General features: G+C 35.4%; 58 protein-coding genes, 1 pseudogene and 1 riboswitch. Of the genes and pseudogenes, 25 read left to right on the forward strand and 34 right to left on the reverse strand.

Annotation, left to right across the window (positions count from 1 at the left end):
• Positions 1-235: 235 nt before the first annotated feature.
• Positions 236-568 (reverse strand): hypothetical protein, encoded by a 333-nt coding sequence (locus ACICPZ_RS05560; protein WP_044471216.1) that lies wholly within the window; start codon positions 566-568, stop codon positions 236-238.
• Between the two features lie 104 nt (positions 569-672).
• A complete protein-coding gene (locus ACICPZ_RS05565; protein WP_264329697.1) occupies positions 673-969 on the reverse strand; it encodes a hypothetical protein in 297 nt (98 codons plus the stop codon).
• Positions 970-1,140: 171 nt separating this feature from the next.
• Between ACICPZ_RS05565 and ACICPZ_RS05570 the strand changes: the two genes are divergently transcribed.
• Both ACICPZ_RS05570 and tatC read left to right on the forward strand, forming a co-directional pair.
• Positions 1,141-2,238: a type I glyceraldehyde-3-phosphate dehydrogenase gene (locus ACICPZ_RS05570; RefSeq protein ID WP_264329858.1), complete on the forward strand. Its 1,098-nt coding sequence runs from the start codon at positions 1,141-1,143 to the stop codon at positions 2,236-2,238.
• Positions 2,235-2,996 carry a twin-arginine translocase subunit TatC gene (gene tatC, locus ACICPZ_RS05575; protein ID WP_264329696.1) on the forward strand — a complete coding sequence of 254 codons (762 nt, stop codon included), beginning with the start codon at positions 2,235-2,237 and terminating at the stop codon, positions 2,994-2,996. Before ACICPZ_RS05570 ends, tatC begins: the two co-directional genes overlap by 4 nt.
• Positions 2,997-3,049: 53 nt before the next feature.
• On the opposite strand, the gene ACICPZ_RS05580 is transcribed toward tatC, so the two are convergent.
• Positions 3,050-3,505: an arginine repressor ArgR gene (locus ACICPZ_RS05580; RefSeq protein ID WP_010081874.1), complete on the reverse strand. Its 456-nt coding sequence runs from the start codon at positions 3,503-3,505 to the stop codon at positions 3,050-3,052.
• A gap of 125 nt (positions 3,506-3,630) precedes the next feature.
• Between ACICPZ_RS05580 and ACICPZ_RS05585 the strand changes: the two genes are divergently transcribed.
• From ACICPZ_RS05585 to ACICPZ_RS05595, 3 genes are read left to right on the forward strand one after another with little or no spacing between them, the layout of a single operon-like run.
• Positions 3,631-4,365 carry an ABC transporter substrate-binding protein gene (locus tag ACICPZ_RS05585; RefSeq protein WP_264329695.1) on the forward strand — a complete coding sequence of 245 codons (735 nt, stop codon included), beginning with the start codon at positions 3,631-3,633 and terminating at the stop codon, positions 4,363-4,365.
• Positions 4,365-5,012 (forward strand): amino acid ABC transporter permease, encoded by a 648-nt coding sequence (locus ACICPZ_RS05590; RefSeq protein ID WP_007548901.1) that lies wholly within the window; start codon positions 4,365-4,367, stop codon positions 5,010-5,012. Before ACICPZ_RS05585 ends, ACICPZ_RS05590 begins: the two co-directional genes overlap by 1 nt.
• Positions 5,005-5,637, forward strand: a complete 633-nt coding sequence (locus tag ACICPZ_RS05595; RefSeq protein ID WP_227738583.1) for an amino acid ABC transporter ATP-binding protein — start codon at positions 5,005-5,007, stop codon at positions 5,635-5,637. Before ACICPZ_RS05590 ends, ACICPZ_RS05595 begins: the two co-directional genes overlap by 8 nt.
• Before the next feature lie 389 nt (positions 5,638-6,026).
• On the opposite strand, the gene ACICPZ_RS05600 is transcribed toward ACICPZ_RS05595, so the two are convergent.
• The gene (locus ACICPZ_RS05600; protein ID WP_065094900.1) at positions 6,027-7,226 is read right to left on the reverse strand and encodes a phage major capsid protein; all 1,200 of its coding nucleotides are present in this window, start codon (positions 7,224-7,226) and stop codon (positions 6,027-6,029) included.
• Positions 7,227-7,274: 48 nt separating this feature from the next.
• On the opposite strand from ACICPZ_RS05600, the gene ACICPZ_RS05605 reads away from it, so the two are divergent.
• Positions 7,275-7,568 carry a hypothetical protein gene (locus tag ACICPZ_RS05605; RefSeq protein ID WP_010962608.1) on the forward strand — a complete coding sequence of 98 codons (294 nt, stop codon included), beginning with the start codon at positions 7,275-7,277 and terminating at the stop codon, positions 7,566-7,568.
• Positions 7,569-7,760: 192 nt separating this feature from the next.
• Here ACICPZ_RS05605 and ACICPZ_RS05610 read toward each other — a convergent pair whose 3' ends face one another.
• The 5 genes from ACICPZ_RS05610 to ACICPZ_RS05630 form a co-directional block, all read right to left on the reverse strand.
• Positions 7,761-8,558, reverse strand: a complete 798-nt coding sequence (locus ACICPZ_RS05610) for a hypothetical protein (protein WP_264374173.1) — start codon at positions 8,556-8,558, stop codon at positions 7,761-7,763.
• 49 nt (positions 8,559-8,607) lie between these two features.
• Positions 8,608-9,282, reverse strand: coding sequence for an orotidine-5'-phosphate decarboxylase (pyrF, locus tag ACICPZ_RS05615; RefSeq protein ID WP_264339403.1), 675 nt, complete (start codon positions 9,280-9,282; stop codon positions 8,608-8,610).
• Between the two features lie 30 nt (positions 9,283-9,312).
• Positions 9,313-10,671 carry a hypothetical protein gene (locus ACICPZ_RS05620; protein WP_264706241.1) on the reverse strand — a complete coding sequence of 453 codons (1,359 nt, stop codon included), beginning with the start codon at positions 10,669-10,671 and terminating at the stop codon, positions 9,313-9,315.
• A gap of 164 nt (positions 10,672-10,835) precedes the next feature.
• Positions 10,836-11,996: a hypothetical protein gene (locus tag ACICPZ_RS05625; RefSeq protein ID WP_264373816.1), complete on the reverse strand. Its 1,161-nt coding sequence runs from the start codon at positions 11,994-11,996 to the stop codon at positions 10,836-10,838.
• 63 nt (positions 11,997-12,059) lie between these two features.
• The gene (locus ACICPZ_RS05630; protein ID WP_264374169.1) at positions 12,060-14,555 is read right to left on the reverse strand and encodes a valine--tRNA ligase; all 2,496 of its coding nucleotides are present in this window, start codon (positions 14,553-14,555) and stop codon (positions 12,060-12,062) included.
• 257 nt (positions 14,556-14,812) lie between these two features.
• On the opposite strand from ACICPZ_RS05630, the gene ACICPZ_RS05635 reads away from it, so the two are divergent.
• The gene (locus ACICPZ_RS05635) at positions 14,813-16,078 is read left to right on the forward strand and encodes a hypothetical protein (RefSeq protein ID WP_264706235.1); all 1,266 of its coding nucleotides are present in this window, start codon (positions 14,813-14,815) and stop codon (positions 16,076-16,078) included.
• Between the two features lie 40 nt (positions 16,079-16,118).
• Here the strand turns inward: ACICPZ_RS05635 and ACICPZ_RS05640 are convergent, their stop codons facing one another.
• A complete protein-coding gene (locus tag ACICPZ_RS05640) occupies positions 16,119-16,634 on the reverse strand; it encodes a gamma carbonic anhydrase family protein (RefSeq protein WP_264373819.1) in 516 nt (171 codons plus the stop codon).
• 144 nt (positions 16,635-16,778) lie between these two features.
• Here ACICPZ_RS05640 and secG point away from each other — a divergent pair, with 144 nt between their 5' ends.
• From secG to ACICPZ_RS05660, 4 genes are all read left to right on the forward strand, one after another.
• The gene (gene secG / locus ACICPZ_RS05645; protein ID WP_264373820.1) at positions 16,779-17,099 is read left to right on the forward strand and encodes a preprotein translocase subunit SecG; all 321 of its coding nucleotides are present in this window, start codon (positions 16,779-16,781) and stop codon (positions 17,097-17,099) included.
• Positions 17,099-18,703 carry a CTP synthase gene (locus ACICPZ_RS05650; protein WP_015588967.1) on the forward strand — a complete coding sequence of 535 codons (1,605 nt, stop codon included), beginning with the start codon at positions 17,099-17,101 and terminating at the stop codon, positions 18,701-18,703. The genes secG and ACICPZ_RS05650 overlap by 1 nt, the downstream gene beginning before the upstream one ends.
• Before the next feature lie 25 nt (positions 18,704-18,728).
• The gene (locus tag ACICPZ_RS05655) at positions 18,729-19,151 is read left to right on the forward strand and encodes a nucleoside deaminase (protein WP_264374167.1); all 423 of its coding nucleotides are present in this window, start codon (positions 18,729-18,731) and stop codon (positions 19,149-19,151) included.
• 42 nt (positions 19,152-19,193) lie between these two features.
• A protein-coding gene (locus ACICPZ_RS05660; RefSeq protein WP_395462124.1) for an IS5 family transposase occupies positions 19,194-19,957 on the forward strand; the annotation gives its coding sequence in 2 pieces (ribosomal slippage) (positions 19,194-19,548 and positions 19,548-19,957; 765 coding nt in all).
• Positions 19,958-20,096: 139 nt separating this feature from the next.
• On the opposite strand, the gene ACICPZ_RS06550 is transcribed toward ACICPZ_RS05660, so the two are convergent.
• The 3 genes from ACICPZ_RS06550 to ACICPZ_RS05675 form a co-directional block, all read right to left on the reverse strand.
• A complete protein-coding gene (locus tag ACICPZ_RS06550; RefSeq protein WP_341813952.1) occupies positions 20,097-20,300 on the reverse strand; it encodes a hypothetical protein in 204 nt (67 codons plus the stop codon).
• Between the two features lie 160 nt (positions 20,301-20,460).
• Positions 20,461-21,726, reverse strand: coding sequence for an MFS transporter (locus ACICPZ_RS05670; protein WP_264373821.1), 1,266 nt, complete (start codon positions 21,724-21,726; stop codon positions 20,461-20,463).
• A gap of 118 nt (positions 21,727-21,844) precedes the next feature.
• On the reverse strand, positions 21,845-22,090 hold the full coding sequence (locus tag ACICPZ_RS05675; RefSeq protein WP_264374166.1) for a hypothetical protein: 246 nt from the start codon (positions 22,088-22,090) through the stop codon (positions 21,845-21,847).
• 719 nt (positions 22,091-22,809) lie between these two features.
• Here ACICPZ_RS05675 and ACICPZ_RS05680 point away from each other — a divergent pair.
• Both ACICPZ_RS05680 and ACICPZ_RS05685 read left to right on the forward strand, forming a co-directional pair.
• The gene (locus ACICPZ_RS05680) at positions 22,810-23,910 is read left to right on the forward strand and encodes an ATP-binding protein (RefSeq protein WP_264711346.1); all 1,101 of its coding nucleotides are present in this window, start codon (positions 22,810-22,812) and stop codon (positions 23,908-23,910) included.
• Between the two features lie 489 nt (positions 23,911-24,399).
• Entirely contained in the window at positions 24,400-25,398 is a 999-nt protein-coding gene (locus ACICPZ_RS05685) for a pyruvate dehydrogenase complex E1 component subunit beta (protein WP_264373824.1), read from the forward strand.
• A gap of 48 nt (positions 25,399-25,446) precedes the next feature.
• On the opposite strand, the gene ACICPZ_RS05690 is transcribed toward ACICPZ_RS05685, so the two are convergent.
• The 4 genes from ACICPZ_RS05690 to ACICPZ_RS05705 form a co-directional block, all read right to left on the reverse strand.
• Complete coding sequence (locus ACICPZ_RS05690) at positions 25,447-25,791, reverse strand: TrbC/VirB2 family protein (RefSeq protein ID WP_264374165.1); 345 nt, start codon at positions 25,789-25,791, stop codon at positions 25,447-25,449.
• A gap of 482 nt (positions 25,792-26,273) precedes the next feature.
• Complete coding sequence (locus tag ACICPZ_RS05695; RefSeq protein ID WP_264374164.1) at positions 26,274-26,474, reverse strand: hypothetical protein; 201 nt, start codon at positions 26,472-26,474, stop codon at positions 26,274-26,276.
• A gap of 498 nt (positions 26,475-26,972) precedes the next feature.
• Entirely contained in the window at positions 26,973-28,769 is a 1,797-nt protein-coding gene (gene lepA, locus ACICPZ_RS05700; RefSeq protein WP_264373826.1) for a translation elongation factor 4, read from the reverse strand.
• 75 nt (positions 28,770-28,844) lie between these two features.
• A complete protein-coding gene (locus tag ACICPZ_RS05705) occupies positions 28,845-30,239 on the reverse strand; it encodes a malonyl-CoA decarboxylase (protein ID WP_264373827.1) in 1,395 nt (464 codons plus the stop codon).
• Positions 30,240-31,058: 819 nt separating this feature from the next.
• Between ACICPZ_RS05705 and ACICPZ_RS05710 the strand changes: the two genes are divergently transcribed.
• A complete protein-coding gene (locus ACICPZ_RS05710) occupies positions 31,059-31,214 on the forward strand; it encodes a hypothetical protein (RefSeq protein ID WP_264373828.1) in 156 nt (51 codons plus the stop codon).
• Between the two features lie 307 nt (positions 31,215-31,521).
• Here the strand turns inward: ACICPZ_RS05710 and ACICPZ_RS05715 are convergent, their stop codons facing one another.
• From ACICPZ_RS05715 to pgsA, 8 genes are all read right to left on the reverse strand, one after another.
• Positions 31,522-32,214, reverse strand: coding sequence for a thiamine diphosphokinase (locus tag ACICPZ_RS05715; RefSeq protein ID WP_010962623.1), 693 nt, complete (start codon positions 32,212-32,214; stop codon positions 31,522-31,524).
• The gene (locus ACICPZ_RS05720) at positions 32,195-32,470 is read right to left on the reverse strand and encodes a SemiSWEET family sugar transporter (RefSeq protein WP_006280002.1); all 276 of its coding nucleotides are present in this window, start codon (positions 32,468-32,470) and stop codon (positions 32,195-32,197) included. Before ACICPZ_RS05720 ends, ACICPZ_RS05715 begins: the two co-directional genes overlap by 20 nt.
• Positions 32,459-32,561, reverse strand: a riboswitch (TPP riboswitch). (Overlaps the previous gene by 12 nt.)
• A gap of 76 nt (positions 32,562-32,637) precedes the next feature.
• On the reverse strand, positions 32,638-33,483 hold the full coding sequence (locus ACICPZ_RS05725; protein ID WP_010962624.1) for an SPFH domain-containing protein: 846 nt from the start codon (positions 33,481-33,483) through the stop codon (positions 32,638-32,640).
• A gap of 7 nt (positions 33,484-33,490) precedes the next feature.
• Complete coding sequence (locus ACICPZ_RS05730; protein WP_264374048.1) at positions 33,491-34,429, reverse strand: M23 family metallopeptidase; 939 nt, start codon at positions 34,427-34,429, stop codon at positions 33,491-33,493.
• Positions 34,430-34,432: 3 nt separating this feature from the next.
• Positions 34,433-35,167, reverse strand: coding sequence for a YebC/PmpR family DNA-binding transcriptional regulator (locus ACICPZ_RS05735; RefSeq protein WP_264373829.1), 735 nt, complete (start codon positions 35,165-35,167; stop codon positions 34,433-34,435).
• Positions 35,168-35,226: 59 nt separating this feature from the next.
• Positions 35,227-35,934, reverse strand: a complete 708-nt coding sequence (locus ACICPZ_RS05740) for an outer membrane protein assembly factor BamD (RefSeq protein ID WP_213862790.1) — start codon at positions 35,932-35,934, stop codon at positions 35,227-35,229.
• A 60-nt stretch (positions 35,935-35,994) separates the two neighbouring features.
• Positions 35,995-36,936: a hypothetical protein gene (locus ACICPZ_RS05745; protein ID WP_209472809.1), complete on the reverse strand. Its 942-nt coding sequence runs from the start codon at positions 36,934-36,936 to the stop codon at positions 35,995-35,997.
• Between the two features lie 120 nt (positions 36,937-37,056).
• The gene (gene pgsA, locus ACICPZ_RS05750) at positions 37,057-37,590 is read right to left on the reverse strand and encodes a CDP-diacylglycerol--glycerol-3-phosphate 3-phosphatidyltransferase (protein ID WP_010962629.1); all 534 of its coding nucleotides are present in this window, start codon (positions 37,588-37,590) and stop codon (positions 37,057-37,059) included.
• 134 nt (positions 37,591-37,724) lie between these two features.
• On the opposite strand from pgsA, the gene ACICPZ_RS05755 reads away from it, so the two are divergent.
• Complete coding sequence (locus tag ACICPZ_RS05755; RefSeq protein WP_077188090.1) at positions 37,725-39,047, forward strand: malic enzyme-like NAD(P)-binding protein; 1,323 nt, start codon at positions 37,725-37,727, stop codon at positions 39,045-39,047.
• 14 nt (positions 39,048-39,061) lie between these two features.
• On the opposite strand, the gene ACICPZ_RS05760 is transcribed toward ACICPZ_RS05755, so the two are convergent.
• The gene (locus tag ACICPZ_RS05760) at positions 39,062-39,970 is read right to left on the reverse strand and encodes a P44/Msp2 family outer membrane protein (RefSeq protein WP_233417545.1); all 909 of its coding nucleotides are present in this window, start codon (positions 39,968-39,970) and stop codon (positions 39,062-39,064) included.
• Between the two features lie 129 nt (positions 39,971-40,099).
• Here ACICPZ_RS05760 and ACICPZ_RS05765 point away from each other — a divergent pair, with 129 nt between their 5' ends.
• Together ACICPZ_RS05765 and grxD are read left to right on the forward strand one after the other, a co-directional pair.
• Positions 40,100-40,318, forward strand: a complete 219-nt coding sequence (locus tag ACICPZ_RS05765; protein ID WP_006280012.1) for a BolA/IbaG family iron-sulfur metabolism protein — start codon at positions 40,100-40,102, stop codon at positions 40,316-40,318.
• Between the two features lie 15 nt (positions 40,319-40,333).
• Positions 40,334-40,657 carry a Grx4 family monothiol glutaredoxin gene (grxD, locus tag ACICPZ_RS05770; protein WP_006280013.1) on the forward strand — a complete coding sequence of 108 codons (324 nt, stop codon included), beginning with the start codon at positions 40,334-40,336 and terminating at the stop codon, positions 40,655-40,657.
• Between the two features lie 194 nt (positions 40,658-40,851).
• Here grxD and fumC read toward each other — a convergent pair whose 3' ends face one another.
• The 4 genes from fumC to murC all read right to left on the reverse strand — a co-directional run bounded on the left by fumC (position 40,852) and on the right by murC (position 46,424).
• Positions 40,852-42,246 (reverse strand): class II fumarate hydratase, encoded by a 1,395-nt coding sequence (fumC, locus tag ACICPZ_RS05775; protein ID WP_264373830.1) that lies wholly within the window; start codon positions 42,244-42,246, stop codon positions 40,852-40,854.
• A gap of 392 nt (positions 42,247-42,638) precedes the next feature.
• Positions 42,639-43,661, reverse strand: a complete 1,023-nt coding sequence (gene cgtA / locus ACICPZ_RS05780) for an Obg family GTPase CgtA (protein WP_006280016.1) — start codon at positions 43,659-43,661, stop codon at positions 42,639-42,641.
• Positions 43,649-44,923 (reverse strand): phosphopyruvate hydratase, encoded by a 1,275-nt coding sequence (eno, locus tag ACICPZ_RS05785; protein WP_395462158.1) that lies wholly within the window; start codon positions 44,921-44,923, stop codon positions 43,649-43,651. The genes cgtA and eno overlap by 13 nt, the downstream gene beginning before the upstream one ends.
• 4 nt (positions 44,924-44,927) lie before the next feature.
• Positions 44,928-46,424 (reverse strand): UDP-N-acetylmuramate--L-alanine ligase, encoded by a 1,497-nt coding sequence (murC, locus tag ACICPZ_RS05790; protein ID WP_038250394.1) that lies wholly within the window; start codon positions 46,422-46,424, stop codon positions 44,928-44,930.
• Between the two features lie 26 nt (positions 46,425-46,450).
• Here murC and ACICPZ_RS05795 point away from each other — a divergent pair, with 26 nt between their 5' ends.
• The 3 genes from ACICPZ_RS05795 (at position 46,451) to ACICPZ_RS05805 (ending at position 51,042) form a co-directional block, all read left to right on the forward strand.
• Positions 46,451-47,125 carry a septal ring lytic transglycosylase RlpA family protein gene (locus ACICPZ_RS05795; RefSeq protein WP_010082236.1) on the forward strand — a complete coding sequence of 225 codons (675 nt, stop codon included), beginning with the start codon at positions 46,451-46,453 and terminating at the stop codon, positions 47,123-47,125.
• Between the two features lie 930 nt (positions 47,126-48,055).
• Positions 48,056-49,420: an ankyrin repeat domain-containing protein gene (locus tag ACICPZ_RS05800; RefSeq protein ID WP_264373838.1), complete on the forward strand. Its 1,365-nt coding sequence runs from the start codon at positions 48,056-48,058 to the stop codon at positions 49,418-49,420.
• A gap of 134 nt (positions 49,421-49,554) precedes the next feature.
• Positions 49,555-51,042: a type II secretion system protein GspD gene (locus ACICPZ_RS05805; protein ID WP_015588942.1), complete on the forward strand. Its 1,488-nt coding sequence runs from the start codon at positions 49,555-49,557 to the stop codon at positions 51,040-51,042.
• A 7-nt stretch (positions 51,043-51,049) separates the two neighbouring features.
• Here ACICPZ_RS05805 and ACICPZ_RS05810 read toward each other — a convergent pair whose 3' ends face one another.
• Both ACICPZ_RS05810 and mtaB read right to left on the reverse strand, forming a co-directional pair.
• Complete coding sequence (locus ACICPZ_RS05810; RefSeq protein WP_070357048.1) at positions 51,050-51,961, reverse strand: outer membrane protein; 912 nt, start codon at positions 51,959-51,961, stop codon at positions 51,050-51,052.
• Positions 51,962-52,027: 66 nt separating this feature from the next.
• The gene (mtaB, locus tag ACICPZ_RS05815) at positions 52,028-53,254 is read right to left on the reverse strand and encodes a tRNA (N(6)-L-threonylcarbamoyladenosine(37)-C(2))-methylthiotransferase MtaB (RefSeq protein WP_010082135.1); all 1,227 of its coding nucleotides are present in this window, start codon (positions 53,252-53,254) and stop codon (positions 52,028-52,030) included.
• Positions 53,255-53,643: 389 nt separating this feature from the next.
• Here mtaB and gatA point away from each other — a divergent pair, with 389 nt between their 5' ends.
• Positions 53,644-55,113, forward strand: coding sequence for an Asp-tRNA(Asn)/Glu-tRNA(Gln) amidotransferase subunit GatA (gene gatA, locus ACICPZ_RS05820; protein WP_010962643.1), 1,470 nt, complete (start codon positions 53,644-53,646; stop codon positions 55,111-55,113).
• Between the two features lie 180 nt (positions 55,114-55,293).
• On the opposite strand, the gene ACICPZ_RS05825 is transcribed toward gatA, so the two are convergent.
• Entirely contained in the window at positions 55,294-55,887 is a 594-nt protein-coding gene (locus ACICPZ_RS05825; RefSeq protein WP_244226866.1) for a hypothetical protein, read from the reverse strand.
• An 85-nt stretch (positions 55,888-55,972) separates the two neighbouring features.
• Here ACICPZ_RS05825 and ACICPZ_RS05830 point away from each other — a divergent pair, with 85 nt between their 5' ends.
• The 4 genes from ACICPZ_RS05830 (at position 55,973) to ACICPZ_RS05845 (ending at position 57,048) form a co-directional block, all read left to right on the forward strand.
• Complete coding sequence (locus ACICPZ_RS05830; protein WP_264373839.1) at positions 55,973-56,236, forward strand: transposase; 264 nt, start codon at positions 55,973-55,975, stop codon at positions 56,234-56,236.
• Between the two features lie 126 nt (positions 56,237-56,362).
• Positions 56,363-56,749, forward strand: coding sequence for an IS3 family transposase (locus tag ACICPZ_RS05835; protein ID WP_264329863.1), 387 nt, complete (start codon positions 56,363-56,365; stop codon positions 56,747-56,749).
• The gene (locus ACICPZ_RS05840; protein ID WP_264329769.1) at positions 56,682-56,894 is read left to right on the forward strand and encodes a DDE-type integrase/transposase/recombinase; all 213 of its coding nucleotides are present in this window, start codon (positions 56,682-56,684) and stop codon (positions 56,892-56,894) included. The genes ACICPZ_RS05835 and ACICPZ_RS05840 overlap by 68 nt, the downstream gene beginning before the upstream one ends.
• Complete coding sequence (locus tag ACICPZ_RS05845) at positions 56,884-57,048, forward strand: IS3 family transposase (protein WP_264329637.1); 165 nt, start codon at positions 56,884-56,886, stop codon at positions 57,046-57,048. Before ACICPZ_RS05840 ends, ACICPZ_RS05845 begins: the two co-directional genes overlap by 11 nt.
• Before the next feature lie 89 nt (positions 57,049-57,137).
• On the opposite strand, the pseudogene ACICPZ_RS05850 reads toward ACICPZ_RS05845, so the two are convergent.
• Positions 57,138-57,516, reverse strand: a pseudogene (locus ACICPZ_RS05850) (IS4 family transposase); the annotation flags it as partial.
• Between the last annotated feature and the right edge of the window lie 155 nt (positions 57,517-57,671).

A 57,671-nucleotide genomic window follows, 5' to 3' on the forward strand; every position in this document is an offset into this window, starting at 1 on the left:
TTATAGTATTGGGAATTCTGTTTGCACAACGCACTGCAATGTCAAATCTATTATATGCAGTTCTCTAAAAAGGGAAAGTATTTTTTTTAGTTACAAAATAATAAATGAGACTATGAAAGCAATAAAGATCCCAGCGTCACGCGCTGGGATGACAGTAGGAAAACTCAGATGTGAAAGCACTCAATAACAGTCTAGAAAGTATTGAGATATGAGAAAAATCTGTACTCAGGTAACATCAACAATTGATATCTCTAGACAAATTTGATCCTACTTTTACTTCTGACAGAATAGAGATAACGTTCTCTTGTATTTTTTTATATCTAGCGATTTCTGATTCATTTTTTTGCACTTCCAATCTATTATGGAGTAAACTAGAAACATCTCTTACTAACGTAGAAATGTTTTGTGCGGCCTTATATGCTATTGTTCCAATAATAAAGCTAGCAAAGGTATTAATTCTATCAGTAGTAAAATCAGAAAAGTTTGACATGTTGGCATGGAAAACAGGAATGCAAGTAAGACTACCAGGACCATTATAGTAATTACCTTTAATAGCATTAATAGCCATCAAACTCACAAAGCTAGTAATACACCCAACAATAAAAGGTCTCTTATCACTGTGTCTAAGGTCCAAATGTTGGAAAGCATCTCTTATATTAGTAATTCTGCGTATTATTTCGTAGATATGTGAAACCTTATACCACATGATGTTAAAATACGAACCATATCTTGATTGTCGTTTTCTGATGCAGAATATAATGCTGCCTCATCCTTATAATCACGAAAATTGACATCTCCTCCACTTGATCTATAAACGCTAATTATAAACTCTTCTAAGCTCATCTTATGATTTTCTTCCAAATACCTTGACACTTCCTTAAAATATTCTTTATCGGTAGCAAGTTTGTGTAGAAATGATTGGCCTGAAATTTTTTCTAATTGATCTATAATGATCCTCTGTAATAACATAATTAGCCTCCTATTAAAGTTTCAATACTATTGATAAAATGATACAGTATTATAGTTCTTTAGTCAAGGTGAATATTAATATATTAAGGTTAAAACTGCCAATTAGCAGTCAAAAGAATAAAATGAAATATCAAGTGATATCCTCTATAATTAAATTTTTTGAATGAAGAGATGACGGTTCGCGTAGGAATTAATGGTTTGGGTAGAATAGGCAGAGGCGTATTGCGTGCTATTTTCGAAATAGAAGAATATAGCAAACAAATAGAAGTTGTAGCTGTCAATGGATCGCTCAGTGCAAAGCAGCATGCACATTTGATTAAATATGATTCTGTTCATGGCAAATTCAGTGGTGATATTGATTTTAATGAGTCTCAAAATTGGATTTCTATAAATGGCAAAAAGTTTTCTTTATATAGAGAACGGAATCCTGAAAATATTCCTTGGAATGTTGATGTAATACTTGAATGTACTGGTGCATTCAATAAACGTGAAGAAGCAATAAGGCACAATGCAGAGAAAGTAATTGTCTCTGCTCCAGTTCCGGATGCTGATGTCACTATAGTTTATGGTGTGAATGACGATATGCTCGAAAAAGAGCATAAAGTGATATCAGCAGGTTCTTGCACTACAAATTGCCTTGCTCCGATTGTGAAAGTCCTACACTCCAGTTTAGGTATAAAAAGCGGTTTTATGACTACTATACATGCCTACACGAATGATCAAAATGTTCTTGATGGTAATCATAAAGATTTGCGTAGAGCAAGGGCTTGCGGATTATCTATGGTGCCAACTACAACCGGGGCAGCAAAAACAATTGGTTCTATAATTCCTGAATTAAAGGGCAAGCTAGATGGCACTGCCGTCAGAGTTCCGGTTAGCAATGTTTCTATGGTTGATTTTACATTTACGACTGATAAGAAAGCGACCGTTAAAGAAATCAATGAAATGTTTAAGGATGCAGCTCTCTCCTCTACGTCATTCCAGCGCGTGACGCTGGAATCTAATTTCTGGATCCCAGTGTCAGCTACTCGGATGACATCAGAGGGTACTAGGATGACAGAGGGTTATCCAATGTCAAATGTACTTTCTATATGCGAGGAACCTTTAGTCTCAATAGATTTTGTGCATAACCCTTATAGTGCAATTGTGGATTTAACTGGTACATATGTTACAGGTGATATATGCAGGGTTGCAGCGTGGTATGACAATGAGTGGGCTTTTTCGCTGAGAATGTTAGACATAGCATTATTGAGCTATAGTAAAGTATGAACTGGAACTCAAGCAAATACGCCTCATTTTATGAGCACTTTGCGGAACTCAGAAAAAGAGTTATCTTTTGCTTTCTATTTTTTTGCGTTGCTTTTGGTTTTTGTTATTACTTTAAGGAAAATATATACCGTTTTTTACTCGCACCTTTAATAGAAGCAACAAAAGGTAGCGAAGGTTTTTCTTTAATTTACACAGGCTTAACAGAGGCATTTTTTGTGTATCTCCAAGTTGCAATAATGAGCGCACTTTTGTTTTCTTTTCCTGTGTTTGCATGGCAATTTTATATGTTCTTAGCACCTGGGTTATATAAAAGTGAAAGGGCAGTGTTGTTGCCATACTTGATTGCAACACCGGTTTTATTTGTAACGGGAGCTACTGTAGTCTATTACTATATATTTCCTTTAGCCTGGAAGTTTTTCATCACTTTTGAACATAGTGGGAAATCTTTCGGTATACCAATAGAGTTTATGCCATCAGTTAGCGAATATTTAGACCTCGTTCTCCAATTTATGTTTGCTTTTGGCACTGCATTTCAAATTCCAGTAATACTCACATTAATGGTGAGAGTAGGGTTACTCACTACACAAAGTTTGTCAAATAAACGCAGAATCGCGATAGTGGTAATTTTTATTATCGCTGCAATCTTAACTCCACCTGATGTATTAAGCCAAGTAGGGCTTGCAATACCTATGCTGATTCTATATGAATTGTCCATTCTGATATGTAGGTATATTGAAAAAAAGAAGACAAAGATTTAAACAAAGAAATCCCTCTTATCTCCTTTATATCACATTTTTAACTTACAACATTCTTATTCAGGACTTAAATATGGAAATGTTTCATAAATTGATTGTAATACTTTGTTAAGTTCAGCCTTACTTTTGATGATCAATAATACTGTATCATCACCTGCTATAGTTCCTATAATTCCTATGTTTTTGCTATTATTTAATGAATAAATAACATACTTCTGATCTAGAAAGTAAGCTAGGCTGCTAGCTTGTCCTGGTTGAGTGTGTAGTACTATTAAACCAAAATCCGAAATTTGCATATTAAGTATTAATGGTAATCGATATTGGTTGATGTCAATTACTTTATACATACCAGCAACTTTGGCAATTTTAAGTTTTTTTAATTTTCTTGATAAAGTAGCCTGAGGAATGTTGTGCCCTCTTTCTTTAAGCAAGGTCTGTAAATCGCTCTGCTCTAAAATTTCGTGATTTTGAATAATATTTAAAATATGTTCACCTAGTGTGTTGTCATGCATTATGCATTTTCCTCATATTGAATATGTAATAAGTATATTTGAAATTATATTCATTATTTCTTGACTATTCAATTTTTAATGTCTATATTCATAAGATGAATAAAATATGAATATAAATTAGTAATATGAAAAAATATATTTTAAATGCTATTATAGTGATAAGTATTCTATTAACAGGATGCAAGGAAAATAAACACGATAATATCATTAGATTTGCAATTTCTGCAGATTATCCACCTTTTGAATATTATGAAAATGGTAAATTTACTGGCTTTGACATTGAGCTTGCTCAATTAGTAGCAAAAGAGTTAGGTAAAGAAGCGATATTTAAAGATATGCAGTTTAGTACTATATTTGCAGCATTGCAAAGTAATTCTGTAGATGCTGCTATATCTACTATTGGTAGCACAGAAGAGCGTGAAAAAAATTTTGATTTTTCAAATAGTTATTATACAGGGGAATTTGGTATTCTATATCACAAAAATAAACCCATAGCCGGTATAAACAACTTAACTCACAAGAAGATAGCCGTTCAACTAGGAACTGTCATGGAAATTTGGCTAAAAGAGCATGTTCCTACAACAGCTCAAATTATTGCTATAGACAATAATAATCAAGCTGTAGAAACATTAAAGTCTGGTCATGTTGATGGCGTCCTAATTGATGAATTCCAAGGTAAAGTATTTAGCAAAAAAAATCCTGGTCTATCATGGTCAGCCACTGCCAAGTTAGATGGTGGTTATGTTATTGCTGTGAATAAAGGATCTGCTTTAAAGGATAAAATAAACGAGGCATTAAAAAGTTTAGAAAGTAAAGGTGTAATACAAAAAATAGCAGAAAAATGGCTAGGAGATAACTGATGCAGGAATTAATTTCTAATTTCTTGTTTGTTGGAACAGGCCTTGCCTTTACTTTAAAATTATTGATTGGAGGACTGCTTTTAGGTATGAGTCTAGGAGGGTTATTTTCAGTACTCAGATATAATAAGATCTGTATTCCATTAATTAATGGAATTATATCTGTAATACGTGGCACCCCCCTTATATTACAGTTAAGTGTTGTTTATTTTATGACTCCAACCATTGCAGGAATTAAATTAAACATATTTAGTGCTGGCATTATAGCATTTGGTCTAAATAGCTGTGCTTATATTGCTGAGATTTTACGAGCTGGTATTGAAACTATATCAAAAAACCAGTTTGAAGCAGCTAAAACTTTACAAATACCTAGTTTCTATATGTGGAGAGATATTATATTACCACAAGTTATTAAAAATATTCTTCCTGCAATGATAAATGAGATCATTGCACTCCTTAAAGAAACGGCATTAATCTCTACTATTGGTGGTGTTGATATTATGCGCTCTGCGCAAATGCTTGCAGCAGAACAATTTACTTATTTTATACCACTTTGTCTTGCTGGGGCTTATTATTACGCTCTTGTATTACTAATTGAATATATAGGCAAAAAGATTGAACAGAAAGGTATATATGATAAAAATGCATAATGTTTGTAAATTATTTAATAATGTTCCAGTACTTAATAATATTAACCTGATTATAGAACAATCTATAGTTGGTCTTGCTGGTCCTTCTGGTAGTGGTAAATCAACATTGTTACGTTGTATACAAAAACTCGAAGTTTTAGATTCTGGTAGCATTGAATGCAATGATAGTACTGGTTTTGTATTTCAGGATTTTCAACTTTTCTCACATATGACTGTCTGGGAAAATCTTACATATGCTCCCAAACTTAAAAACAAAACTCAGGATCAAAGTGATTCACTACTTGAGTCTTTGGGTATTGCCTCTAAAAAAAATGATTACCCTAGTAATCTATCCGGTGGGCAAAAACAGCGGGTTGCGCTTGCCAGAAGCTTAATGATGAATCCAAGGATTCTATTATGCGATGAGCCAACGTCTGGTTTAGACGTAGCAACAATAGTCGACGTTGTGGAACTATTACAATCAGTTAGAGATATGGGTATTACTATGATTATCGCTTCTCACAATTTGGATTTTTTAACAAAAATATCAGATCGGATTATTCTGTTAAAAAACGGAAAAATAATTGTAGATATCAATCCTAAAGAAATTGATGAACCAACAAACTATTTAAAAAATAATTATTAAAAGAGAATCACTCATATCATACTGAGAGCTATAACAGATTTTAGCATCGAAAATTACATAATATACATTATGGAAAATAAATTACATAATATAAGAAGCAACGCTAAAAATAAAATCACATAATATAGCAAACTATAGCTAACCCAAGAAAGGTTTTCCTACGTCATACCGCCGCGATATCTCAGCATAGATTCCGCTAACAAGTAGCGGAATGACGAATTTTTGTTTTTCAAACTGTCGGTAAATCTAAGTCAGTTTAGCTATATGTGTCAAGCACTGGGATGACACCCTCCTGATGGGCCAAAATCACAATGTTCGTACAGTTATGGAATGAATCGCGGTATGACGTGTTGCTTTGATCAGCTATAAAGATGATGCTGCGGAAGTTTTTAGTACTTGCTCGCAACTTTCAACAATTTAATAGCACTGGTGTTTACAACCTCTCCGCCGACACGCTTAGTGACAAAAAACCTCACATAAGGTTTATTCGTATAAGGGTCTCTTAATATTCTCATTCCTCTGTTATCTACAATCTTATAAGCTTGTTTGAAATCTGCCATCGCAATTACTGGTAGCTGATTGTTTGGCGCTGGTGGCATATCGGCAGATTGATATACTGGTATTCCCATTAAAGTATCTGGAGCTTCAAGCGACAGACTTGGCTGCCAGAGATACTGACCTGTTTGAGATTTTAGCAGCCTGATATCCTTCAACGTACTCCTGTTCATCAAAAATGACGCATTTTTGGAATAATATTCGTCCAGAGAGTAATACAACATCATTATTGAATCACTATCTAATTTTTCAGTTTTAACTTGCTCTATTTTATTATAACTGTTTCCATTTTCATAAGCTAAAATTCCTTTTGGTTGAAAAGTGCCCTCACCCTTAATGAAGGCTTCGCTTTCTTCCTTACTAAAAGTCTCGGCAATCTTTTCCACCAGCCAACTCTCAACATCGACAAACGCATCATCGAGTAACTTTTGTGATATTTGTGGTTGAGCATATAACTCGTAAGTTGTGACGGAAATCTTTTGGATTTTGGGCGTGTCCGTATCTTTTGCAAAATCATACTTAGACTTATTGCCACCGTCCTCATCATCTACTGTTTCACTGCTCCAACCTGCACCGGCGCGGTCAAAATCTTCTATAATGTAATCCAATGTTTCAGTAGAGATTCTTTGACTGGAGCATATTTGTCGCATTGGGGACGAATCAGTTACGCGCTTGTTTATGCGTTTTACAATATGCGGAGTAACTAGATACCCCCCGATATCACTGTCATCTCCACTGAGGGTTTTGTGTGATAAACCGCTTTCCATTCCCTTGCGGATATAATCAGAAAAATATTTATCGCTTGTGCTAAAATCTGTATTTACTTCTGGGCGTTGAGCTGCAGTTTCGATCAAGTCTAAACGCTCTTTGCAACTATCAATGGCATTATTTACCTTGCATAGCTGCTCAATTGTTGCAGAATCAGCACGCCCTTTGCTTTCAATTTCTTTTAGTTTGCGATCATTTATTAATTTAAATTGCTCCCATGATGAAGCGAGTTCATTGATACGGTGAGCGATATCGGTAAGTGACATAATAGCCTCCTTTGAAAATGAAATAAAAATGGAAATAAGGTAATAGGAATGGCATCCATAGATGTTTCCCACAGTTGTACGAATATTGCAATATGGTACATAGTAAACGATGTCATTCCAGTGCTTGACACTGGGATCCAGCTTCTATGCAACTTAATTAAAAACGTTTGTTTTAGCGTAAGACAACTACCTTTAGCTCATCAGCTCAGTTATAAGCAAAATTTCTGGATTCCAGTGTCAAGCACTGGAATGACATCATCTGTTGTGCAATTTACCTTTAAAAATGAATATCCGTACAGTTATGTGCTTGGCACTGAAATGGCATCATTTTTTATCTGTTGAAAATGTAAACCGAAAAATAGCGTGGCACTTTGTGCCACGCTTAGTACTGTAAGCTTAATCCAGTAATTAAATTAAGCGAGGTAAAATAAAAGATAATGACACTATATAATGTTCGTTCTTTTATGTCAAGCACTTTTTTGAATTTTTTTGGTGATAATTTTTATCCAGTTATTTTATTATTGTAGTATAATTTCAATGCCAGATACTATCATTATGATCACTATCTAAATTTAAATCGTAATTATCATCAAATTTATATATCCCCTCCATCTCTTCTCTATGCAATTCATGTGAATCACCTAAAGCTTTTTGATTAGAAACGTCAACACAATACTGTAACAGTGCTCTTAATGCTCCAGCACTATCTTGATCTAAATTAAAATTGCTAAAATCAAATTTCTGCATATTCTCCACATGTCCTTCTCTACATAACCTACATATCTTAGCAAAAGCCCTTTCACTTTCTCGACTCCAAGCATTAAGAAAGTAAGGATCTACTACTTTGCTAAATTGTTTCTCTATCTCTTTAAGAGAGCTCTCTGGATTAAGTTCTAATATTACTTTGAAAATCCCACTGCCATGGAATCCATAAAATTTACTAGATAAGCTATCTTTTACAAAATTAACTGCATCATCTATTGTAACGCCAGAGCGAGATTCAAATATCATCTCAAATGCTCCATAACAACTATCAATACCAAAATTAATTATTTTTTCCATAAAATCAATTACCTCTTCTAAGGAAATTTGTGGCTTATTCCTCAAGATAACTTCTAAACTCTTGACAAAATTATGCCCATGCTGACCCATAGCATGGGTTTTCCCATTTATTGTATAATGATATAGCTTCTTATTTTCTATTATATGCTTATTGCACTGGTAGATATGTAGCTTATTCAATTTGCCAGAATATTCCTCTATTTCCTTATCTGGTAATTTTGAGCGGAATTCCTTGATTACTTCGCGTATTATTCTATTGATATTACTCATGCTTATTCCTAATTAATATGTTAGTATTTTTATAAATTAAGTTATTATATTAAAATTCTTTCATGGATTTCAATATTAGCTCCGCACTACTTGTAGTTTTTGTAATGGGTCTGCCAATGACGATATAATCAGCTCCTGAATTTATTGCTTCTTTTGGTGTTGCTGTTCTTTTTTGGTCGTCATGACCTGGATCTATACGAATTCCTGGAGTAATAATTTTAAAGTCTTCACCGCATTCTCGGCGCACTTCTTGAGCTTCTAGTGCAGAACAGACTACTCCATGGAGTCCAATCTTTTTTGCAAGCTTTGCAAGCAAAATTACCTGTGATTTTGCCTCTCTTGCTACTCCAAGCTCGTTTAAATCCTCATTGCTCATACTAGTTAGCACTGTCACTCCAATCAGCTTTATTTTTGTGCCTTGCACTACACTTAGCGCTTCTTCAAGCATTTTTGTCCCACCGCTGATGTGCAGAGTTAACATTTCAACGTTCAGAACTTTTATTACTTCAACTGTTTTGGCTACAGTGTTTGGAATGTCATGCAATTTCAGATCTAAAAAAATTGGTACATTGCATTTTGCAACTTCTTGCACTCCAGAAAGACCTTGAGCAGCAAAAAATTCTAATCCCAGCTTTACCATGCCAACTTTACCACGCAGAGCATTAGCTAGAGAAATAGCCTTATTTAAGTCTTGTGTATCCAGTGCGCATATTATTGGGTTCATTATCTTGCATGATTTATCTTATAATAAGACTCATTGTTGTGTTTTGCAAATACTTTCACTCTGATTACGTTCATAAGATTCTGTCAATAGTGAATTTGGCAATTTGATCGGAGTGGATGAGCGACTTGCATATCCAAGATCCTCCAGTAAACAATCAAACGTTTCCTCTGATGGTGATTCACATCTAGAATCTTCACCTAGCGTGAATTGCATAATTTCCTTCAATATAAACTTTATTTTTTGAGTCTCCTGTAATATTATTTTTCTACTACGATCTCCGATCGCTTCATTATTGTTTACCAATTTTTCTACCTTGTCTACCACAGATTCTAACATTTCCGGTAAATAACCCTTTTTCTCTTCTGCATTTCTCAACAAATCTTCTTCAAGTTGTTCTATTTGACTGTCTCGCTCTAAAAGTAAATTTTTTAAACCTTTTACCTCATTGTTACAATCTTTTCTTATTCCGTCTAACTCAAAAGACTGATTTTCAATTAAACCATTTGCTTCATCTAACTCGTCAAATTTCTTTTCCAATTTTTTAGATAAATTTTCCTTTTCTTTATTGATTTTTCTGATTTCACATTTTAGGTCATCTAATTTTGTATGCAACTTTTTTTCTTCCTCATATAATATATCTCTTTCTTTATAAAGTGTGTCTTCTTTCTTACGTAATATATCTCTTTCTTTATAAAATTTGTCTTCTTTCTCGTATAACTCCCTTATTTCTTTACGTAATTTTTCTACTTCCTCATTCAATTTTTTATTTTCTAATTCTTTGCATTGATTATTGTCTATTTTCCCTTTCAATTCTGTTATACGTTCTTCTTTTTCTTGTAACTGTTCACGTAAACACGAGATTTTAAGATGTAATTCTTCTTCTCGTGCAACAAGCTTATCTATTTCCTCTTTTGTTTTGTCCAATTCATTGTCTATTTCAAACGTACGATTCTTTGCTGTTTCTAATTTTTTCTCTAAAGATTCTTTTTCTTTAAGAAAAGATTTTCTCTCAGCTTCTGACTCATTTACTTTCTGATTCAATTTTTTTGCTCTCTTGTCTAAATTTTGCTTCTCTCTAGTTAATTCATGTAATTGATTCTTCACTTCTTTGTTTGCAGCTTCTTCAGCTTCCTTTCCTAGAGTTATTTTATTTTCCAACTCTTGCTCTTTTTGAGCGAATTTATTTCTCTCAATCTCTATTTTCTTATTATTACGAATTATTTTATATAAAAGTGCAAGCACCAAAACAGATAATGTAGCTAAAGCAAGAATTAGAGGAAGAGGCACATTAGAAGTTACAATAAGCGCTAAAGATGTAAGTAACGTAAGAGTAGCTAAGGAACTAGCTACAAAATAAAATGCATTAGCCTCACTAAGCAAATTGCTCATTACTCCCCTCCCACCACGGACAAAACTCCAGCAGTCTTGTATATATTTATTAAAATTCTCTTATCTGTGGAGGAATTATAGTGCTGCACCTACAACAAACTTTCCTTTTTCAGCCTGCTAGCTAAAAATAGCTAAGGTTTTATGTATCCAGTGTACAACTGTACTCAAAATGTGTGGCAGCTGTTGGTCGGGGTAGAACATCCACTGGTATATCCAGGATCTTCCACAAATGAAGGAACAGACGTTTCGCCTGGCAAATATTGTGCAGCTTCTTCTACTAACACAGACTTTGTTGCTTGAATCACTTGTAATATTACTTTTTTATCATCATCTCTGATCACTTCATTTTCCCTTACTAATTTTTCTACCTCATCTGTTACATATTCTATCATCCGTTGCAAAAAAAGCACTTCTTCTTTTTTCTTTTCCAATAAAGCTTTTTGAAGTTGTTCTATTTGAGAGGATTGCTTCAAAAGTGAACTGTTTAATTCTTTCACCTTATTATCGCGATCATCATTCACTGTTGTTAATGTGTTATCAGATTCTTTCTCTTCTTTTTGTAAAGATAATGACTCCTTTTCCAGCTCCTTAATTTTAGATAAGTACTCTTTCTCCTTTGTACACAATTTATCAACTTTACTTTCAAGATCAGTGCGCTTTTGACGTTCATCACTAACTTTACCTTCTAATTCTTTCTTTTCCTTTTCCGACTGGCATAACTTCTTCTCTAATTCTTCTATGTCGCTTTCTGAGCTCTCATGTTGTTCTTCCGATTCTAAAGTTTTTAATTGTTTTACTTCTTCTACTTCTACTTTTTTTCTTAACATAGTTAATTGAGTACGCAGAGAAGAAGCTTCCCTACTTTTATGTTCTAATTCCAAGTTTAATTCATCTTCATATTCCAATCTTAAGCGTAACTCATCTTCATATTCTGACTTTAAACATAACTTATTCTTTTCACTTTCTAATTTGCATTGACACAATTCCTCTATTAAAGAATCCACTCTTTCATTCAATCTTGTATTTTCATCACGTAACTCTTGGTGTTCAAAAGAAAGCATCTCCTCCTTATGTTCTAACTGACCTTTTACTTTTGCTTCCAATTCTACATTATTACTAATTATTTTACATGAAAGTGCAAGCACCAAAATAGAAAGTATAGACAAACTCAAAGCAACAGGAAGAGCTACATTAAAGGCTGCAATTGGAGATAAGAATGCAACATAAGGAGCAACAGCAAGTGTCCCAGATGCAAGCAATACCAAAGTAGCAACAGCACCAGCTATAAGATATGGTGCATTGGTTTTACTATACAAATCCCTCATTATTCCTTCACACTAATAATGATTATAATAGCATGGATATTAAAGGAAGTAAAGCTATAAAAATCAGTATAAGTCTATATTCACTATGTATTTTCTGTCTTCAGTTTCAAGCTCAGACTGCATCCACTCTATCGTTTCCGCATTGCACACTGCCTGCAAATCATCCTGTGCGGATTGATCCAACTTATCCTCTCGTAGATCTGCTTTTATCATCAACTTTTTTATCAGATGCTTAACTGATACATTATTATCTGCCTTTATCTTTCTGATAATATTTAATATCTGAATAACATTATCTCCCATTTCCTCTGAATATTTATCGTAGATAAGTTCTTCTTTGCTCGGCCAATTACTTTGATTGTGTACAGAATTATAACTATACAACTGGTGGTATATCTCTTCTGTAATGTAAGGCAAGAAAGGTGCAAATAACCGCAAAATAATATTCAGTACATATGCCAAACTTTGCTTTGCACTTAAGTTTGTTTCGCTGTCTACTTTATCTCCATATGCGCGCTTTTTTGCTAGTTCCAAGTAGTTATCACAAAAATCCTTCCAAAAAAATTCCTCTATTACGCCCAAAGCTTCGCAGTATTCAAACTGTAATAGGTTATTTGTTGCTCTACCTATTACTTTGTACAGCTTAGACAGTATCCATTTATCCATCGTCTCACTGATGGAATTTATGCTTACTGTTTGATGCTTTTCCATGAACATGGAAACAAACTTGCTAGCGTTCCAAAGTTTTGTAACGAGGCGCTTGCCAATTTTGAATATATTTTCAGAGTAGACTGTATCAACTCCAAGCCTTGAGTTCGCTGCCCAATAGCGCACTACATCAGCTCCATAAGTTTCAAGTATTACATGAGGAGTGATGATGTTACCCTTTGATTTACTCATCTTTTTCTTATCATCTGCTAAACACCAACCGCTGATCATAATGTTTTTCCAAGGTAAAGAATTTGCATGATAATGTGCCTTTAAAATAGTATAAAAAGCCCAAGTTCTGATTATCTCATGGCTCTGGCTGCGCAGATCTGCAGGAAATATCGTATCATAGCGATGATTTGGTAAACTAAACTCACTGTTTACTGCCAGTGCACTCAGTTGAGGAGTAATTGAACTTGTGGCCCAGGTATCCATTACATCTTGATCTGGGATAACCTCTTCTTTGCTATACCCTTTTGGCAAATCTTTGAGTGGATCTATAGGTAGGTCCTTTATCTCAGCTAGAATAATTTTACCTTCTTCTCCCTTACGGTTGGAATACCACGCTGGAAATGGCACACCAAAATAGCGCTGCCTTGAAATGCACCAGTCCCAATTTAGCCCTTCTATCCACACTTCCATGCGTTTACGCATATTGCTTGGATACCAATTGCATTCTTTTACTTTATCTAATACTTGAGCTTTTTGCTCTAAGGTCTTGATAAACCATTGATAAGTAGGCAATATCTCAAGTGGTGCACCAGATCTTTCTGCACACTTAACAGAATGAGAAATGTTAGTGCTTTCTACCAAAAGTCCTTTTTCAGTTAGGATTTCGATTATCCGCTTTCTTGCTGCTGTAACTTTCAATCCATTTATTTCATTTAGTATATCGTCTGTCATCCGAGTAGCTGACACTGGAATCCATGTTTCTTCCTTCTGACCATGTACTGAATGAAGGTTCATCCTCCCATCCTGATCGATGATAATTTTCATCGGTAGATTATGCTTTTGCTGCCAATATATGTCGAGCTCATCACCAAACGTACAGCACATAACAAGCCCAGTGCCTTTATCTATTTTGACCTTATCGTCAGCAATGATTAGTACTTTTTCCTTTGTTATTGGCACTACCGCTGTTTTTCCGATCAGATGGGTGTAGCGCGTATCCTCTGGATGACAAAAAACTGCAACGCATGCTGGAAGTAGTTCAGGTCGCGTAGTTGCAATATTGATCTGCTCATTTTCTTGAGTAGAGAAAACTATCGTGTTTAAGGATGACTCAAAAACTTTATCTTCTATTTCTGCTTGCGCAATTGCTGTTTTATCAACCGGGTCCCAAAGGATGGGCTGCATTTTTCTATATGCATACCCTTTATTATATAGATCAATAAACGACATCTGTGAAAGCGTCACAGTTTCCTTGCTGATCGTGTGATATTCCAAATCCCAGTCATAACTAATGCCGACCGATTTAAATAGTTCCTTGAATTCTTGCTTTGATTTTTCAATAACCTCATGGCACATCTCTATAAATTTTTCCCTGCCAACTTCTTTTGCGCGGGTTTTATAGGTTTGCTCAACCAATCTTTCAGTGGGAAGCCCATTATCATCAAACCCAATTGGGTAAAACACATCTTTTCCCAGCATGCGCTGAAACCTTGCAATAAAGTCCGTGTGGCAATAGCTAAATATATGGCCAATATGCAATTTACCCGATATTGTCGGTGGAGGTGTGTCTATAGTGAAAGTGTTATCCTTTTCACCATTCCACCTGTAAACTTTACTACCTTCCCATAATATGTTGCATTTGTCTTCAACTTCTTTAAAGCCGTATTTTTCTTTTAACATAAATATTTCTCAATTTTAAACCTTAAGCTAGCAACGTTATACCGCCGCGGTATCTCTAGATCCCGCTAACAAGCAGCGGAATGACGATGGTCGGTAAACCTAAATTACTTTAGCTATAGCACAATTAAGTAAATACGGCAATTTTACGCCAAAATTTTTTGTTTACGAACATAAATTTTCTATGCTATGATAAAAATATTACTTGACCTTAGGTTCTAAGGGTATTATGTAATGTTAAATTATAATTGAGGTTCGTTATGCTAAGCTTAAAGAATGGTACAATACAGGTTGCCGATGATAAAATAGTGCTTGTTATAAAAAAAGATGATTATGAAGAATTTAAAAAGTATAAAAACGTAGATAAGAGTGGTGCTATAATTGATGACAAGTTTTATGTGGGCTGTACGCTAAATGATCAACAACTATATATTACTGGTTCTTATCCTCAAGAAGAACTAGGAGATAATACAATCATGAATGTAAAATCCGTTGGGAAAAAGGGTGGCAAATATTTTAGTCGCCTAGAAGAAATGAAAAATCTGTTAGGCTTTAACGATGGGAAAGAGGAGATTATGGTAAAAGCCCTATCTTGCCATCCCACAGTACAATTGTTAGAAGAGAAAAATGTTAAAACAACAGAATTGGAAGCTGCAGAAGAGCAGTTAAAGGGGAAAAATGAAGAATTAGAAGCTGCAAAGAAGAAAGCTGAGGAGGAATTGAGAATTAAAACACAAGAATTACAAGATCAATTGGACACAGCTCAGCAGGAAAAACAAGACTTAGAAGCTGAAGTGGAAAAACTAAAGGCAATAGATTCTACAGCGTTGCAGCAGCAGTTAGAAGAGAAAAATGCTAAAATAACAGAATTGGAAGCATTAGATGCTGTGGCGTTACAGCAAAAGTTAACAGAGAAAGAGAATGAAATAACAGCATTAAAAGCTCAACCAGATGCTGCTGTTACGAAGTTAGAGGGTGAAAAAACAACACTAACAAATAAAATAAAAGATTTAGAAGCACAGTTAAACAACCAACCAAATGCTGCTCAGTTAAAAAATAAAGACGAGAAAATAAAAGATTTAGAAGCACAGTTAAGCAACCGACCAGATGCTGCTCAGTTAAAGGGTAAAGAGGATAAGATAAAAGAATTAGAAGCTAAAATAAACCAACCAAATGCTGAAGTTGAAAGCCTAAAGAAAGACTTACAAGCTCGAAATGCTCGAGTTCATCAGTTAGAGAAGGAAAATAAAGAACTAGAAGCTAAAAACAAAACAACTGAGCAACCAAAACAAGGCAATGGAGCACGGTACACTGCTACTGTTGGTATGGGTCTTGCTGCTGGACTGATAGCATTTACTGCACTTGAACGTACAGTGAGATTAGATATTTGGGTAATGGTTGGTATAGCAGTAGCATCTGCACTTGTAGCCGGTGGTATTACATATGCAGTATTACCTAGTACTCAAGTAGATGGGGCAAAAGCACAAGAAGTAAATGAGATGGGAAAAAGAAGTAACAAGGGTTAAGCCGAAATGTACGTGTCAAGTAAAACACTTGACGCGAACTTCAGTTTTTATATTCCTTCATTAGCATAATATAATTTTGTGCTGATTGTGTAATATGTTTAATTTCTTCATTCGACATCTTTTTGAAGAACTTTGCTGGCCTGCCAGCCCATATTTCCCCACTTTTTATCACTTTTCCGTGTGTTACCAGTGAGCCAGCAGCTACCATAGCTTCAGGCTCCACAACTGCATGGTCCATCACGGTAGAGCCCATACCAATAAACGCTTTATCATGCACCGTGCATGCGTGCAACATACAAAAATGTCCCACTGTTACCATGCTGCCAATAATTGTGTCACCACCTGGGTTTCTATCCACATGAATTACCGTTCCATCTTGAATATTTGTTCCATTACCTATTTTTATTGATCCAACGTCCCCTCTGATTACACAATTAAACCAGATGCTTGCATCTCTTCCTATTTCAACCTTGCCTATGATATGCGAACCACCTGCGATGAAAGCACTTTCGTCTATTTTTGGTTCATAATCTTTGTATTTTAAAATGTGATACATATTAAGCCCAAAGTCTTATGCATATGTTAATCAAAATAAGGTAAGCAGTAAATACATACTTAGATTTCAAACTACTTGGGTGACAGATGTTCTTGACTTACGTGCTTTGTACTGCTAAGATTTTTATTTTCAGCCCTATCTATAATGTCAGTAGCGGTATTAAGTATATTTCAAATAATATTGGTTGTTGTGTTAGTAATTTTAGTGCTCTTGCAGCCGCCTGGAAGTAGTTCGTTAAGTGGTTTTAGTAATACACAACAGGGGGTCAACTCGATGATTCCAGTGAAATCTTCTGAAAACCCGCTCAGCAGAGTAACGGCTATTGTTGCTGGATTGTTTATTATAAATACATTGCTATTGTCAGGATTATGTTCAAAAGACGTACATAAAAAATCGATCGCAGAGAAAATTATATTAGAAAAAAAGCAAGAAAGTGAACCTACTTCTGTTCCATTTGAAAATTAATGAAGGAAGCTAAATTTATCTTTGTTACAGGTGGAGTTGTATCGTCGCTTGGTAAAGGCTTAGTTGCTTCAAGCGTTGGTGCGCTTCTTCAAGCTCACGGTTTTAAGATCCGTATCAGAAAACTTGACCCGTATCTCAACATTGATCCTGGGACAATGAACCCAACTCAGCACGGAGAGGTATTTGTGACCGAGGATGGTGCTGAAACTGATTTGGATCTTGGGCATTATGAGCGTTTTACTGGAATTAAAGCAACAAAAGATGACAATATAACAACTGGTAAGATATATCATGAGTTATTGAAGAAAGAGAGGCGTGGTGATTATCTGGGCAAAACTGTGCAAGTCATTCCTCATGTGACAGATTTGATCAAATCGTTCATTTTTAATGGTACGGAAGGTTTAGATTTTGTAATATGTGAAATAGGCGGAACTGTAGGTGACATTGAAAGCCAACCATTTTTGGAGGCTATACGTCAAGTTAACTACACATTAGGAAAACAAAGAGTTATCCTGATTCACTTAACTTTAATACCATATCTTACCGCAGCGCAAGAATTAAAGACAAAACCAACGCAGCATTCAGTTCGAGAGTTAAATTCCGCGGGGTTACAACCAGATATTATATTATGCCGCAGTGAGAAAGAAATTTTCGATAATCAAAGAGAGAAAATAGCTAAGCTTTGCAATGTTTCTTTATCCAATGTGATACCTGCCCCTGATGTGAGTCATATATATGAGTTACCGGTGTTGTATAGCCAATGTGGGCTTGATACGCAAATTTTGGAGCACTTTCATTTAAGTAAGCCAAAACCAAGCTTGACTGAATGGGATCAAATAGTGCATTCCATAAGGCACCCAACACAGGAAGTTACTGTATCTATAGTGGGAAAATACACCGAATTCCCTGATGCATACAAATCACTGGTTGAAGCATTAAATCATGGTGCGATTAGTAATAAAGTCAAAGTAAAGATAAATTGGGTTAACTCAAGAGAGAAGGAAGAAAAACCTATAAATGAAAAACTTATAGGAGAGAAATTACAGAATTCTCATGCAATCCTTGTTCCAGGGGGGTTTGGTGATGACGGAGTAGAGGGTAAAATATTAGCAATAAATTATGCCCGTACAAATAATATCCCATTTTTCGGAATTTGCCTTGGTATGCAGCTTGCAATTATTGAATTTGCTCGTAATGTTGTTAAGCTTGAAGATGCACACTCTGAAGAATTTCGTAACTGTAAACATCCAATCGTTAAGTTAGCTGGCGATCAAGATGACGATCTTGGTGGAACCATGAGACTTGGGGCATACAAATGTAATATAAATGCAAACTCTAAAATGATGGATGCATATAGTAACACTACTATTTCAGAAAGACACAGGCATAGATACATAATCAATTCAGATTATAAAGATGATTTGGAAAAAAATGGGCTGCTATGCAGTGGCATATCAGAAGATGGAACGTGCATAGAGGCAGTGGAGTTAGAGAGTCATCCGTGGTTTATTGGTGTGCAGTTTCATCCAGAATTTCAATCAAAGCCGTTTTCTCCTCATCCTCTTTTCGTGTCGTTCGTTAAAGCAGCAATTGATAAGAAATAAGTGCCTAGTGTTTAAGTATCAATATATGGAGCTTGCCATAGAGCAAGCCAAACTCGCTCAAAAAAATGATGAGGTGCCCATAGGTGCTGTAATAGTGAGTGGAGACAATATCATTTCTTCTGCACACAATATATCCAGCGATCCAACTGCACATGCAGAGATGTTAGCGATCAGACAAGCATTTTCAACTCCCACGCTTTGTGATGCTGATATGTACGTAACATTAGAACCATGTCCGATGTGTGCTCAAGCCATTTCCTTTGCCAGAATTAAACGATTGTACTTTGGAGCTTATAATCCAAAAGGTGGAGGAATTGAAAATGGTGCTAAGATATTTCAATTTTGCAGCCATATACCTGAAGTTTATGGTGGGATATTAGAAACAGAATGCTCTTTTTTGTTAAAGGATTTTTTTGAGAAACTAAGAACCTGTCTTGAAAGGGAATAAAGAAAAGAGTATGATGAGGTAAGCAAAAAATAGGAGGGTAAATTGTATCCAAGTGATATAAGTGACAAGGAATGGGAAATTTTAGAGCCCTATGTTGCACAAGGAGCGATAGGACGACCAAGAAAACATAACATCAGAACAATTATTAATGCAATAAGGTATATAATGAGGGGTGGTTGCCAGTGGAGAATGCTACCAAAGGATTTTCCCCCATGGAAAACGGTGTATGACTATTTTATCAGGTGGCGTAATAATGGAAAATTGAAAAAAATACATGACATGCTAGTAAAAGAGGTAAGAAAAATGGTTGGTAAAAATGAAACACCTTCAGTAGGTATAATTGACAGTCAATCAGTGAAAACGACTCAAAAAGGGGATCAAGAGGATATGATGCCGGTAAAAAAATAAAGGGTAGAAAACGCCATATTATTGTAGATACACTAGGTCTTGTAATTACTGCAGAGGTACACAGCGCAAGCATTCAGGATCGTGATGGTGCTACCAATCTTTTTATTCAAGCTAAATGCAAAGCTCCAACATTACGTAAGTTTTTTGCTGATCAAGGATACAAAGGTAAATTACAAAATCGATGTTTGTTGGAAACTGGATGTTTGCTAATGATTACCAAGAAATTGGTTGATACAGGATTTCAGGTTATTCCTAAACGTTGGATTGTAGAACGAACCTTTGCTTGGCTTTCCAATTTTAGACGCATGAGCAAGGATTACGAGCATTCTCCTCTTACTTCAAAAAACAATATCTTATTTAATATGATTACTTCTATGCTTACTAAATTAGCTGCTTAACTCCTTTCAAGACAGGTTCTAAGGAACATTTGATAAATCGTCATGCTACTTGTTTTCCGATACAAAATCGTCATCCCGCTACGTGTTAGCGGGATCTATGCTAGGAGATACCGTGACGGTATGGCGGTTAAGTAATTCGTCATTCCAGCGCGTGACGCACAACTATACAAACATTGTCCACCAGCAGGGTGTCATCCGAGTAGCTGACACTGCCCTCCTTTGTCATCCCAGTGCCCAGACACTGGGATCCAGAAGACTTAATTTTAACCAAGTGGCTGCATAATAAAGGCTGGATTCCAGTGTCAAGCACTGGAATGACATTACAGGGACACTGGGATGACATCATCCTTTTCTCTGGATTCCAGACTGGAATGACAGCAGTCCTACGTCATACCGTCACGGTATCTCTAGATCCCGCTAACAAGCAGCAGGATGACGGTTGTCAGGGTGTCAGCTACTTAGATGAAACCCTTTCCCGGTCTATCAAATCACATAGGAGAAAACTAAGACCAATCAAATTTCTTATCTTGCGGTTTTATTTGCAATATTGCTACCACACTGATCAACAAGCAGAAGACTATATAAAGCCCAGCAGCAAGGTTTGTTTGAGGAAATGTTACAGTCAACCAAATACAAACCATAGGAGTAAATCCTCCATGTAACGCATAAGAGATATTGCGTGATAAGCTCACACCACTAAATCTAACATTGGTAGGAAAGAGTTCAGATGCAACTATTCCTATGGGAACTATACCCCTTTCTATTATAGAGAGAACCATTACGCTCAACGCAATCACAAGATAATTTTTATAGTAATATGCAATAGATAACGCAGGACAACACAGTGCCATTGTAATTGCTATAAATAAGATTGCAGTGCGCTCTTTTCCAACTTTATCAGCCAACATTCCAAACGCTATTGAAGATATCGGCATTAATACACTGGTTATAATCAATACAATTTCGTTGATATATGTTGTTACATAAACATCCACTGATGCTATTTCCTTTGCGAGAGTTCGAAGAAATATGGTAAATCCAACAGCAACATTAACAGGTACAGATATTAAAATAGCAAGTATAAGAGCTCTCTTGTGGCGTTTTATAAGCTCTATTATTGGCAAATCAGGTAAATTTCTTTGTTTTCGATTTTTTTCATATGCTGGAGTTTCTCCCAATGTGTATATGCTATACGCGCTAATTAATCCTAAAATAGCTGAGAAAATAAATGGCAATCTCCAACCCCAGGTACAAAAATCAGTAGTTTTTTTGCAGATAATCACTATCACCGCAGAAAGCAAGACGCCAATGGAGCGACCAAAACCCATCATTCCAAAATACATCCCTAAGTTCTCTTTCCTACTGGATAAATGCTCTATAAGATAAACAGAACTTCCTTGTTCACCACCAAGTGCAATTCCTTGTGTTATATGGATTGCAAGAAGCAATATAGTAGAAATTATACCTACTTGATTGTGACTTGGAATAAATGCAATGAGACTTGATGGTATCGATATTAGCAAGATAGTAATTATTAATGCTATCCTCCTTCCATACCTGTCACCAACGTGACCAAATATGAATGCACCAAGTGGCCTTACAATTGCACCTAGCCCTACAATTCCAAATAATTGCAGTATGTTACTGTAGACATCTTTTGCAAAACAAAACTCTCTGCTGATTATGTTAATCAAATCAATAAAAAGCATGTAGTCATACCATATTGCGATTCTGCAGAGTATGGTTGATATCAACACCCTTGTTTGCACTAAATTCAATTCGTAAATGTTTGCTTATTCTATTCTGGCTGCTTTTTGGGATTTTACAACCTAAACATATGGAGTTGACTTTTTTATTATGGTGTGTGATAATTGCAATGAATATAGCTTATTTAGCAGCACTTATAGCAGCAGTAATACTTTGTGCTATAGCGTGTATAAGCATTTTCTTTATATTATTTAAGGGAATTAAAGAACACTTAGATTCAAAAGGATTTCTATCTCTTCTGAAAACAGTAGGTGTAATTTCTATAATACTATCAATTATATCTCTCCCACTTATTATATTAAGCCTTACTACTCCGTCACCTCTGGTAGTAGGTATAGTAGGTGGTATCGTTGGTGCTATTTCCATAATACCATTAATAGTAGCTTACATTTTGCTTGTGGCTATATCGAATATCTTTATTACCAAGTCTTTATAAATTTGAGCTAATGTTACTGTCTTCATTTCTTCTTGGTTGTAATATTGCTGAAAGTTATCTATTTCCATAGGTATAACATATAATCTGATTTTATAAGATATTCTACCGGGATTAAAATATCGTAAATCTTAGGCGTTATAAACAAAATTTACAGGAAAAATAAGATGATACTACTCAAAAAGGCAAACAAGACGGTATTTTTCTGGCATAAGTTAGCGTTCAGCTTTACCTTTCCTTGCAAGACATTTTAGAGCTATTATGTCTTACTTCTTGAAGATACAAGTTAGCGTTTTTAACCCGAATTCTGGATTGGAGATTAAAAAAAACAAGAATATCAATAGCTTATTGTTTTAGCATTTACGATAAAGCAGTAAGCATTTTAAGACTAGTTACTAATTTAGTAAAATTCAAGACTTTCAATAATTTACCTAAAATCTAATCCAGAATTCGGGTTAATAATAAAATCTTGTTTTTTGAAAATGAATTTGGTAAACTTTAAAGATGTATGTGACAATATGGTGATATATTGTTTTTAGTATTTAATAAATTAAAGTACGTACTTGATAATTTTTCTGAACGCTCTAATCAAGCTAAAATAGGTAAGCTAGATAAAATTATTCTTAGTTTAAAATTGGTATAAGGTATTAAGATGAAAAAAATTGAAATTTCAGAATTACTAAAAAGAATTTCAATCTGTTTACTATGCGTGGCAACTATTGTCTCTATCGCTTTTTTGTTTGCCTATATGCATACAATGTTGCTTAGTAAAGGGTATGAGTTAGCTGCACATTATGTTAGTGAAGCTATGCCTTGTGTGTTACTTGTCGTTCTCCTTTTTATTGTTTGGTTTGTATATGATCAAGTATTCAGCAAACTAAAGGAAGTAGAGCTGCCTATATCGATAGAATTAGCTAATTCAGATGATAAAAGAATAACATTTGCTGATGCTATAATTGATGACTCCTTAAAACAACGGTTGCAGATGATTTGCTGTGACCAAATGACAGAAGAAATGCGCAAGCTGTTTGGAAATAAAAGTATTAATTCACTAAGAGGTTACATATTATATGGCCCTCCTGGAAATGGTAAAACACTTATCGCTCGTGCAATTGCAGGTGAATCAAATATGAATTTCATAAGCATCTCAGGTCCTGAACTTATTGGAGTATATATTGGTCATGGTGCACATGCTGTACGCGAGCTTTTTAAAATAGCAAAAAAATATTCTCCTTGTATAGTCTTTATAGATGAAATAGATGCAGTTGCACAAAAAAGAAGTACCGCTAATAACTCAGCTTACCATTGTCGAGAGAGTTTAACACAGTTGTTAACTGAAATAGATGGATTTAAGAGCAGAAAAGATATAATAGTAATTGGTGCAACTAACCTTATCGGTGGTATAGATCCAGCACTTATTAGACCTGGACGTTTAGGTCAGAGGGTTTATATCCCTAATCCAAGCGTAGAAGCGAGACAAAAAATATTAGAACTTTATATGCGAGGTACAGAAGCCGATAATGAGTTAAACCTTAAAAACATTGCGGAAAGGACTAAAGGCTATTCTGGGGCTGAGTTAGAGCAATTAGTAAATGAGGCAAAAATGTGTGCTGTTGAGGAAAGACGGTCTAAGATTAGTGAGAAAGATTTCGATCACGCGCTTCGCGGGTTAAGTTCAGAACAAGAAAGAGAGAGAATAAGGTTGGTTTCAAACAGGGAGACACAGACAGAAGAAACTTCTTTTATACGGTAAACATAAAAATTGAAATTATAGAAGTGTAGCTGAGCCAACCTTCGTTATTCTTATTATTACCCACAAATAAAGACATGGTATTGCATTTACTCAAATAATTTAATTTTATTAACCTGAAAGCTTATTGGATTAAAATTATTAAATTAAGAGTTATAATTTTAGCAACTAAAAGCTGTAAATTGCACCATATAAACAGTTATTTCAAGCAAAAGTTATACTGACCTTAGCCAGAAAAAGTGGTGGAAAAGTTAGGAATGTTTTTTACAAAAAAAGACAGTATCAATAAAAAGGATTTTATTCTATTTGAAATATAAAATTATCATGTATTTTTCTGTTATTCCCAAGTGAATTATTATTAACTTAGCAGTATATATTATTAAAAACACAAGCAATACAATCATTATGTTTGTAAAACTTAATTTGTACACTTTACTTATCCCCAGTAATTCTGATATAGTTACTTTAGTTAAAGTCTATAAAAGTTTATAAATGGCAACCTTAAGTGTAAGAGAAGCTTTATGCACAGCAATTAGAGAAGAAATGCAAAACGACTCTGATGTGCTTATCATGGGTGAAGAAGTTGCAGAGTATGATGGTGCTTATAAGGTAACGAAAGGATTACTGAAAGAGTTTGGAGAAAACAGAGTAGTTGATACGCCTATTACCGAACATGGATTTGCTGGCCTTGCTGTTGGAGCGGCATTTGCTGGATTAAAGCCAATCGTTGAGTTTATGACTTTTAATTTTTCTATGCAGGCTATTGACCAAATTGTGAATTCCGCAGCAAAAACGAATTATATGTCAGGTGGGCAACTTGGATGCCCTATAGTATTTCGTGGACCAAATGGCGCTGCAGCAAGAGTTGCTGCACAACACTCTCAATGCTTTGCATCTTGGTATTCGCATATACCGGGGTTAAAAGTAATAGCACCTTACTTTGCCTCCGATTGCAGAGGTCTGCTTAAAGCTGCAATTCGTGACCCTAATCCGGTAATATTTCTAGAAAACGAAATAGCTTACGGACATGAACATGAAGTTTCTGACTCTGAGCTGTCAAATAAAGATTATCTACTTGAGATAGGCAAAGCTGCTGTTATACGAGAGGGAAAGGATGTAACTATCACTGCTTTCTCATTAAAATTAATGGATGCCTTAAATGCAGCAGATTTACTTTCAGGTGAAGGTATAGAAGCTGAAGTTATTGACCTCAGAACCTTAAGACCACTTGACACTCAAACTGTTATTAACTCTATTCAGAAGACTAATAGGTTAGTTAGTGTAGAAGAAGGATGGCCATTTGCAGGAATAGGAGCAGAGCTGTCAGCCGTTGTCATGGAACAAGGATTTGACTACCTTGATGCTCCAGTTATGCGCGTAACTGGCAAGGATATCCCCTTACCTTATGCTACAAATCTAGAAAAAAAAGCATTACCACAAGTGGAAGATATAGTTGAAGCCGTGCGTCAGGTCTGTTTTAGAAAAAAATAAGTTTTAATTTCCAATACGATAAAGAAAGCAACTTATTGACAAAAGGGTCTATTTCTTTTTGTCCACTCCACATTGGTCCATCAAAGAAGTATTTCCACCTATACCACCCATTACTTTTGTCACAATAGTTTTAGCACCGAAAAATACAGCACAAAATACACCGAGTGCAAAAAGAGCTGGCCATGGCATTCTACCAAATATCGCAAGCAAAGCTGCACCTATTATCACTACGGTCATAAGCGGTCCACCTATTCCCCAAACGTAGCCAATGATGTTGCATATTACTTGAGCAGTTGTATCGTCATTAGCGTTAGCAGCACTTCCAACATGAGAGAAAGAAATAAATAATACTATAAGAAAAATATTGAAAATTCTCTTGATTGTAGGGTTCATCCCTATACCTTAAATTTAGATATTGCAATTATACCCAAAATACTATAATTTTTAGTAAAACTAGCATAAAGATTGAATAACAAACGGTGCCACGAAAGTAGTTAACTGCACAAACATTGTAATATAGACATAGTAAACGATATTATTCCAGTGCTTGACGCTGGAATCCAGACTTTAATTGTTATATTTATAAATAAGTCTGGAACGTTCATCTCAAATGCAGTATTTTTGTTGAAATAGCTCAACTGGATCCCAGTGGGCTTTGTTGCATCGCTAGCTATGATGGATAAAGATAAAAAAGGTAGAGAATATCAGTAGCTTATTATTCTGGTATTTATAACAAGAACGGTCAGTGAATACCTAAATTTGAGTAAAAGAAATTTCACTACCACTCACTAATCCGGCTAAAATTCAAGAATTTCAATGCTTTAGCTATTTTCAATAGAATTAAATTTATTAATATAAATAATAAATTACTATTCTTAAATTTGATCAGATTGATTGCAAAAAAACAAGATTTTCAATAGGTTGCTTATAATCCTAACTATAGTTAGCCTTTCATAAGTAGCGATGCAACAAAGCCATCCCAGTGTCAAGCACTGGGATGACAGCAGTCCTACGTCATACCGCCGCGGTATCTCATCAGCTAACAAGTAGCGGGATGACGGTTGTCGTTTAGCCATAAACATTAAGAAATTTACCAAATAAAAAAAAAGGCAAAAGAAGCCCCGTGGTTGGCTAATTACTTACATTATACTTTCAAGTATGGCGTTTTTTTATTCTAAATGCTTAATAACCGCGATTCAGTTGCTTTTAAACCGCAACTAATCTAAATTAGAAACATTAAGAAATTTACTAAACAGAAAAAAAGGCAAAAGAAACCCTAGGGTAGCTAGTTATTCACTATCCATTTTTTAAGTTGGCGTTTTTTTATGTTTTAAACGCTTTATAAGCGCGTTTCAGCTTATGTAGGTAGAAGTTTTATAAAGACATAAGGTGCACATAGTGCAAAAAATTAAACATGAGACGCCAGATACGTGAGTTTTTTTGTCATTTAATCTGTACAGAGAAGATAAATAAATAGCTTCACTTTCATGATAAGGGGGCTGGCAGAGTTTGTCAAGTAAGTTTTTTCGTTTCTAACGGTTGTTGCCAAAAACTATACAAGAAGTCTTTTAAGATCAATCACTTATCTTCAAGGCTTGAATAAAAGCATTCTGTGGAATATTTACGTTCCCTATAGAATGTAACCTTTTTTTACCCTTCTTTTGCTTTTCAAGTAGTTTCATTCTTCGCGTTACATCCCCACCATAGAGTTTAGCTGTTACATCTTTTCTGTATGGGTTAATCGTTTCTCTGGCAATGATTTTTCCGCCCACTGCCGCTTGAATCGCGATTTTGTATTGCTGACGTGGTATTAGATCCTTCAAGCGTGCACATATTTCACGCCCCCTTTTTTCTGCCCTACTTTTGTGAACAATACAGGCTAATGCATCTACGGGCTCTCCATTAATTAAAAAGCTTAATTTATCTATTTGGCTTACCAGATAGCTGGAAATTTCCCAATCCAAACTTGCATATCCTTTGGAAATTGATTTTAATCGATCATAAAAGTCAAAAACAACTTCAGACAGTGGTAATTTATATCTTAACAATGCTGTTGTTGTGTTACCAATGTAAGATAAATCCTCCTGTTCTCCCCTCCTTTCTTCACATAGAGATAGAATCTCTCCCAAGTATTGGTCAGGGACCATTATGGTTGCAGTAATCCATGGTTCTTCCACAATTTCAATTTTCGTTGGATCTGGCATATCACTTGGGTTATGAATATTCAAAATTTCACCACTTCGTGTTGTAACCCTATATATAACACTCGGTGCAGTTGCTGTTAGGTCTAAATCAAATTCTCTCTCGAGCCTTTCTTGAATAACTTCAAGATGCAACATTCCCAAAAAACCACAACGAAATCCATAGCCTAGTGCATTTGAAGTTTCAGCTTCGAAGGTAAAACTTGCATCATTTAAATGTAACTTCTCTAGAGCTTCCCTTAGATATTTAAAATCATCCGTTTTGTGAGGGAAAATGCTACAAAATACCACAGGATGCACTTCTTTAAATCCAGGAAGTGCTTCACTACAAGGTCTCTTTTCCTCAGTGATAGTGTCTCCTACCTTGCAGTCTGCTACTTCCTTCATTGAAGCAGTTATAAAACCAACTTCACCCGCTGAAAGCTCACCCGTCATCACTTTTTTAGGGGTGAAAATACCGATATTGTCTATCTGATATGTAGCATTATTAGACATCATAACAATTCTCATGCCTTTTTTTAGCACTCCATTTTTAACTCGCACTAAAATTACTACTCCTAAGTAAGTGTCATACCAACTATCAACCAAAATTGCTTGCAGTGGAGCATTTACATCACCTTGAGGAGCTGGAAGTTTTGCTACTATTGCTTCCAGTACATCTTTTATTCCAAGTCCAGTTTTTGCTGATATTAAAACTGACTCACTTGCGTCAATGCCAATTACTTCCTCAACCTGGAGTTTTACCTTTTCTGGATCTGCAGCAGGAAGATCAACTTTATTGAGCACAACTATTATTTCATGGTTGTTGTCAATAGCTTTATATACATTTGCAAGGGTTTGTGCTTCAACGCCCTGGCTACTATCTACCACTAAAAGTGAACCTTCACATGCAGCTAAGCTTCGGCTTACCTCGTAAGAAAAGTCAACGTGACCTGGGGTGTCCATGAGATTTAGGCAATATTGATTACCGTCGTTTGCCGTATAATTAAGTTTTACCGTCTGTGCTTTAATTGTAATGCCACGTTCACGCTCTATATCCATTGAATCGAGTATTTGATTGATCATTTCTCTTGCTTCAAGGCCGTTACATTCCTCTATTAAACGGTCAGCAAGCGTTGACTTACCGTGGTCTATATGCGCTATTATTGCAAAATTTCTTATGTTGTTCATTTATGGCTATTTTACTTAAGTAGAACCATTTTACATTTTAAGTGTTGTGAGGGCAATCCTTTATTAAGAGACTATTTACTCCTTCAACATAGACGACACTTTTTTCGAGCAGGAAATCACTTTATTAACCATATAGTTTTCATGATTATTATCTATTTTAGGCAACTCATACAGATAATTTACCATCATTCCAGCCGACTGACTAATACCTTTTTCAGAAGTATCCGCCATCCAGTTTAATTGTTTTATCGATGCACCATTGCTTAAATGAAAATGCGCCACCGGATCATAAGCATTCCCATTACTATTATTCACTTTTAGTAAATAATATGCACATAGTTTAAGCATGCATTGTTTAGTTTCATTTATACATTCAACGTTAATTTTTAATTGCTCTGCACTTTCTAAAATTTCTGCACTAGATTGTTTTATATTTAGTTTGCCCAATAAAGTGACATCTTGGTTTAGATTGTTTTTTAGCCATTTCGTAAAGCCAGGTATTGGAGAAAGAGTTGCATATGTTTTTATACTTTTAAACTCCTGTGATAGCTTTTCTACAACCCTTTTGATCAAAAAATTACCAAGGCTGATTCCAGATAACCCTGCTTGAGTGTTTGATATTGAATAGAATATAGCAGTGCTCGCACTACTTGGATCATTTGAAGGTACCGACTCATCTAAAAGGTGTTGAATACTATCTGCAATCTTATCCACCAATGCAACCTCTACAAAAATTAGAGGTTCGTTTGGTATCTTGTAATGAAAAAAAGCAAAACAGAGACCCAGCCTGTTTTTTAAGTCATCCCAAGAGGAAATTTTATGCACAGCTTCATATTTTATAAGTTTTTCTAGCAATGATGCAGGTGAATCCCAGGTGATTTGACGAAGATCAAGTAGATCAACATCAACCCAAGTATAGAGTATATTTTTTAATTCGCTTTCTAGTGGATTCAAGCTTCTATATTGGTTCTTTAGCTTAAGCACGTCAGAACGCATATCAACAATAAACTTAAGGCCTTCTGGTAAAGAAATAAATTGCTTCAATATTTTAGAACGCGGTGATTCAAGAATTTTTATTAAATCCTGTTCAAATTTATAGTTTAACTCGGGATCTTGGTTTTTCTTATACTCTCTAATTTTCTCATCTATTTCCGCTTTATTCGGATTAAATTTTTCTGCCAGGGTTTGTAGAAATTTTATTTTACCTTTCTCTGATAAGCTTAAGTACAAGTTACCAAGAGATACAGCGTTTTTACGTGCTGAAACCTCCCCTCCCTTTGGATTTAAGCACTCGTTCATCTTCAAGACTAAACTATCGATATCGCGACTGTTGCTTAAATCAGGACTGATGTTACCAATCCACGATCTTACAGCATCTGCCACTCCACCTAGTATTTTAAAAAAGCTTCTTACCGCCTTTTTGTCTTCAACTTTCACTATATCAGTTTTTACCAATGATTCTTTTGTCATAGATTCCCTTTATTATACATAGCTAATGCAAGTCAGGGTCATACCGCCGCGATATCTCTAGATCCCGCTAACAAGTAGCGGGATGACGAATTTGTCGTTTGTCAAATCGTCGGTAAACCCAAGTTATTTTAGCTACATATAGCTTAAGTTAAAGGAAAATTTTAGCTACATAGCAGGCACTATTACTAGATTATTAATAATTCAGTAATACAATAGACTTCTTGCACTACCTCCCAAGCCACAACTGTCATTCAGTAGAAACGAAAAAACTTGCTTGACAAACTCCGCCAGCCCACTTATCATGAAACTGAAGCTATTGTATTTGCTTTCGCCAATCTGCAGATTAAAAGGTAAGGATTACTTAATGTATCGGCGTCTTATGTTCAATTTTTTGCAGTATATAGATACTGTATGTCTTTACAAAACTTCATCTACATCTAGATTTTTATCTAAATAAGCTGAACGCGCTTATAAAGCGTTACAAGACATCAAAAAATGCCAATACTCGACAGAGATAGTAAAAGACTAGCTAACTCGGGGATTCTTTGTCTTTTTTTCTGCTTAGTAAATTTCTTAAACATTTGCAGCGTAGGTTAGTTGCAATTAAAAGCGGCTGAATCTCGCTTGTCAAGCGTTTAAAACATAAAAAACGCCAATATTTTAAAGCGGATAATAACCTCAGGGCTTCTTTTGCCTTTTTTTTCATTCAGTAAATTTCTTAATGTTTATAGCTAAACGACAATCGTCATCCCGCTACGTGTTAGCGGGATCTATGCTTTGAGATACCGCGAATAAATCGCGGTATGACGGTTAAGTAGGGTGTCATCCCAGTGCTCCTATGATGTCATTCCAGTGCTTGACACTGGGATCCAGCCTTTCACGCAATCCCATCAAGAACGTTGTATTTTACATAACACTTTTATGCTTACCAACTTAATAAAATTCCTGGATCCCAGTGTCTGGGCACTGGGATGACAGGCTAGCCTGACAACCGTCATCCCTGTAAAGATCAAGTATCCCACTACGTGTTAGCAGCTAAGAGATACCGCGAATGAATCGCGGTATGACGGTCTGCGGCGGTATGACGGTTCGTGGCGGTATGACGGTTAAGCAATTCGTCATCCCGCTGCTTGTTAGCGGCTAAGAGATACCGCGGCGGTATGACGTAGGACTGCTGTCATTCAAGTAGCTGAAACTGGAATGACACGTCATAAAGGAACCAGTGTCAGCTACTTGGATGATACCTTTTTTCTACTTAGTTTGGGTTATGCAAGAAGTCTATTTACTTCTTAACTTGACGCACATGATGTCTTGCAGCATCATCTACTGTCTCTAAATAAATCATTGCTAGACATATACCACTGTGTACTTCTACGGATACCTTATTGCCTAAACTTCGATTAAAGCAAGAATTTTTTCCCGGAAAAGCAAGATTACTAAGGTGCAGTTCCCATTTTAATCCTTTAGTTGATATTTGAGCTCTCGGTATACCAAGTAAAGATATTTTAGTATTTTTTGGCAAAGAAAAAAAATGGGTAATACCTTTTTGTAAAGTGTAACCTACCATGGGAGGTGAAGGTGTGTAAAAGATACTGCCCGTACTTAGAAAAATGTTAATATTCTGTAGTATGTGATCAATTGCTCCTCCAGTAATACCCGTTACTATTGATGGCAATAACTTTACTGTTTTTAAGTGAGCCATTGCTTTAGAAAAGTCGCAATAATCTTGATCAGGTAGATATATCGTATTCAAATTAGCACGTAAATCCAGATTTACGCTATCCAAATCTCCTACTACAAGATCAGGTTTTACGCCAATTGATAGAAGCTTGTTTGCTCCTCCATCTACAGCAATAATAGGTATATCTCGTTTAAAAAACGATGAGCTCGGTATTTTTCCATTTAGCACTACAATAGAACGATATTGTTGTTGTGTACTGCAGTGCAGCACATGATCATGGTGCAGGTTTTGCATCGTAGTAACATTTTTGAATAATTGATATTATGCTAATCACTAATCCAGCAATATTGCTAAGCACCACAAAAATTGAGCTCTGGTAAAGACCATAGCCAATCCAAGACAATGAACAAATAAGATAGTTTACTAACATTAACATCGATACATCACGAGTAACTTTAGTGATATATGCTTTATATACTTGAGGTGATAATCCAATTAGAGATGCAATTAACGCAATGAAGCCGAAGCATTCTTCAATATTTATATACATACATTTTCCTACGCTTGCTTTAACAATATCAGGTTCAAAGGGTTGTACTTTATGTACTCTCAGCTTTTCTAGAGCACCCCTAATGCGTGTAATTTATAACATCATTTAGTCTATTAATCAAGAAATTAATAGTGACTTGCATTTATGAAACCCAATCGGCTTCTATGCTAATTATTATCTAAACTAATCGTCGGTTGTGCATCTTGCTCAGAGATTAGGGCAACCAACAAATTATTTATCAATTGAACCTTTTGCTTGCCATCTAATTGTAAGCTTTTGTTTTTTTCAAAATGAGCTATTACTTCCTCGACAATTCCTATTGCATTTTGCACTATATGCCTTCTTGCCGAAGTGATAGCATGTGCTTGTTGACGCCTTAACATTGCTTGTGCAATCTCGGACGAATACGCCAAATGCGATATTCTTGCTTCTGTAATCTCAATTCCTGCAATATCTAATCTTTGTTGTAACATTGACCGCAATTCATCTGAAATTTTATCAGAATTTTTACGTAAAGATTCCTCATTGCTCTCGCTGTCATACGGATAATTGCTCGCCAATTCTCTAATTACCGAGTCACTTTGTACAAAAACAAATTCGTGATAGTTGTTAACATTATAATACGCCTTTGCAGGACTGCTCACTCTCCAAACAATTACTGCAGAAATCTCTATTGGACTTCCATTTGCATCATTAACTTTTATTTTTTCTGTGTTAATATTCTGAAATTTTAGGGAAACTATATATTTGCTTGAAAAGGGAAGCGTTACACATATTCCAGACTTAAAATAAGTTCCAATATAATGACCAAAAAATTCTATCACTCTTGCTTCATTAGGGTCATTAATAAAAAATCCTTGAAGAAAAGTCAAAATTGAAACGGCAGCAACTCCAAGTGCAATTGTGCTGTCATATGCCAAAAAAAGCAGCGATAAAATTAATCCTAGCGCTATTAGTACAGGAAAAGCCCGAATTTGACTCAAATTTCTATCGTTTATCGTATTCTTATCCATATTGTCTTTAAACTTCTTTTTCACTTGAACTCTCTCTGTTGATCGTTTTATTTATCTTATTTACAAATAGTTTAAACTCTCTTAATTCATGATCAGGCAATTTTACTTCAGTTTTATGCGCTATCGTAAGCGGATCGATGTGTTTGCCGTTATATATAACTTCGTAATGTAAATGAGGGCCTGTTGCAACACCAGTGCTACCAACATAGGCGATGACCTGCCCCTGCTTTACTTTAGAGCCTAACTTTATATCGCCACTAAATCTACTTATATGCGCGTAACAGGTTGAATATTCATTTTTGTGTTTTATTTTGATGTAATTTCCATAGCCACCATTCTTTCCTATATATTCTATCACACCCTCTGCAGCAGCGTATATGGGAGTGCCAAGTTTAGCTGCATAATCCACTCCTTTGTGAAAAGCAATTTTACCGCGAACAGGATGCTTTCTATTGCCAAATTTTGAGGATATGCGATAATCTCCATTTAAAGGATTTGCAAAAATTTCGCCATTTTTTAAGCTTATTCCTTCTTTATTAAAATACCTTTCTTTGCCGTCTTGCGATTTATAATGATATAAACTAATAGCTTTCTTGTTTATTGTCAGTGAAGCATATAAAATTTTTTCTTCAGTCTTCTGATTATTAGGCAATCTCTCAAAAAGAACCTCCAATTTACTCTTCGGCACAATGTCTTTTTTAAAATCAACACCGAAATCTTTATATATGTTGATCAATTTCACCACTGTATTTGGCGCCAACCCTTCCGTGGCAAAAAAGGAAGATTTTATGGTACTGGATATGAATAACAACTTTCTATCACTTTCTGTCGTCAAAGTAGCTTTTTTTTTTCTGATTCCATGCTGGAATGGCTGTGCAAGATCTGTTGATGTTTCAGCGGTATATAACGGTAAGATAAAGAGCAGCATAAATACAATCAGCTTCATCATTTAAACAGCATCAACAAAAGTAAAATTACCTTCCACATACTGTACATCATCATTATCTTCTAATTCTTCAACCAATGCAGATAATTTATCAATCAACTCTTTATCGCTAATTTCAATCAGATCTTTTGGCTGCCATGAAAGACGAGCAAGTTCTGGTTCTCCGAATTTTGCATAAAAGGCATCGCGTACTTTACCAAAATCTTTTATTTCACAAGTTATAACGTGTAATCCTTCTTTGTCATTTTCCTCAATATTCAATACTTCTAATTCGATTCCATGACTGAATAAATCATCAAAATTCACACCCTCTGCTTTATAGACAATTAAACCTACATGATCAAAAAGGTAACTAACACTTCCTGTTTCTCCCAAGTTTCCACCCTTGCGAGAAAATATATAACGTACCTCAGAAGCAGTACGGTTGCGGTTATTAGTCAAGGCATGGACAATGAGTGCAGTACCAGAAGGCCCATGACCTTCATATTGTATTTCCTCGTAATTTTCTCCAGCAATGTTACCAGTTGCATTTTTTATTGCTGTTTCTATTTTATCTTTTGGTAGATTTTCCTTGCGTGCAGCAAATATAGCAGAGCGAAGGCGCGGGTTGAGTTCGGGCAGCCCTTGCTTTGCAGCAACTGTTATTTCTCTAATCATCTTCGTAAATTTTTGAGAGCGCTTTGCATCCTGAGCGCCTTTCCGATGTTTTATATTTGAAAATTGTGAATGACCAGCCATATTCAAATAGTTAAAAACCTAATTATATATCAAAGCATAGAAAAAGCTAAAGCAAATTTTCAAGCCTCTGGCTTGGCATCTTGCAGGTTTTCTGCTAATAACATACTTTCATACTGCTCAGCTTCTAAGTCAAGGCCAAGAGCTGAATGGGCTGCTATTAAATGGTTAATAGACTTAGAAAAATATTTAGAATCCTTATAGCTTGCCATATTCTGGAAACGCTTAATTGCTGCTAAATATTCACCACGCCTCAGGTAAAATTTACCGATAGAATACTCTTTTGTTGATATATGTTCTGTGATTAATTTTGCTCTTTCCTTTATCTCGTCTACATATTCGCTGCCTGGAAAGAGATTAATGTACTCAGTGGCTAGCTCTAAAGTTTTATATGCAGTTTGCTGTCCAAGTTGCACTTTATTAATTTGCATGTAATAAGATAATACTCTTAAGTAGTATACATATGGTAAATCTTCACCATTTGAATAAACATATATATAATCATCCATATCACTTGCAGCACTGCTATAGTTACCCATATTATAGTGAGAGACCCCAGATAATAATTTTGCTTTCATTGCCCAATAAGAAAAAGGATACAAATCCTCTATCTTATGAAATGCCCTAATAGCTTGTTTATATTTTTTCTGGTCAAAAAGTTCAACTGCTTCTTCATATAGTTCAGTTTCAGTTTTTTCAAGATCATCCGCATACGATTGTGTAAAGGAGCAAATTAGGAAAATAAAGCACGTGATTAAAGTCTTATACATAAGATTTTTTTCGATCAAAATAAAGTATAGACCTAAATATTACTTAAATAAATAAATTTCTTAGGCAACAGCCGGTCCTTCTTCTTTATAACTACGGTCAGAACTACCTGCATTTCTTGATTCACCTCGTCCTTCCACTTTTGGATCTTTCAGCGTCTTACTGTAGGAATGTATAGTTAAGACCTGTACAGCCATAAAAATTGCAATACCTACCAAGCCTAAAGTAGGTCCAACAGCAGGATTTAAGGACGATGCTAATGCTATTAACATTATCCTTCTTATTAAAAATACAGAAGAACCAGCAAGCGCCAATCCGGCTACAGATATATTGCTAGTTTTCTTGCTAGATTTCTCATCAAGATCAGACTTTTCTGTTTCCTTTTTCTTATTTTTTTCATGCTTATCAATATAAGAAACAAGAGTTGCAAGAAAAGCAATTGCATTGGCAAGAAATAAAATTGCATCCTCTGCTGCTTCAAGTGAAGATGTTTCACCCATTATCATACCTACAATAACCAGTGCAGTTGTTATAGCCTCAATATAGATCAAACACTGACCTATATCAGAAATATTGTGCTCTTTTTCCTTTACTTCCTCTCCATTTTCAATAATCTCCAACTCTCGTTCTTTTTGTGCTATCTTCCTATTATTGTAAATTAAATATAGCGTACAAATAAGAGATAAGACTGTAAAAGGTAATATAGTGTGGCTTAGCGCGCCACTTATCACGCCAAGTAATACCTGATCGCTATATGTTTTTTCCAGTTCAATCGCCATCAGCAATGTAAATGGGACCATTGTTGCCAATGATGCACATTTTCTATATAGCTCTCTTTTTTTTAGTGCTAATAGTTCTTGTTCTAGCCTTTCTCTTTTGACTTCTTTATCAACTGTTGGCCAAAAATCCCAAAAAAACTCTTCTAATGGTTCAAAATCTCTTTTTTTCTTATTCTTTCCTGGAACCTTTTTAGTAGAAGAAAATTTGCCACTAGGTATTTTCATAATATTAACCTAATTAGTTGTAAGTTAATATAATTATACACCTTTTTGCTTTCTGAGTCAATATCACTAAGATATTAACTACTCTTGTCTATTAACTATTTCCTAGGAGATTTAATCAATCTATTTGATGCCGGCTAGGATATAATTATAGCCTGACCACATAGTTATAATAGCTGCAACCCATAAACAAATCGCACCTGTATATTGAATCATATAATAATCGTTCATTATTAGCGCTACTACAGCAACCATCTGCAAAAATGTTTTAATTTTTCCAGCTTTGCTTACAGGTAGACTAACATTTGTAGCTATCAGAAACTCCCGTAAACCCGAGACTAATATCTCCCGACAGATGATGATAATCGATGGTACTATTGTAAAATCATTTATCTTATGCTTATAAACTAGCATAATTATCGTTGAAACCACTATTAATTTGTCAGCAATTGGATCAAATAGCTTGCCAAACTTTGATTGGACTTTCCACGCACGCGCCAGGTAACCATCAAAAAAATCCGTAATGCACGCAAACACAAAGATTGATATTGTTATCAGGCCTGCATATTTATTTTCTATATAAAAACTTAATATTATTGCTGGTATTGCAAGTGCACGAGAAATTGTAAGCAAATTAGGCACGTTTTTTTTAAGCATGTAATATCATCTTACGTAATAGGTAAACTTATACAGAAGTACAACAGAGTTCACAAGTTAATAATTTACAATTGAACATTTATAAAAACTCCATATACTTAAAAAATACAAGCTTAAAATATAAGGATGTAATGATGAACGATGATTTAGATAGTACCACAAAACAAGAAGCGCTTAAGTATCACAGCAGAGGTGGTAACCCTGGTAAAATTTCAATCATGCCAACAAAACCTTTATCTACCCAGTATGATTTGTCACTTGCTTATTCCCCTGGTGTTGCAGCTCCGTGCCTTGAAATAGCTAAAAATCCTGAGGTTGTTTATGATTATACAGCAAAAAGCAACTGTGTTGCTGTCATTTCAAATGGCACTGCAGTGCTTGGACTTGGTAATATCGGTCCTCTTGCTGCAAAACCTGTCATGGAAGGCAAAGCTGTTTTATTTAAGCGTTTTGCTGATATTGATGCAGTTGATATAGAAGTTGGTACAGAAAATATAGAAGATTTCATCAATGCAGTAAGGTATCTTGGGCCAAGTTGGGGGGGGATAAATTTAGAAGATATAAGATCTCCCGATTGTTTTATAATAGAGAAACGCCTGAATGAACTGATGGATATTCCAGTGTTCCATGATGACCAGCATGGAACTGCGGTGGTTGTTGCAGCTGGCATAGAAAATGCTCTTGATATTGTTGAAAAGAAATTAGAGGACGTTAAGATCATTATGAATGGTGCTGGAGCAGCCGGTATTGCATGTTTAGAAATACTAAAGTCCATGGGCGCTAAAAATATAGTGCTGTGTGATAAGCAAGGAGTAATATACAAAGGTAGAAACGAGGATATGAATGAGTGGAAGGAAAAGTATGCAATTGATACTTCCGAACGTTCTCTACTTGATACAATAAAAGGCGCTGATGTATTCATCGGACTATCTGCAAAAGATGTGTTAAATGAAGAGATGTTAAAGAGTATGGGCAAAGACCCGATTATTTTTGCTCTTGCCAATCCCGATCCAGAAGTAAGGCCTGAGTTTGCAAAATCTGTGAGGCCAGATGCAATAATTGCAACTGGTAGGTCAGATTACAACAACCAAGTCAACAACGTAATGGGTTTTCCTTATATATTTAGAGGGGCACTTGATGTACATGCAACAACAATAAATGATGAAATGAAAATTGCAGCTGCAGATGCAATAGCAAAGCTTGCCCGTGAGCCAGTACCAGGTGAGATATCTGCAGTCTATGGCGGTCGTAAAATGGGCTATGGACGTGAATATATAATACCTACTCCATTTGACCCAAGATTAATTTCTATAGTAGCTCCTGCTGTTGCAAAAGCCGCAGTTGATTCAGGTGTTGCAAGAAAGGCAATACAAGATTGGAGTAAATATGAAAATCAATTAAAATCTCGTCTTTCTAATGTTCTCAGCACGCTGAATTTACTATCTTCACATATGTAATTTATTGGATAAAGTTAAAAGTGATAAACCAACCCAAACTCTAAGCCATATATGCCAAACCTATTGGTAATGGTTGCAGTTGTTGATTCAACACGTGCAGTTTCATCAACTTTACTTCCTCCACCGGCAGGAATATATCCTTCACCAGCTAGTATCTTTATTCCTGGTACAATATCTTTAAATTGGTTATCAAGGATACCAAAATAGCGTAAACCAGCAAATGCTTGAGTTTGTGCTGTAAGTTGGTGATTGATACCAAGTTTTGCTTGGTAAGCCAAGGCATATCTGGTTTTTCCTAGAAATTTAACCCTAGTTACACCTGCACCAATACCAACATATGGGGTGAATGGCATTTTTGCTATATTAAAATCACGATATACATTGACCATTCCAGCTAAGTTATTAAAACCTTCATTTTTCATCTTAAATGCAGCTCTGAACTCTGCTTCAACACTACAATTTTCTTGAATGTGAATATCAACCTTTCCACTTCTCCAAGGTGAATTGCATTCCGCTCCAGTAGACGCATCATTGTGACGACGAAGTTCAATATATCTTGCTTTTTTCTTATCTGAATAATCTTCATCATATAAGTTAGTCTGAGAATATAAGCCTTCAAACTCAACTCTCATATTTTTGAATAAATACCCTATTGCAGCACTACCGGCAAACCCTGGAACATATTTAGGACTGTATCCAGCTTCAATTCGCTCCTTCTTATTAAAACTAAAAACCCCCTCTGTTATATTGTCACCTGCATCTTCTTTTCCTTCTAGAGAACCTATTGCATTGAAGAATGCTCCAAAATAGTTAGCTTTGATGTAAACATTCTCTAAGTTATTTATTTTATCATCGTAAGATAAGCACCTAAATGAAAAAGTTAGCAAAACCAATAGATATGTGAATTTAAATCTTTCGCCCACCACAAAGCCTCCCTGCATAATTTGTCATTCCATTATTATAGTATGCTTCTATTTTTTATGATAGCAACTTTTTATTGCGCTCAATCGTTTTAGATTTATAATGAAAGTATTGTAATTTAAAGCAAATCAATGACTATTGCAATTCACGAATTAGAGAGGATCATCAAACAATCGTTCCCCGACGCTGATATAAAGATTCATGATCTTGCTGGAGATGATGACCATTATCATTTAAAAATAAACTCCAAGTGTTTTCTTGGAAAGACAAAAATAGAACAGCATAAAATGGTATATAAAGCTCTGGAAGGTCAGTCTATACACGCCTTGCAACTGGAAACTAATACTTAAAAATAAGGTGAATTTATGAGCAATTTTGAACAAATAAAAAAAGATATAACAGAAAATGATGTGGTATTGTATATGAAAGGCACTTCTGATTTTCCTCAATGCGGATTCTCTGGACTCGTCGTGTCAATCCTAAAAAAATTGAACGTGAAGTTTAAGTATATTAACGTGTTGGAGAATGATGAAATACGTGAATCTATAAAAAAGTTTTCTGATTGGCCAACAATTCCACAATTATATATAAAGGAAGAGTTTATTGGTGGTTGCGACATCACTCGCGAGATGTACGAAAAAGGCGAACTGCAAAGTTTATTGAAGGAAAAAAAAATTATTGCGGAATAAGTACCAAGAAACCAGTGCCCAGACGCTGGATAACGTAGTATAGCTATGAAAAAGGATCTTATGTCTTAAACCGTATCCGTTCAGGGGAGCGGCAAAATAAGGTAGACAAAGCAAGATAATAATGTTGATGTTAACACTATTGTCAAGTTTACTGGCCTTTCTATTAGTGAGATTGAAGAATTAAGTGTGAGCGGTTACAAATAATTTACCATTTCTTCTGGTTTCACTATCCTTTCAAACTCTTCCTCAGTGAGCAGTTGAAGTTTTGCTGCTGCTTCTTTTAGAGTGATATTTTCTTTATAAGCAAGCTTCGCTATTTTTGCTGCATTGTCGTACCCTATATGCGTATTTAATATAGTGACCAACATCAACGACTGATTCAGTAAATCTTTTATCCTCTCTTCATTTGCTTTAATACCAATTACACATTTTTCTGTAAAATTTAAACTTGCATCAGCTAAAAGTCTTATAGACTGCAAAACATTGTAAATTATCACTGGCTTAAACACATTCAATTCAAAATGACCGTTTGAACCACTAATGGTTACAGCAACATGATTTCCCATAACTTGAGTGCATACCATAGTCACCGCTTCACACTGAGTTGGATTCACTTTACCTGGCATAATTGAAGAACCAGGCTCATTTTCCGGTAACATTATTTCCCCAATTCCGCATCTTGGACCAGAACCAAGCAACCTTATATCATTTGCAATTTTCATTAAACTGACTGCTACTGTATTGAGTGTTCCACTGAGCTCAACTAAAGCATCATTTGCTGCTAGCGCTTCAAATTTATTGCCTGCTGAAGTAAATGGAAGGTTAGTAATTCCTGCAACTTGCTTTGCAAAATCTTCAGCAAAACCCTTTTTAGTATTGAGTCCCGTGCCAACCGCAGTGCCACCTTGTGCAAGCTCACATATATCACTTAAAGTTGATTTTACTCTCTCTATCCCCTTTTTAATCTGGACTGCATAGCCAGAGAACTCCTGTCCTAGTGTTAGGGGCGTTGCATCTTGCAGATGAGTACGTCCTACTTTTATTATATCTTTAAATTCCTGAACCTTATTATCCAGCACCTTATGCAATTTTTCAAGATTTGGAATAAGCAAGCAGTTTATTTGCTCTGCTGCTGCTATATGCATTGCTGTTGGAAAGGTGTCATTTGACGACTGACCATAATTCACATGATCATTTGGATGTATTGGAGATTTACTACCCAAATTACCACCTAAAATCTCTATTGCACGATTGCTGATCACTTCATTCATATTCATATTAGTCTGCGTTCCGGATCCGGTTTGCCAAACAACAAGCGGAAATTCATTATTAAATTTGCCATCTATTACTTCCCTCGCGGCTGTGCAAATTGCGTCCCCTACCCTATCATCTATAACACCATGTTTCATATTAACACGCGCTGCTGCAAGTTTTACTATTGCTAATGCTTTAATCAGAGGCTCTGGCATTTTTTCTGTGCCAATCTTAAAATTTTCTAAAGAACGCTGAGTCTGTGCTCCCCAGTAATGTTCACTTGGTACTTTTACTTCCCCTAAGCTGTCTGATTCTATTCTCGTCTTTCTATCCATATTTTCCTCCTGGTGTTATGCAAACTGGTTCACTACATAATTTTTTCATGCCTACTTCTTGGTTAATTAAATCATACTAGATCCAAGTAGTCAAGTGTACGAACATTGCAATTTTCAGTTAACTTGCATGGTAGATGCAAGTAGCTGACACTGATTCACTTTATGATGGTGTCATTCCAGTCTGGAATCCAGCCTTTTCATAATCATCAAAACGTTGTATTTTAACATAAAACGGCTACTTTTATGCTTACCAACTTAATAAAATTCCTGGATCCCAGTGTCTGGGCACTGGGATGACACCCTTCTGGTGGACTCAAATCACGATGTTTGCACAGCTGTACGCTTAGTTCTGGTTGCACGCTACCATTCTTGTACATCCATAAATAGAAAATTTACGCTTTAAAAGGATCATATACATCGATTTCCTTAGAATTACTCTTTTTCAATTTTTCACTTAATAATCTTAAAATAGGCTGTAAATCACCATTAATTGATAAGCACAGCACTTCTTTATTGAGATAATTAGCTAGGTGATTCTTCTTTTCCAGAATTTCTGCTTCCCTCAATAAGTCGCATTTGTTTAATACTACAATCTCTTCTTTTTCAACAAGATCACTATTGTAAAGTTCCAATTCATTATGGATACAACTATAAGCCGAAACAACGTCATCGTGAGTTACATCGATTAAATGAAGTAAAATTTGACACCTTTCTATGTGCTTTAAAAATTTATGCCCGAGCCCAACTCCAAGGTGAGCATCAGTAATTATTCCAGGAATATCTGCTATTACAACTTCGCTATCATCCACTTTTACCATGCCTAAATGAGGTCTTACGGTGGTAAATGGATAATCGCCTACTTTTGTATCGGAATTTGAGCAGCGAGTCAAAAATTTTGATTTACCTGCGTTTGGCATGCCAATAATTCCAACATCTGATAAAACTTTTAGTTTTAATAATACATGTTTTTCTTCGCCAGGCTGACCGTAAGTAAAATGTCTTGGTGCCTTATTAGTAGAAGATTTAAAATTAGTATTTCCAAGTCCACCTTTTCCACCCTGTGCTACTTGAAATTCCATACCAGGCTTGTCAAGGTCTACTATTATCTCTTCACTTTCTTCATCAATTATTTGTGCACCGACTGGAACTTTAAGTATAACGTCTTTCCCTGCTGTGCCAGATCTATCCCTGCCTGCACCATTTTTTCCACTATCTGCTTTAATGTGTCTTCTATAACGAAAATGAAGCAAAGTGTTGAGATTAGCGTCGCTGATGAAAACTATGTTTCCACCCTTTCCTCCATTACCACCATTTGGACCACCAAATTCAACGAACTTTTCTCGACGAAAACTTGCACAGCCATCACCACCGTCACCAGCTTTTAAACACAATTTTACTTCGTCTATAAAACCCATGCTAACCCACGATAATATTTAGCATCCTTTCCTAATGCGCTTTCTATTCTGATTAGCTCGTTATACTTCGCGAGTCTATCAGAACGCGATAGCGACCCGGTTTTTATTTGCCCGCAATTTGATGCAACTGCTATGTGGGATATTGTTGTGTCTTCTGTTTCACCTGAGCGATGAGAAATAACAGCTTTATAGCCATTTGATTTTGCCATTTCAATAGCAGCAAAAGTTTCTGTTAACGTCCCTATTTGATTTGGCTTGATCAGTACAGCATTTGCCATTTTTTCCTCTATTCCTTTGCATATCAGTTCACAATTTGTAACAAACAAATCATCCCCAACCAATTGAATTTTACTCCCCAATTTTGCAGTAAGTAATTTCCAACCTTCATAGTCGTCTTCACTCATTGCATCTTCTATAGAAATTATTGGATATCTTTCCACAAGATTACAATAATATTCAGTCAACTCTTCTGAAGTAAGATCTCTGTGTTCAAATTTGTAAATTCCATCTTCACAAAAAGTAGATGAAGCAACATCAAGGCCTAGTGCAAAATCACTTTGCGCTGAATAACCTGCTGATTCTATAGCGTATATGATCAAATCAAGTGCTTCTTCAGTACTTTCAATATTTGGTGCAAAACCACCTTCATCCCCTACATTTGTGCTATAACCTTTTTTCTTAAGAATGCTACGTAAGTTGTGGAATACCTCCGCAGATATTCTAATCGCTTCGCTGAAAGTCTCAGCACCGACCGGAAGAATCATGAATTCTTGGAAATCGAGCTTATTGTCTGCATGTACTCCACCATTAATTATGTTAATGAGTGGAACCGGCATAACACTCGTCTGCTTTCCTCCCAAATATCTATATAGCGGCATTTTGAAACTGTTTGCTGCTGCTTTTGCAACTGCAAGAGACACACCCAAAGTTGCATTTGCTCCAAGTTTTGATTTGTTTTTTGTTCCATCCAGTTCAATTAATGCTTTATCAATTGCATTTTGGTCCGCTGCATTCATTCCAATGATTTCATCTGCTATTATCCCATTTACAGCTTGAACAGCTTTCAGCACTCCCTTACCACAATACCTTTTCTCATCTTGGTCCCTGAGTTCCAAGGCTTCTAATTTACCGGTTGAAGCTCCAGAAGGTACAGATGCCCTGCCTATTGCACCATCACAGAGCTCAATTTCTACCTCAATAGTGGGGTAACCCCTGCTATCTAAAATTTCTCTTGCAAATACGTTATTGATTATCTTATTCATTACATTAAACCTTAACTTCCGCAATAAGTGCTGCAGTTTCCTTTGCCAATTTAGCTATATTACTACCAGCACCAATAAATAATACTATATCACTTGGACTTGTCGAATCACTAATAAAATGTGAAATGAGCAAAGCATCATTCATAATTTTTGTGTTATTAAATCCATTACTGATTAAAGCTTTTTGTATATCATCAATCCCACAACCAGGAATAGGCTTGTCTTCTGGGGGATGAACAGGAGTGAGGATGACATAATCAAACATCATGAAAATTCGTATGAATTCATCAAAAAAATTACGAATGCGGGCAAAACGAAGTGGTTCGATAATTCCTATTACTTTTCCTTTAGTAATCGAACGTGCAGCCGTTAAAGTTGCATATATTTCATTTGGATGATGGGCATAATCCTCAATTAACTTAACACCTTTAATATCGGCAATCAAAGAGAATCTTCTTGCTACTCCTTGAAATTCCAAAAGGCCTTTTTTAATATCTGCATCGCTAATTCCGAGCTTTATCGCAACTGATATTGCAGCTAGGGCGTTGCTTACTTTGTGAATTCCAATTGCATTTGATAGTACTATGTTTTTTAAAGGGCTGGATCCCAGTGTCACGCACTGGGATGACATCTCTGTACACTTTCCTTTTGTCATTCCAGCACGTAATGCTGGAATCCAGTTGTTCAACACATCAAATTCTATGCTGTTAGCATGCTGTTTAATGTTGCTGGCTCTTATGCTACCATTCTCAAACCCAAACGTTATAGAATTACCCGCATCATAATCGATGTCTACAGAATCAGGTAAAACTGCAGAACCTGCATTATTCACGAATTGGGAAAATGCATTTTTGATATTATCAAATGTGCCGTAATAATCTATGTGGTCATTGTTGATACTTGTTATGACAGCAATCTTTGCAGGGATTTTTAGCATAGTTCCATCAGACTCATCAGCCTCGATCAGAAAAGTGTCACTCCCTCCAAGTTTGAAGTTGCTCTTATAGGAATTTAATATCCCTCCTACAGTTACAGTCGCATCAATGCCAGAATGATCAAAAATGGAAGCAATCATAGCGGTTGTTGTTGTCTTTCCGCTTGAACCTGAAACCGCTATCACATATTTACCTTTCATAATTTCAGCAAGTATGTCTGATCTATGCAAAACGGTTTTATTGTTATTTTTTGCCGCAATTAACTCCACATTATCAGATTCTATTGCAGAAGAATGTACAACTATTTGAGCTTGGCTTATATTATTAGCATTGTGACCAATAAAAACCTCTATACCTAGCTTTTGTAACTTATTTATATTGTCGTTTGATTGTGCATCACTGCCTTGAACTTTGCAATTGGAATTGTGAAGAATTTCAGCAATGGCACTCATTCCGATTCCACCTATACCAATAATATGTATTATTCCTTTTTGAGTTTTGTTAATATTTAGCAGTAGATGTTTACTCATTACTAAATTTATTATAGTATAATTTAAAATCCTCATAGTATCGAACCCTCTTACCGAATACAATGATAAAAAACCTAACCTTTCTATGTCTAATATTTGTTTTGATAAGTAGCTGCAGTTTTAGCAACAGGTTTAACTGCACTGCAGGTCATTATAAAATTGGCAGCAGCTACACAATAAATGGTATAACTTATTATCCAAAAAACTGTAAGCACTATGAAGAGATAGGGATAGCATCGTGGTATGGAATAGAAGATCATGGCACACTTACAGCAAATGGTGAAGCGTTTAACCGTCACTTGATCTCTGCAGCGCATAAGACTTTGCCCTTACCCTGCTTTGTTCTTGTCACTAATTTAGAAAATGGAAGAAAGCTTGTTACAAGGGTTAACGATAGAGGACCATTTATTGAAGGCAGAATAATAGACTTATCAGAAAAAGCAGCTCAAGTCTTAGGATTTCATAAATCTGGGCTTGCAAAAGTAAAAGTTCAATACCTAAGAAAGATGTCAGAACAATTGATACAAAATACTCCTCATTACAGAAAGCAATATGAAAAAGAAATGCAGAAACGTCATCCGAAACAAGACAGTGCAGAAAGTAAGGGATATGTTGCATTTTTTAAAAGTGCTCAGGCTGCTAAATCAGCTGCATCAAAGCTTCGCAATCAAGGAATAAAAAATGTTAGATTGCTTTTTAAGAACGATCAATATTGCGTGAAAGTGAGTTATAGGTAGTGGTGAGTGCAGAATTTGAAAGATTTGGTTAATGTAAGGAACGCTGGCTAACTATTGTAAGTTAAAAATGTGATATAAAAAAGATATCAACAATTTATAGCTATACCACCGCGATATCTCTTAGCCGCTAACACGTAGCGGAATGACGAGCTTATCGTCACGCCACCGCTAACCGTCATACCGCGATTTATTCGCGGTATCTCAGCCGCTAACAAGTAGCGAAATGACAGCAATCCTACGTCATGCCGCCGCTAACCGTCATACCGCGATTCATTCGCGGTATCTCAGCCGCTAACAAGTAGCGGGATGACGAGCTTATCGTCATGCCACCGCGAACCGTCATACCGCGATTCATTCGCGGTATCTCAGCCGCTAACAAGTAGCAGAATGACAGCAATCCTACGTCATACCGTCACGGTATCTCTAGATCCCGCTAACAAGTAGCGGGATACTTGACCTTTACAGGAATGACAGTTGTCGTTTAGCTATAAATGTTAAGAAATTTACCAAATAAAAAAAAAGGCAAAGAAACCCTAGGGTAGCTAGTATTCAAATTCTCCCTTGTCTATTTGACGTCTTTTACTGTCTTAAACACTTTATAAGCGCGTTTCGGCTTGTATAGGTAGAAACCTAAAAGTTTTATAAAGACATGAGGTGCACATAGTGCAAAAAATTAAGCATGATTTACGCCAAATACATTAAGTTTTTTGTCATTAATCCACTGCAGAGATTGCGAAGATAAATAAATAGCTTCAGTTTCATGATAAGAGGGCTGGCGGAGTTTGTCAAGTAAGTTTTTCGTTTCATCCAATGCGCTGCCAAAAGTTTGTTATGCAAGAATGCACTAGCCATTTCTCACAGATTCATTTAAACTTAATCAAGTAGGAGTATTATTAACGCGAAAAGAGTTTAATTAGAGATTTAAGTGATATGGCGCGTGAGGAAGATATAAACCAATTAGTAGAAAATGGATTTGATATTAACTCAAAAGATGCAAGTGGAATCACTCTCTTGCATAAGTTCACAAAAGAAGGCGATTTAGTTGGAGTAAAGTCATTACTAGAGCACGAAGCTGATTTCAATGTCGTAGACAACGAAAATAGAAACCCTCTGCATTACGCCATTATGCATGGACACAAGAAAGTTGCTAAACTTTTTGTTAACCAACTGACAATTAATTCCAAGGATAAAAATGGATTCACTCCACTGCACCTTGCTGCACTACAAGATGACACGGAATTAATAGATTTTTTGATAACAAAAGGCGCAAAAATTAATGAAAAAGATGCCAAAGAGGGCTATACTCCTCTTCATATAGCTTCACTATACGGTTCTAAAAAAAGCGTCCAAATTTTAATTGATAGCGGAGCAAATCTCGAATGTGAAGATAACAATTTTCGTACTCCTTTGTTTTTAACCATTTATCAATGCACCGCACATTATGATAGCAGAGCAGAAATTATAGAATATCTGATAAAGAAAGGTGCAAATATAGAAGCCAAAGATGCAGAAAATAACACTACGCTTTTCCTAGCAGCGTATAACAACAAAATGCAAATAGTAAAGCTTATTGCAAAAAAACAGCAAGCAAGTAACGATAAAATTAAACTTAAAGAGTTTTTTTGCACAAAAAATAACCATGGTTTTGATGCATTAGATTGCGCTATTGAGCATAATAATAGAAAAATGGTAACATTTCTTGTATCAAAAGGAATAGATGCAAATGATCAAGATTTTAATGGCAACGCCAGGCTGCATAAAGCTAGCCATAATGGTAACACTAAAACAGTTAAGCTCTTATTGAAGCTTAAGGTAAACGTTAATGCTGTTACTAAATGTAACAGAACTCCCTTGCTACTCGCAGTTAAAAAAGGCCATACACAAATTGTGAAAATGTTATTGGAAGTTAGAGCCAATATGAACATTTGTGAGCAACAAGGTTTTGCACCTCTACATCTTGCTGTTCAAAAGGATTATTTTGATATAGCTCAGTTGTTAACAGAAAAAGGTGCAGACCTTAACATTAAGTGCAATAACGGTCATACCGCAATAGATATGTTCATTAGCAAGGCTCATAGCAAAAAAAACATCGAAGAAAATTACAAAAAATTTTGTAGATTTTTGATGCTTTATCTGAAAGAGCTACATAGTAAACACAAAGCCTGTTGTATACTTTCAACCCTAGCTCTAAGCTTAACAATTATAGGCTTACCATTTATTTTCAAGCCTATTATTAAATACAGAGAAAGAAGTACAATATATAAAAAAATTAGGGCTATGCTGGTCTACATTTAAGTACAAGAAGAGTATACAAAAAATACATAGCCAAAGCTAATACACGACAATTATCTGCTCGATGAAAATGAGATTAAATACATTTTTAATATTTTTATAGAAATCTATTAGTATAGATTTTGTATGCTGTTCTAATGGCTATTTTTAAATGCTTAATACTCCTCTTCATTATTTCTTGCACACATCTACCTACCAAGCAATATCCTATTAACATAGACAATTATAAGCACGATTATCCGTTGCAACAATATAACACCTCTTTGGAGATTAATGAACCGGCAATACCAGAAATTATGCCTTTACCAATAGAGTTTCCCGATCTCACAATCAGTAATCAGCTTATTTCTATTAATGTTAGTGAAGAAGTATCAGTAAAGGATTTGCTGATTGAGATAGGAAAACTTTCTGACGTTAACTTGGATATGGACCCAAAAATATCAGGTAATATTATTTTAAAGCTAAAAGATAAGGATATAAACGAAGTAATTCAGAGTATAGCAAATAGCGCCAAACTGCGTTACTCAACAAGTAATGGTGTAATTAGAATTGAGCAGGACTTGCCATACGCACAAAATTATTACGTAGACTTCATCAATATTCAACATTCTGCTCAAAGCAGTTTCGTCATTAATAACAATATTACTAACAGTGATGGAAGTAACGTTGATAGGGACTATAACAATGTTATGAAGTCTCAATACAGTAGTGACTTATGGAATTCATTAGAAAAAGGCTTGAATGCAATAATGGATGTTAACGGGGTGGATGATGGCGAATTCCTTTCATCCAACAGAGAAGCTGGTGTTATTATTTTGAATGCTAGAAAAGATATCCACAAAGCTGTTGAAGAATATATTAATAAGGTTAAGAAGTTAGCGTCTTCTCAAGTAATGATAGAGGCAAAAATAGTTGAAGTTGTGCTAGATGACAAATACCTTTCTGGTATGAACTTAAATGACTTACAAGATGGAACTAAGTCTATAATAAATCAAGATAACTCCATTATTAACCTAGCAATGAACTTTGGTGCAAATGATCTAGGAGATTTAGTAAAAAATTTAGACAAATTTGGCACTTCAACTGTAATTTCAAGCCCCAGAGTACATGCTATAAATAATCAGCAAGCGATGATTTCATTTACTAAAAACCATATTTATTTTACCTCCGATATACAAAAAGATACTAGAAACTCTAATCAGACCTTAATTACCAAGATGAATAGCGTCCCAATAGGTGTTGTGCTAATAATCCACCCAAGCATTAACATTGATACTAGTGAAATATTCATGGATATACATCCAACTTTATCAAGAATTAACGGCTACACTAAAGATCCAGATATAGAGTACGTCGCACAGCAGAGTAAAATGAAATTAAATAGCGACATTCCAATTGTTGAAATCAGAGAAATGAACTCTATGTTAAAAATTAAGAGCGGTGAAATTATGGTAATCGGCGGGCTTATAGAACATAGAGAAGATAAGCAAAGCTTATTGCATCAGAAATCAAAAAGGCTAGCGAATAATATTAGAACAGTAGAAACTGTCATTTTTTTAAAAGCAACAATCGTACCAACATTTGGTTTGTTAGATAGAAAAGATAAGAATTTATATATATATTAAATTATCACTAAAAATTAAATATCAAACCAACTTCAATATTGTGAGTAGATATGTCATCTGCAACAGGTATCGGAACGCTAAAGTAACGATAGCCGAGAAAGGTTTTGATTTCTGGGATTATTGAATAATCAACACCAAGTTTTATTTGATAAGCAAACCAAGGAACATTCAGTGGCATTGAATTTTGGGGTGACCCATTAATCCTTTTTAATCTAAAAACTGTTGGTCCTATACCAAGACCGATGTACGGAGCAAATTGTGTATCCTGAACGCTGGGATTATAATAGAAGTTTAACAAAAACGCAAATATACTTGCTGATTTATCAAATACCGGAGGAGAATTACTATCTTCAATATTGGCTATAGAATACGCGGCTTCAAAATCAATTTTACCATTTTCTCCAGCATAGTAACCTAAAGACATGCTGCTAAACCACTGGAAATCAATTTTACCATCAAATTGCTGTATACTTTTAATTTCATCTGCCACTATATTTTTTATTATAAAACCATAATGACTTTCAACTAAAGTTAGGACTCTTTTTCCTATTTCTTGTATACCCTTTACAAATATTTCTGAATTATCATGGTATACCTTACCACCGTTAGCGCTAACATAAAAATCAAGTTTTTTTGATTTTTCTTTTGTAGGCTCAGCTTGATCTGCAATACGTGACCACATATTTTTCTGATCAGCTACTTGGAAAACAGAAGGTGGACTACTTTCAAGTTCTTGATATTTTATTGGTATTTCTTTTGCAGTAACCTCCTCAGAACGTATCACACTTTTATTATTGTCTGTTTCTAATTTTAAGGGTTGTACTTGCTCAATGTGTGTATCATTACTAATATAAGTAATAAAAAAATAGACACATGAAATGAAAATCAAAAATAAAGTAATAGATATTCTAGTTATCATAAATGAATTCACAATTATCATTTACAGTATAATTACTATATCGTATATTTCTTCAATGTACAAAAATTAAGAAAAAATATTTCCAATTAGATAATTATTTTCCACTCCTTTAACATTAACTTTCACAATACTCTTGGCTTGAGCTTTTGATTCAAGCTTTATTAATGCAAAATTTTCTGCTCTACCGACATTATTTTGCTCAACCAGAACACTTTGCTTAGTGTTGATCAAGGATTGACAAAAACTGCTCATAATTTCTTTATTTACTTCTCTTAAATTTTTTACTCGTTCTTTACGCACATTCTCTGGTACTTGTGGCATTCGTGCAGCAGGTGTATTTTTCCGCTCTGAATATGGAAAAGCATGTAGGTAAACTATATTTGTTTTTTTCAGTAAATCAACTGTATCCTGAAACATTTCATCAGTTTCTGTTGGAAATCCAGCAATAATATCAGCGCCAAATGCTATATTAGGCCTCAAGCTCTTCATTTTATGACAAAATTCTATCACTTGTTCTCTGTTGTGACGACGCTTCATTCTCTTTAGTATTAAATTATTACCAGATTGTAGACTCAAATGTAAATGAGGCATAAGTCTTGACTCATTAGCTATTAAATCCATTAATTCGTCGTCAACTTCAGCAACATCGATAGAGGAAAGTCTTAGCCTCTTCAACTCTGGTATATCCTTTAAAACTCTCCTAATCATTGAACCAAGTGATGGCTTACCCAACAAATCTGTACCAAAGTCAGTAATATCAACCCCTGTAAACACTACTTCTTGATATCCATTTTCTACAAAGATCCTGATTTGCTCTATAATACTGTTTATTGGCACAGATCGATTATTCCCTCTTGCCTCAGTAATTGAACAAAATGTGCAGCTATGATTACAACCATTTTGAATTTCAATAAATGCCCTTGACTTATCTTCAAATCCATTAATTAGAACAGGTTCTACTTGGTTATCACTGACCAAGATTTTATCGTCATTTAGTAAGTAATTTTCAGCTTTTAGCTTATCTTGATTACCGAGCACTTTACTTACACCAGGAATGCTACTGTAAACTTCTGGATCCAACTGAACAGCACAACCAACTACGATAATTTCTTTATTTGGATCATTTTTGTAAATCTTACGTATCTTTTGCTTTACCTGACGTTCTGCTTCGTTTGTCACTGCACAGCTATGCACCACAACAACATTTTCTCTCTTTGCTTTTTTTAATGCTTCTTTGATTAACTCGCTCTCGTAAAAATTTAGACGACAACCAAATGTTATCACTTCATTCATGTTAGTATTTTTTGCTTTAATAGACCTAAATTATATCAAATATCCAAGCAAAGTCTCTTGCATGACTATTTTTTTGTAAATAAATGCTATGCAAGCAGCAGACACTGGGATCTCAACGATTTTCACTCAGACACAGTATCACTCCTTTGCTTATTATAGTCTTTTGACCTTTTTAAGATACAATCCGGATTGGATACTGAGTTGGTGAGTATAAAAGTATAGCTTCTACGTCATACCGCTGTGGTATCTCTTAGCCGCTAACAAGTAGCGGGATGACGATTGTCGGTGAATCTAAGTTACCTTAGCTACATTTCTAGCTGTAACTATAAATGTATGGATTTTTTATCGTGCCATGTTATAATTAACGTCTTGCTAAAAATTAAATATTGATGAATGAACTAAGAAAGTTAAGTATTACACAAATGCATGACGGGCTCAAAAAAAAGAGTTTTTCTGCCGTTGAACTCGTAGAGGCGCACATCAGTGCGGTTGAAAATGAGAAATTAAATGCATTTATAACAAAAACCCCAGAGATAGCAATGAAAGCTGCTAAAGCTGCAGATGAACATTTCTCTAGGCAAAAGGATGATTTAATCTCGCCGCTCATGGGTGTACCAGTTGGCATCAAAGATCTATTCTGTACAAAAGGAATAAAAACAACAGCATGCTCAAAAATGCTGGAAAATTTCGTTCCGACTTACGAATCTACGGTGTCTGACTTGCTTTTAAAAAGTGGAGCAGCCATGCTCGGTAAGCTTAATATGGATGAATTTGCTATGGGTTCTGCGAACACAAATAGCTATTTTGGCCCTGTTGAAAATGTGTGGATTAGAAAAAGCGATGGGGAAAAAGTCGTTCCTGGTGGATCATCTGGTGGATCTGCAGCATCGGTGGCTGGATTTTTATGCGCTGGAGCACTAGGGAGTGACACCGGTGGATCTGTGCGCCAACCAGCAGCTTATTGTGGAGTGGTTGGAATAAAGCCAACTTATGGAAGATGCTCGCGTTTTGGTATGATTGCATTTGCGAGTTCTCTAGATCAAGCAGGAGTCATTACTCGTTCTGTCTCTGATTCAGCATTAATGCTGGAAGCAATCTGTGGCTATGATACAAAAGATTCAATATCAAGCGAAAAGCCAGTGCCTAAATTTTCTAGCTTTATAAATGGTGATGTCAAGGGTAAGCGTATTGGTATACCAAAAGAATATAGGATGGATGGAATTTCAGAGGAAATAGTCCATAATTGGGAGAAAGTTGCTTCCTATTTAAAAGAAAATGGCGCTGAAGTTGTTGACGTTACTCTGCCACATACTAAATATGCAATACCAGTCTATTATTTAATTTGTTCTGCTGAAACTTCATCCAATCTTGCTCGTTATGACGGTGTGCGTTATGGGTTCAGGGTTGATGCTGATACCCTTGAAGAAATGTATTCACTAACAAGAGCAGAAGGTTTCGGTAAAGAGGTGAAAAGAAGAATTTTAATTGGCGCTTATGCGCTTTCCTCAGGTCATTACAATGAATATTACGAAAAAGCACAGTGTATCAGGGCATTAATCAGAAATGATTTTATAAAAGCGTTTGAAAAAATAGATTACATACTTGTGCCATCTGCTCCAACAGAAGCTTTTGGCTTAAATGAAAAGCCAGATCCGCTAATTATGTGCATCAATGATGTGTTTACTGTGCCGGCAAGTCTGGCAGGATTGCCTGCTATTTCTGTTCCTGTTGGGCTCTCCAATGAGGGTTTACCACTTGCCTTGCAAGTGATTGGAAATTATTATGATGAAGCTGGAATATTAAATGTGGCAAGTGTGATAGAGCAAAATTGCGGCAGAATAATTAGACCTCTTGCATAATCTATTTTTTGATAGTAATTTTTGCATTAAAATTTGCTTACGCTCCTCAACGTACTCTATGGTTCCATTTTTAGATGAATAGCAAAAACAGGGTATATTAATCTGTTTACAAAATTTTCGTGTAACAGTTCACACTTAATTAAACAGACTGAATTCTGTAATTTTGGGATGTTGAAAAATTTACCTCACGTTGTCATTCCAGCGCATAACGCTGAAATCCAGATTTATAGAAACGAAAAAACTTGCTTGACACATTTTGCCAACCCCCTTATTATGATGTGTAGTACAATGATACAAATTAAGAATTCCCCCATCCTGTGCTGGTTCTTCGATCTGAAATCCTACTTCTACCTGATCACAACCAATGTTAATTTGTCCTATTAATGCTTTAATAATGCCGCGCTTAGTTTGCCAATCTAGCTGTTCCAGGTTCGATTTTACACTAGAATAAAAATTCTTTATGCTATTTATAATAAGACTTATTCCTTTTTCTACTGCCTTCTGATCAACTACCTTTTTTTTCTCTTCTTCTATCCCTTGTAAGCGTTCTTTCATTTTTCTCATTGTCTGTTTAAATTCTTCCTCGCTTATATATCCTTTCTCTCCTGCATTTTCTTGACTATAATAATCTTCCATTAATTTTTCGATACCTTCTTTTATTTGATTTTCTCTTCTTGCAAACTTTTTCTCTGATGATTCATCATTTTTATTTTCTAATACTCTACGTTGGTATTCCTTTTTTATCATCTCTGGGTTTTTTAGTACATCTTTCACCTTTTCCCATACTGACCTTACCCAGAAAAAGTGGAGAGAAAGAAAGGAGTTTTTTCGGGTAAAATAAAATTTTGGAGGATTAGAAATGGCAAGAGAATATACGGCAGAATTCAAATTGGAAGCTGTTAAACTGGCAAATGAACAAAGAAAGGCAGGTCAAACAATTACAAAAATAGCAAAGGATTTAGGAATAAAGGGTGGTTTATTAGGAAAATGGATAAAGAAACACAACGAAAAAAAGTTGGCAGCAGATGCATTTCCAGGTAGAGGTAACATGGCTCCTTACGACAAAGAGAGGTTTGATTTACAAAGAGAGTTAGCAAGAGTAACAAGGGAAAGAGACATTTAAAAAAAAGCCCTGGCCAGTCAAAAAGAGTAAAATATTTTTTTATAAAAGAGCATAGTAACTGCTATAAAGTACAGGAATTATGTAGGATTTTCTGCTAGTGGCTACTATAAGTGGACCACAAGAAAAATAAGCAGTAGAGAATCAGCAAATAAAGAGCTACTCGCAGCTATTCAAAAAATATATCAAGTTTCTAAATGTAGATATGGAGCTCCTAAAATTCATGCTGAATTGAAGGCTTTGGGTAAAAGTTGCAACTTAAAAACAGTGCAAAGTATTATGCAGAAAAATGGTATTCAGGCTATATTGAGAAGAAAATTTAAAATTAAGAAACAACAAACGGACAGTAGAGTCGTAGCTCCCAATATATTAGACCAAAACTTTATTGTCGATCAACCAAATAAAGTATGGGATTACTTATATAAAAACCAAAGAAGGATGGCTATATTTGGCAACAATAATCGATCTATATTCACGCATGGTAGTTGGCTGGTCAATGAGCAGTTCAATAAATAAACAATTGGTTATGGACTCTTTATTAATGGCCGTTAACAAGCGTAAACCTGCCAAAAATCTACTATTACATAGTGATCAAGGTTCACAATATACTTCGCAAGGTTATCAATATCTCTTATCCATAAAAAACATAGATGAGTTATAAAGGTTGTTGTTACGACAATTCTGTTGTGGAAAGCTTCTTTAGCTCATTGAAAAGAGAAATACTTATTGATACTTCACAACACTCTGCTCAACAAACTAGAACTGCAATATTTGAATACATAGAAATTTTTTATAACAAACAACGTCACTATTAACTATTGCATTCCTGAGCATTTTGATTCATCATTCTCTTTGTGAAAAACATTCCAAACTTTCTCTCCACTTTTTCTGGGTAAGGTCAGTTTCCATTTGGTTCAAACTCGGATACAATTTCCCCAGAGCTGGGTAATCTCATACCAGAACCATCTGCTGCAATAAGTCTATAGCCTCTCCAACTCAGGTTCATCCTGATAGGCTGTTTGGATGCTTAAATTCTTGAAAGCCTGTATGGCAAATCTTATACCTTGCTTTAGAAAAAGCTTGCTTTGAGGGTACATGTCAATGGCTCCATAAGTTCACATTCTATTCCCAAACTTTTTTTAACTAACTTTAAAATCATAGAAAATACTGTCGAAAAAGGAAGTTTTCTTGTTCGTGTAAAACTCAACACAATGGATTTTCTGAAAAGTTTTCGAGTATATTGCATTTTTAATTTGTAAGATAAGATCTTTTCCTTTTTGCATGCCTCACCTAAAAAAGACACATTTTAAACTTTTTTGTTGCAATAAAATAGAAACAAAAGTGCTGTCCCTTGCACTCTTTGGATAATTTAATGATAAAAAATTTGGAGAGAAATTTTATACACTATCGCTGATATTTTTCCTTAAGTTGACGCCAT

The organism is Wolbachia endosymbiont (group A) of Melitta haemorrhoidalis (genome assembly GCF_964273365.1).
Lineage (GTDB): Bacteria > Pseudomonadota > Alphaproteobacteria > Rickettsiales > Anaplasmataceae > Wolbachia > Wolbachia pipientis.

What these genes read in the sequence shown, in the direction of transcription:
- ACICPZ_RS05560 (WP_044471216.1), bottom strand. Translation starts at nt 568, where the DNA reads ATGGCTATTAATGCTATTAAAGGTAATTACTATAATGGTCCTGGTAGT.
- ACICPZ_RS05565 (WP_264329697.1), bottom strand. Translation starts at nt 969, where the DNA reads ATGTTATTACAGAGGATCATTATAGATCAATTAGAAAAAATTTCAGGC.
- ACICPZ_RS05570 (WP_264329858.1), top strand. Translation starts at nt 1,141, where the DNA reads ATGACGGTTCGCGTAGGAATTAATGGTTTGGGTAGAATAGGCAGAGGC.
- tatC (WP_264329696.1), top strand. Translation starts at nt 2,235, where the DNA reads ATGAACTGGAACTCAAGCAAATACGCCTCATTTTATGAGCACTTTGCG.
- ACICPZ_RS05580 (WP_010081874.1), bottom strand. Translation starts at nt 3,505, where the DNA reads ATGCATGACAACACACTAGGTGAACATATTTTAAATATTATTCAAAAT.
- ACICPZ_RS05585 (WP_264329695.1), top strand. Translation starts at nt 3,631, where the DNA reads ATGAAAAAATATATTTTAAATGCTATTATAGTGATAAGTATTCTATTA.
- ACICPZ_RS05590 (WP_007548901.1), top strand. Translation starts at nt 4,365, where the DNA reads ATGCAGGAATTAATTTCTAATTTCTTGTTTGTTGGAACAGGCCTTGCC.
- ACICPZ_RS05595 (WP_227738583.1), top strand. Translation starts at nt 5,005, where the DNA reads ATGCATAATGTTTGTAAATTATTTAATAATGTTCCAGTACTTAATAAT.
- ACICPZ_RS05600 (WP_065094900.1), bottom strand. Translation starts at nt 7,226, where the DNA reads ATGTCACTTACCGATATCGCTCACCGTATCAATGAACTCGCTTCATCA.
- ACICPZ_RS05605 (WP_010962608.1), top strand. Translation starts at nt 7,275, where the DNA reads ATGGCATCCATAGATGTTTCCCACAGTTGTACGAATATTGCAATATGG.
- ACICPZ_RS05610 (WP_264374173.1), bottom strand. Translation starts at nt 8,558, where the DNA reads ATGAGTAATATCAATAGAATAATACGCGAAGTAATCAAGGAATTCCGC.
- pyrF (WP_264339403.1), bottom strand. Translation starts at nt 9,282, where the DNA reads ATGAACCCAATAATATGCGCACTGGATACACAAGACTTAAATAAGGCT.
- ACICPZ_RS05620 (WP_264706241.1), bottom strand. Translation starts at nt 10,671, where the DNA reads ATGAGCAATTTGCTTAGTGAGGCTAATGCATTTTATTTTGTAGCTAGT.
- ACICPZ_RS05625 (WP_264373816.1), bottom strand. Translation starts at nt 11,996, where the DNA reads ATGAGGGATTTGTATAGTAAAACCAATGCACCATATCTTATAGCTGGT.
- ACICPZ_RS05630 (WP_264374169.1), bottom strand. Translation starts at nt 14,555, where the DNA reads ATGTTAAAAGAAAAATACGGCTTTAAAGAAGTTGAAGACAAATGCAAC.
- ACICPZ_RS05635 (WP_264706235.1), top strand. Translation starts at nt 14,813, where the DNA reads ATGCTAAGCTTAAAGAATGGTACAATACAGGTTGCCGATGATAAAATA.
- ACICPZ_RS05640 (WP_264373819.1), bottom strand. Translation starts at nt 16,634, where the DNA reads ATGTATCACATTTTAAAATACAAAGATTATGAACCAAAAATAGACGAA.
- secG (WP_264373820.1), top strand. Translation starts at nt 16,779, where the DNA reads ATGTCAGTAGCGGTATTAAGTATATTTCAAATAATATTGGTTGTTGTG.
- ACICPZ_RS05650 (WP_015588967.1), top strand. Translation starts at nt 17,099, where the DNA reads ATGAAGGAAGCTAAATTTATCTTTGTTACAGGTGGAGTTGTATCGTCG.
- ACICPZ_RS05655 (WP_264374167.1), top strand. Translation starts at nt 18,729, where the DNA reads ATGGAGCTTGCCATAGAGCAAGCCAAACTCGCTCAAAAAAATGATGAG.
- ACICPZ_RS06550 (WP_341813952.1), bottom strand. Translation starts at nt 20,300, where the DNA reads ATGTCATCCCAGTGTCCCTGTAATGTCATTCCAGTGCTTGACACTGGA.
- ACICPZ_RS05675 (WP_264374166.1), bottom strand. Translation starts at nt 22,090, where the DNA reads ATGGAAATAGCACCAACGATACCACCTACTATACCTACTACCAGAGGT.
- ACICPZ_RS05680 (WP_264711346.1), top strand. Translation starts at nt 22,810, where the DNA reads ATGAAAAAAATTGAAATTTCAGAATTACTAAAAAGAATTTCAATCTGT.
- ACICPZ_RS05685 (WP_264373824.1), top strand. Translation starts at nt 24,400, where the DNA reads ATGGCAACCTTAAGTGTAAGAGAAGCTTTATGCACAGCAATTAGAGAA.
- ACICPZ_RS05690 (WP_264374165.1), bottom strand. Translation starts at nt 25,791, where the DNA reads ATGAACCCTACAATCAAGAGAATTTTCAATATTTTTCTTATAGTATTA.
- ACICPZ_RS05695 (WP_264374164.1), bottom strand. Translation starts at nt 26,474, where the DNA reads ATGGCTAAACGACAACCGTCATCCCGCTACTTGTTAGCTGATGAGATA.
- lepA (WP_264373826.1), bottom strand. Translation starts at nt 28,769, where the DNA reads ATGAACAACATAAGAAATTTTGCAATAATAGCGCATATAGACCACGGT.
- ACICPZ_RS05705 (WP_264373827.1), bottom strand. Translation starts at nt 30,239, where the DNA reads ATGACAAAAGAATCATTGGTAAAAACTGATATAGTGAAAGTTGAAGAC.
- ACICPZ_RS05715 (WP_010962623.1), bottom strand. Translation starts at nt 32,214, where the DNA reads ATGCAAAACCTGCACCATGATCATGTGCTGCACTGCAGTACACAACAA.
- ACICPZ_RS05720 (WP_006280002.1), bottom strand. Translation starts at nt 32,470, where the DNA reads ATGTATATAAATATTGAAGAATGCTTCGGCTTCATTGCGTTAATTGCA.
- ACICPZ_RS05725 (WP_010962624.1), bottom strand. Translation starts at nt 33,483, where the DNA reads ATGGATAAGAATACGATAAACGATAGAAATTTGAGTCAAATTCGGGCT.
- ACICPZ_RS05730 (WP_264374048.1), bottom strand. Translation starts at nt 34,429, where the DNA reads ATGAAGCTGATTGTATTTATGCTGCTCTTTATCTTACCGTTATATACC.
- ACICPZ_RS05735 (WP_264373829.1), bottom strand. Translation starts at nt 35,167, where the DNA reads ATGGCTGGTCATTCACAATTTTCAAATATAAAACATCGGAAAGGCGCT.
- ACICPZ_RS05740 (WP_213862790.1), bottom strand. Translation starts at nt 35,934, where the DNA reads ATGTATAAGACTTTAATCACGTGCTTTATTTTCCTAATTTGCTCCTTT.
- ACICPZ_RS05745 (WP_209472809.1), bottom strand. Translation starts at nt 36,936, where the DNA reads ATGAAAATACCTAGTGGCAAATTTTCTTCTACTAAAAAGGTTCCAGGA.
- pgsA (WP_010962629.1), bottom strand. Translation starts at nt 37,590, where the DNA reads ATGCTTAAAAAAAACGTGCCTAATTTGCTTACAATTTCTCGTGCACTT.
- ACICPZ_RS05755 (WP_077188090.1), top strand. Translation starts at nt 37,725, where the DNA reads ATGAACGATGATTTAGATAGTACCACAAAACAAGAAGCGCTTAAGTAT.
- ACICPZ_RS05765 (WP_006280012.1), top strand. Translation starts at nt 40,100, where the DNA reads ATGACTATTGCAATTCACGAATTAGAGAGGATCATCAAACAATCGTTC.
- grxD (WP_006280013.1), top strand. Translation starts at nt 40,334, where the DNA reads ATGAGCAATTTTGAACAAATAAAAAAAGATATAACAGAAAATGATGTG.
- fumC (WP_264373830.1), bottom strand. Translation starts at nt 42,246, where the DNA reads ATGGATAGAAAGACGAGAATAGAATCAGACAGCTTAGGGGAAGTAAAA.
- cgtA (WP_006280016.1), bottom strand. Translation starts at nt 43,661, where the DNA reads ATGGGTTTTATAGACGAAGTAAAATTGTGTTTAAAAGCTGGTGACGGT.
- eno (WP_395462158.1), bottom strand. Translation starts at nt 44,923, where the DNA reads ATGAATAAGATAATCAATAACGTATTTGCAAGAGAAATTTTAGATAGC.
- murC (WP_038250394.1), bottom strand. Translation starts at nt 46,424, where the DNA reads ATGAGGATTTTAAATTATACTATAATAAATTTAGTAATGAGTAAACAT.
- ACICPZ_RS05795 (WP_010082236.1), top strand. Translation starts at nt 46,451, where the DNA reads ATGATAAAAAACCTAACCTTTCTATGTCTAATATTTGTTTTGATAAGT.
- ACICPZ_RS05800 (WP_264373838.1), top strand. Translation starts at nt 48,056, where the DNA reads ATGGCGCGTGAGGAAGATATAAACCAATTAGTAGAAAATGGATTTGAT.
- ACICPZ_RS05805 (WP_015588942.1), top strand. Translation starts at nt 49,555, where the DNA reads ATGGCTATTTTTAAATGCTTAATACTCCTCTTCATTATTTCTTGCACA.
- ACICPZ_RS05810 (WP_070357048.1), bottom strand. Translation starts at nt 51,961, where the DNA reads ATGATAACTAGAATATCTATTACTTTATTTTTGATTTTCATTTCATGT.
- mtaB (WP_010082135.1), bottom strand. Translation starts at nt 53,254, where the DNA reads ATGAATGAAGTGATAACATTTGGTTGTCGTCTAAATTTTTACGAGAGC.
- gatA (WP_010962643.1), top strand. Translation starts at nt 53,644, where the DNA reads ATGAATGAACTAAGAAAGTTAAGTATTACACAAATGCATGACGGGCTC.
- ACICPZ_RS05830 (WP_264373839.1), top strand. Translation starts at nt 55,973, where the DNA reads ATGGCAAGAGAATATACGGCAGAATTCAAATTGGAAGCTGTTAAACTG.
- ACICPZ_RS05845 (WP_264329637.1), top strand. Translation starts at nt 56,884, where the DNA reads ATGAGTTATAAAGGTTGTTGTTACGACAATTCTGTTGTGGAAAGCTTC.